At 61.3% G+C, this 55737-nt stretch carries 54 protein-coding genes and 1 riboswitch (2 of these 55 running past the window's edge); of the genes, 28 read left to right on the top strand and 26 right to left on the bottom strand.

Annotation, left to right across the window (positions count from 1 at the left end; all coding sequences use genetic code 11):
* The 3 genes in view from AC3ITY_RS30890 to AC3ITY_RS30880 are tightly spaced (at most 35 nt apart) and all read right to left on the bottom strand, a layout consistent with a single transcriptional unit that may run on beyond the window.
* Positions 1-453 carry the 5' portion of a YggT family protein gene (locus tag AC3ITY_RS30890; RefSeq protein WP_489306658.1) on the bottom strand. Its footprint begins 138 nt before the window's first position, so 453 of the gene's 591 nt are visible here — the first part of the coding sequence; the start codon lies at positions 451-453; its stop codon lies off the left edge, out of view.
* 10 nt (positions 454-463) lie between these two features.
* The gene (gene proC, locus AC3ITY_RS30885; protein ID WP_489306657.1) at positions 464-1282 is read right to left on the bottom strand and encodes a pyrroline-5-carboxylate reductase; all 819 of its coding nucleotides are present in this window, start codon (positions 1280-1282) and stop codon (positions 464-466) included.
* A 35-nt stretch (positions 1283-1317) separates the two neighbouring features.
* Positions 1318-2004 (bottom strand): YggS family pyridoxal phosphate-dependent enzyme, encoded by a 687-nt coding sequence (locus AC3ITY_RS30880; protein ID WP_489306656.1) that lies wholly within the window; start codon positions 2002-2004, stop codon positions 1318-1320.
* Between the two features lie 56 nt (positions 2005-2060).
* On the opposite strand from AC3ITY_RS30880, the gene AC3ITY_RS30875 reads away from it, so the two are divergent.
* Positions 2061-3095 (top strand): type IV pilus twitching motility protein PilT, encoded by a 1035-nt coding sequence (locus AC3ITY_RS30875; protein ID WP_489306655.1) that lies wholly within the window; start codon positions 2061-2063, stop codon positions 3093-3095.
* A gap of 194 nt (positions 3096-3289) precedes the next feature.
* Here the strand turns inward: AC3ITY_RS30875 and AC3ITY_RS30870 are convergent, their stop codons facing one another.
* Entirely contained in the window at positions 3290-3910 is a 621-nt protein-coding gene (locus AC3ITY_RS30870) for a C40 family peptidase (RefSeq protein ID WP_489306654.1), read from the bottom strand.
* 251 nt (positions 3911-4161) lie between these two features.
* On the opposite strand from AC3ITY_RS30870, the gene AC3ITY_RS30865 reads away from it, so the two are divergent.
* Positions 4162-4581: an NINE protein gene (locus AC3ITY_RS30865; protein WP_223546907.1), complete on the top strand. Its 420-nt coding sequence runs from the start codon at positions 4162-4164 to the stop codon at positions 4579-4581.
* 95 nt (positions 4582-4676) lie between these two features.
* Here AC3ITY_RS30865 and AC3ITY_RS30860 read toward each other — a convergent pair whose 3' ends face one another.
* From AC3ITY_RS30860 to gshB, 9 genes are all read right to left on the bottom strand, one after another.
* Positions 4677-5081, bottom strand: a complete 405-nt coding sequence (locus tag AC3ITY_RS30860) for a hypothetical protein (protein WP_489306653.1) — start codon at positions 5079-5081, stop codon at positions 4677-4679.
* A 50-nt stretch (positions 5082-5131) separates the two neighbouring features.
* The gene (locus tag AC3ITY_RS30855) at positions 5132-6121 is read right to left on the bottom strand and encodes a lipid II-degrading bacteriocin (RefSeq protein ID WP_489306652.1); all 990 of its coding nucleotides are present in this window, start codon (positions 6119-6121) and stop codon (positions 5132-5134) included.
* A gap of 440 nt (positions 6122-6561) precedes the next feature.
* Positions 6562-7833 (bottom strand): dihydroorotase, encoded by a 1272-nt coding sequence (locus AC3ITY_RS30850; RefSeq protein WP_489306650.1) that lies wholly within the window; start codon positions 7831-7833, stop codon positions 6562-6564.
* Positions 7830-8834 (bottom strand): aspartate carbamoyltransferase catalytic subunit, encoded by a 1005-nt coding sequence (locus AC3ITY_RS30845; protein WP_007939362.1) that lies wholly within the window; start codon positions 8832-8834, stop codon positions 7830-7832. Before AC3ITY_RS30845 ends, AC3ITY_RS30850 begins: the two co-directional genes overlap by 4 nt.
* A gap of 27 nt (positions 8835-8861) precedes the next feature.
* Positions 8862-9365 carry a bifunctional pyr operon transcriptional regulator/uracil phosphoribosyltransferase PyrR gene (pyrR, locus tag AC3ITY_RS30840; protein WP_489306649.1) on the bottom strand — a complete coding sequence of 168 codons (504 nt, stop codon included), beginning with the start codon at positions 9363-9365 and terminating at the stop codon, positions 8862-8864.
* A 79-nt stretch (positions 9366-9444) separates the two neighbouring features.
* Positions 9445-9882 (bottom strand): Holliday junction resolvase RuvX, encoded by a 438-nt coding sequence (ruvX, locus tag AC3ITY_RS30835; RefSeq protein WP_489306648.1) that lies wholly within the window; start codon positions 9880-9882, stop codon positions 9445-9447.
* Positions 9882-10454 (bottom strand): YqgE/AlgH family protein, encoded by a 573-nt coding sequence (locus AC3ITY_RS30830; protein ID WP_057712922.1) that lies wholly within the window; start codon positions 10452-10454, stop codon positions 9882-9884. The genes ruvX and AC3ITY_RS30830 overlap by 1 nt, the downstream gene beginning before the upstream one ends.
* 192 nt (positions 10455-10646) lie before the next feature.
* Positions 10647-11546 (bottom strand): energy transducer TonB, encoded by a 900-nt coding sequence (locus AC3ITY_RS30825; protein ID WP_489306647.1) that lies wholly within the window; start codon positions 11544-11546, stop codon positions 10647-10649.
* A 64-nt stretch (positions 11547-11610) separates the two neighbouring features.
* Positions 11611-12564 (bottom strand): glutathione synthase, encoded by a 954-nt coding sequence (gshB, locus tag AC3ITY_RS30820; RefSeq protein ID WP_056726500.1) that lies wholly within the window; start codon positions 12562-12564, stop codon positions 11611-11613.
* 340 nt (positions 12565-12904) lie between these two features.
* On the opposite strand from gshB, the gene pilG reads away from it, so the two are divergent.
* The 15 genes from pilG (at position 12905) to madM (ending at position 30390) form a co-directional block, all read left to right on the top strand.
* On the top strand, positions 12905-13309 hold the full coding sequence (gene pilG / locus AC3ITY_RS30815) for a twitching motility response regulator PilG (protein ID WP_090451937.1): 405 nt from the start codon (positions 12905-12907) through the stop codon (positions 13307-13309).
* Positions 13310-13366: 57 nt separating this feature from the next.
* Complete coding sequence (pilH, locus tag AC3ITY_RS30810; RefSeq protein WP_007897961.1) at positions 13367-13732, top strand: twitching motility response regulator PilH; 366 nt, start codon at positions 13367-13369, stop codon at positions 13730-13732.
* 10 nt (positions 13733-13742) lie between these two features.
* Positions 13743-14282, top strand: coding sequence for a chemotaxis protein CheW (locus tag AC3ITY_RS30805; protein WP_489306646.1), 540 nt, complete (start codon positions 13743-13745; stop codon positions 14280-14282).
* A gap of 65 nt (positions 14283-14347) precedes the next feature.
* Positions 14348-16408, top strand: coding sequence for a methyl-accepting chemotaxis protein (locus AC3ITY_RS30800; RefSeq protein ID WP_489306645.1), 2061 nt, complete (start codon positions 14348-14350; stop codon positions 16406-16408).
* 37 nt (positions 16409-16445) lie between these two features.
* On the top strand, positions 16446-22457 hold the full coding sequence (locus tag AC3ITY_RS30795) for an Hpt domain-containing protein (RefSeq protein ID WP_489306644.1): 6012 nt from the start codon (positions 16446-16448) through the stop codon (positions 22455-22457).
* Positions 22450-22911, top strand: a complete 462-nt coding sequence (locus AC3ITY_RS30790) for a chemotaxis protein CheW (RefSeq protein ID WP_489306643.1) — start codon at positions 22450-22452, stop codon at positions 22909-22911. The genes AC3ITY_RS30795 and AC3ITY_RS30790 overlap by 8 nt, the downstream gene beginning before the upstream one ends.
* Positions 22912-23131: 220 nt before the next feature.
* A complete protein-coding gene (mdcA, locus tag AC3ITY_RS30785) occupies positions 23132-24802 on the top strand; it encodes a malonate decarboxylase subunit alpha (protein WP_489306642.1) in 1671 nt (556 codons plus the stop codon).
* Positions 24802-25677, top strand: coding sequence for a triphosphoribosyl-dephospho-CoA synthase (locus AC3ITY_RS30780; protein ID WP_489306641.1), 876 nt, complete (start codon positions 24802-24804; stop codon positions 25675-25677). Before mdcA ends, AC3ITY_RS30780 begins: the two co-directional genes overlap by 1 nt.
* Positions 25677-25976: a malonate decarboxylase subunit delta gene (locus AC3ITY_RS30775; RefSeq protein ID WP_008001147.1), complete on the top strand. Its 300-nt coding sequence runs from the start codon at positions 25677-25679 to the stop codon at positions 25974-25976. The genes AC3ITY_RS30780 and AC3ITY_RS30775 overlap by 1 nt, the downstream gene beginning before the upstream one ends.
* Positions 25969-26820, top strand: coding sequence for a biotin-independent malonate decarboxylase subunit beta (locus tag AC3ITY_RS30770; protein ID WP_489306640.1), 852 nt, complete (start codon positions 25969-25971; stop codon positions 26818-26820). Before AC3ITY_RS30775 ends, AC3ITY_RS30770 begins: the two co-directional genes overlap by 8 nt.
* The gene (mdcE, locus tag AC3ITY_RS30765; protein ID WP_489306639.1) at positions 26817-27620 is read left to right on the top strand and encodes a biotin-independent malonate decarboxylase subunit gamma; all 804 of its coding nucleotides are present in this window, start codon (positions 26817-26819) and stop codon (positions 27618-27620) included. Before AC3ITY_RS30770 ends, mdcE begins: the two co-directional genes overlap by 4 nt.
* A complete protein-coding gene (locus AC3ITY_RS30760) occupies positions 27614-28234 on the top strand; it encodes a malonate decarboxylase holo-ACP synthase (protein ID WP_489306638.1) in 621 nt (206 codons plus the stop codon). Before mdcE ends, AC3ITY_RS30760 begins: the two co-directional genes overlap by 7 nt.
* The gene (mdcH, locus tag AC3ITY_RS30755; protein WP_489306637.1) at positions 28231-29142 is read left to right on the top strand and encodes a malonate decarboxylase subunit epsilon; all 912 of its coding nucleotides are present in this window, start codon (positions 28231-28233) and stop codon (positions 29140-29142) included. The genes AC3ITY_RS30760 and mdcH overlap by 4 nt, the downstream gene beginning before the upstream one ends.
* A 65-nt stretch (positions 29143-29207) precedes the next feature.
* Positions 29208-29624, top strand: a complete 417-nt coding sequence (gene madL / locus AC3ITY_RS30750) for a malonate transporter subunit MadL (protein ID WP_160386103.1) — start codon at positions 29208-29210, stop codon at positions 29622-29624.
* A gap of 1 nt (position 29625) precedes the next feature.
* Positions 29626-30390, top strand: a complete 765-nt coding sequence (madM, locus tag AC3ITY_RS30745) for a malonate transporter subunit MadM (RefSeq protein ID WP_103396750.1) — start codon at positions 29626-29628, stop codon at positions 30388-30390.
* 158 nt (positions 30391-30548) lie between these two features.
* Here madM and AC3ITY_RS30740 read toward each other — a convergent pair whose 3' ends face one another.
* Positions 30549-31463: a LysR family transcriptional regulator gene (locus AC3ITY_RS30740; RefSeq protein WP_489306635.1), complete on the bottom strand. Its 915-nt coding sequence runs from the start codon at positions 31461-31463 to the stop codon at positions 30549-30551.
* A gap of 131 nt (positions 31464-31594) precedes the next feature.
* Here AC3ITY_RS30740 and trhA point away from each other — a divergent pair, with 131 nt between their 5' ends.
* On the top strand, positions 31595-32212 hold the full coding sequence (gene trhA, locus AC3ITY_RS30735; RefSeq protein ID WP_489306633.1) for a PAQR family membrane homeostasis protein TrhA: 618 nt from the start codon (positions 31595-31597) through the stop codon (positions 32210-32212).
* Here the strand turns inward: trhA and AC3ITY_RS30730 are convergent.
* Positions 32209-33126 (bottom strand): LysR family transcriptional regulator, encoded by a 918-nt coding sequence (locus tag AC3ITY_RS30730; RefSeq protein WP_429521783.1) that lies wholly within the window; start codon positions 33124-33126, stop codon positions 32209-32211. The two genes, trhA and AC3ITY_RS30730, sit on opposite strands and share 4 nt — an antisense overlap.
* A 109-nt stretch (positions 33127-33235) precedes the next feature.
* Between AC3ITY_RS30730 and AC3ITY_RS30725 the strand changes: the two genes are divergently transcribed.
* The 3 genes from AC3ITY_RS30725 to AC3ITY_RS30715 are packed head-to-tail and all read left to right on the top strand — an operon-like array spanning position 33236 to position 35787.
* Positions 33236-34477 (top strand): D-amino acid dehydrogenase, encoded by a 1242-nt coding sequence (locus tag AC3ITY_RS30725; protein WP_489306632.1) that lies wholly within the window; start codon positions 33236-33238, stop codon positions 34475-34477.
* Between the two features lie 27 nt (positions 34478-34504).
* Positions 34505-34855 carry a RidA family protein gene (locus AC3ITY_RS30720; protein WP_489306631.1) on the top strand — a complete coding sequence of 117 codons (351 nt, stop codon included), beginning with the start codon at positions 34505-34507 and terminating at the stop codon, positions 34853-34855.
* 29 nt (positions 34856-34884) lie between these two features.
* Positions 34885-35787, top strand: coding sequence for a transporter substrate-binding domain-containing protein (locus AC3ITY_RS30715; protein WP_489306630.1), 903 nt, complete (start codon positions 34885-34887; stop codon positions 35785-35787).
* A gap of 45 nt (positions 35788-35832) precedes the next feature.
* Here AC3ITY_RS30715 and AC3ITY_RS30710 read toward each other — a convergent pair whose 3' ends face one another.
* Both AC3ITY_RS30710 and AC3ITY_RS30705 read right to left on the bottom strand, forming a co-directional pair.
* Complete coding sequence (locus tag AC3ITY_RS30710; RefSeq protein ID WP_489306629.1) at positions 35833-36552, bottom strand: 16S rRNA (uracil(1498)-N(3))-methyltransferase; 720 nt, start codon at positions 36550-36552, stop codon at positions 35833-35835.
* Positions 36553-36772: 220 nt separating this feature from the next.
* Positions 36773-38179, bottom strand: coding sequence for an adenosylmethionine--8-amino-7-oxononanoate transaminase (locus AC3ITY_RS30705; protein ID WP_489306628.1), 1407 nt, complete (start codon positions 38177-38179; stop codon positions 36773-36775).
* A 223-nt stretch (positions 38180-38402) separates the two neighbouring features.
* Here AC3ITY_RS30705 and AC3ITY_RS30700 point away from each other — a divergent pair, with 223 nt between their 5' ends.
* The 3 genes from AC3ITY_RS30700 (at position 38403) to AC3ITY_RS30690 (ending at position 41594) form a co-directional block, all read left to right on the top strand.
* Entirely contained in the window at positions 38403-40154 is a 1752-nt protein-coding gene (locus tag AC3ITY_RS30700) for a flavin monoamine oxidase family protein (protein WP_489306626.1), read from the top strand.
* 262 nt (positions 40155-40416) lie between these two features.
* Entirely contained in the window at positions 40417-40968 is a 552-nt protein-coding gene (locus AC3ITY_RS30695; RefSeq protein WP_489306624.1) for a cytochrome b, read from the top strand.
* 32 nt (positions 40969-41000) lie between these two features.
* On the top strand, positions 41001-41594 hold the full coding sequence (locus AC3ITY_RS30690) for a YceI family protein (RefSeq protein WP_477777242.1): 594 nt from the start codon (positions 41001-41003) through the stop codon (positions 41592-41594).
* Between the two features lie 230 nt (positions 41595-41824).
* Here AC3ITY_RS30690 and rhlE2 read toward each other — a convergent pair whose 3' ends face one another.
* The 4 genes from rhlE2 to ahcY all read right to left on the bottom strand — a co-directional run bounded on the left by rhlE2 (position 41825) and on the right by ahcY (position 47341).
* A complete protein-coding gene (gene rhlE2, locus AC3ITY_RS30685; RefSeq protein ID WP_489306622.1) occupies positions 41825-43696 on the bottom strand; it encodes an RNA helicase RhlE2 in 1872 nt (623 codons plus the stop codon).
* 223 nt (positions 43697-43919) lie between these two features.
* On the bottom strand, positions 43920-44735 hold the full coding sequence (locus tag AC3ITY_RS30680) for a substrate-binding periplasmic protein (protein ID WP_489306621.1): 816 nt from the start codon (positions 44733-44735) through the stop codon (positions 43920-43922).
* Positions 44736-44928: 193 nt separating this feature from the next.
* The gene (gene metF / locus AC3ITY_RS30675; RefSeq protein ID WP_489306619.1) at positions 44929-45774 is read right to left on the bottom strand and encodes a methylenetetrahydrofolate reductase [NAD(P)H]; all 846 of its coding nucleotides are present in this window, start codon (positions 45772-45774) and stop codon (positions 44929-44931) included.
* A gap of 157 nt (positions 45775-45931) precedes the next feature.
* The gene (ahcY, locus tag AC3ITY_RS30670) at positions 45932-47341 is read right to left on the bottom strand and encodes an adenosylhomocysteinase (RefSeq protein ID WP_489306617.1); all 1410 of its coding nucleotides are present in this window, start codon (positions 47339-47341) and stop codon (positions 45932-45934) included.
* Between the two features lie 23 nt (positions 47342-47364).
* Positions 47365-47467, bottom strand: a riboswitch (S-adenosyl-L-homocysteine riboswitch).
* A gap of 198 nt (positions 47468-47665) precedes the next feature.
* Between ahcY and AC3ITY_RS30665 the strand changes: the two genes are divergently transcribed.
* On the top strand, positions 47666-48070 hold the full coding sequence (locus AC3ITY_RS30665) for an acyl-CoA thioesterase (RefSeq protein WP_489306615.1): 405 nt from the start codon (positions 47666-47668) through the stop codon (positions 48068-48070).
* Between the two features lie 104 nt (positions 48071-48174).
* Here AC3ITY_RS30665 and AC3ITY_RS30660 read toward each other — a convergent pair whose 3' ends face one another.
* Entirely contained in the window at positions 48175-49344 is a 1170-nt protein-coding gene (locus AC3ITY_RS30660; RefSeq protein ID WP_489306614.1) for an MFS transporter, read from the bottom strand.
* A gap of 214 nt (positions 49345-49558) precedes the next feature.
* Between AC3ITY_RS30660 and AC3ITY_RS30655 the strand changes: the two genes are divergently transcribed.
* Together AC3ITY_RS30655 and AC3ITY_RS30650 are read left to right on the top strand one after the other, a co-directional pair.
* Positions 49559-50392, top strand: coding sequence for an EamA family transporter (locus AC3ITY_RS30655; RefSeq protein ID WP_489306612.1), 834 nt, complete (start codon positions 49559-49561; stop codon positions 50390-50392).
* A gap of 49 nt (positions 50393-50441) precedes the next feature.
* Positions 50442-50825 (top strand): MAPEG family protein, encoded by a 384-nt coding sequence (locus AC3ITY_RS30650; protein ID WP_489306611.1) that lies wholly within the window; start codon positions 50442-50444, stop codon positions 50823-50825.
* A gap of 116 nt (positions 50826-50941) precedes the next feature.
* On the opposite strand, the gene mltA is transcribed toward AC3ITY_RS30650, so the two are convergent.
* The gene (mltA, locus tag AC3ITY_RS30645) at positions 50942-52126 is read right to left on the bottom strand and encodes a murein transglycosylase A (RefSeq protein WP_489306609.1); all 1185 of its coding nucleotides are present in this window, start codon (positions 52124-52126) and stop codon (positions 50942-50944) included.
* Positions 52127-52254: 128 nt separating this feature from the next.
* Here mltA and AC3ITY_RS30640 point away from each other — a divergent pair, with 128 nt between their 5' ends.
* Positions 52255-52704, top strand: a complete 450-nt coding sequence (locus AC3ITY_RS30640) for a c-type cytochrome (protein ID WP_150755131.1) — start codon at positions 52255-52257, stop codon at positions 52702-52704.
* 77 nt (positions 52705-52781) lie between these two features.
* On the opposite strand, the gene AC3ITY_RS30635 is transcribed toward AC3ITY_RS30640, so the two are convergent.
* From AC3ITY_RS30635 to metK, 3 genes are all read right to left on the bottom strand, one after another.
* Entirely contained in the window at positions 52782-53177 is a 396-nt protein-coding gene (locus AC3ITY_RS30635) for a DUF1090 domain-containing protein (RefSeq protein ID WP_489306607.1), read from the bottom strand.
* Positions 53178-53273: 96 nt separating this feature from the next.
* Positions 53274-54953 carry an NAD-dependent DNA ligase LigB gene (ligB, locus tag AC3ITY_RS30630; RefSeq protein WP_489306605.1) on the bottom strand — a complete coding sequence of 560 codons (1680 nt, stop codon included), beginning with the start codon at positions 54951-54953 and terminating at the stop codon, positions 53274-53276.
* Positions 54954-55148: 195 nt separating this feature from the next.
* On the bottom strand, positions 55149-55737 hold the 3' end of the coding sequence (gene metK / locus AC3ITY_RS30625) for a methionine adenosyltransferase (RefSeq protein ID WP_008050251.1). It continues 602 nt past the right edge of the window; only the last 589 of its 1191 coding nucleotides appear in the window; its start codon lies beyond the right edge, outside the window; its stop codon occupies positions 55149-55151.

Genomic DNA, 55737 nt, shown 5'->3' with positions numbered 1-55737 from the left:
GCGGAACGGCGCCAGGGCCGGTTCGCAGATGTCATTCACCAGTTCGGCGCCCGGGTTATGGCTGCCCGGGGCGACCCAGGACAGGATCACGCTGATGATCAGGGCGAAGAAGAAAATCTTCAGGAACAGCGCGGTCACCCCGATGATCGACCAGATCATCAGTTGCAGCGGGTTGCCGGTGGTGCCGTAGGTCAGCAGCAGGGTCAGGGCCATCAGCGCCAGTTGCACCAGGATCGCCAGCACCAGCGAGGACATGTCCAGGCCGAACACGCTCGGGATGATCCGACGCAGTGGCTTGAGCAGTGGCTGGGTGGCCTTGACGATGAACTGGCAGATCGCGTTGTAGAAGTTCGCCCGCACCAGTTGCAGTACGAAGCGCATCAGCACGATCAGCAGGTACAGGCTGCCGAGGGTTTGCAGCACGTAGACCGCTGCGGTATTCAATCCAATCATGAAAAGCTCCTTATTGACCCAGTTGTTCGGCCATCTCGGCCGAGCGATGCGCGGCAGCGCCGAGTGCCTTTTCGACCAGGGCTTCAAAGCCATTGGCCTGGAACGACTTGATTGCAGCTTCCGTGGTGCCCGCAGGCGAGGTGACACGGCGGCGCAACTCGGCGGCGTCAACGTCGCTGGAGACCGCCATATGGGCGGCGCCCAGTGCGGTTTGCAAGGTCAGTTGCGCGGCGATGTCCGCCGGCAGGCCGAGTTTCACCCCGGCGGCGGTCATGGCCTCGATCAACAGGAAGAAATACGCCGGGCCCGAGCCGGAAACGGCGGTGACGGCATCCAGTTGCTGCTCTTCATTCAGCCATAGGGCGACGCCGACCGCGGACAGCAGCTCCTGGGCCTGCTGACGCTGTTCGGCTGACACCTCGGCTGTTGCGAACAGGCCGCTCGCGCCCTGACGCACCAGCGCCGGGGTGTTGGGCATGCAGCGCACGATCGGCTGGGCGCCGAGCCAGTTGTTCATGCTGGCGCAGGTGATGCCCGCGGCAATCGAAACCACCAGTTGATCGGGTTTGAGGCTTGGGCGAATGGCTTCGCACACGGCTTTCATCGCCTGGGGTTTGACCGCCAGGACGACGACGTCGGCGCCATCGATGGCCTGGGCGTTGTCGGCAAAGGTTTCGATGCCGTGTTCAGCACTCACGCGGGCGCGGGTTTCTTCGCCCGGATCGCTGGCGCGGATCTGTGCGGCTTCCAGACCTTTGGCCCGCAGGCCACCGATCAGACTGGCGGCCATGTTGCCGGCACCGATAAAGGCAATACGTGTCTTGCTCATGTCAGGTCCTTATAAAGAGAAGAGTCAGCCATTTTTCAAGGCTGACCGTAGTCGCGGGCGCCAAACAGGGCGGTACCGATCCGCACCCAGGTGGCGCCTTGGGCGATGGCCGATTCGAGATCGTGGCTCATGCCCATGGAAAGTGTGTCGAGCGGCAGGTTCAGGCTGGCTTGCAGGCTTTGCACGGCAGCGAAAGCGGCATCCTGGGCAACGCGATCTTCCGTCGGCTCAGGGATAGCCATCAACCCGCGCAGTTTCAGGCGCGGCAGGTCGCTGATGGCGTTGGCCAGAGCCGGCAGGTCGGCCGGGGTGCAGCCGGATTTGCTGGCTTCACCGCTGACATTGACCTGAATGCAGATGTTCAGGGGCGGCAAATCGGCGGGACGTTGTTCGGACAGGCGTTGTGCGATTTTCAGACGATCCACGGAATGCACCCAGTCGAAGTGTTCGGCGATAGCACGAGTCTTGTTCGATTGAATGGGGCCGATGAAGTGCCAGATCAAGGGCAGGTCGGCCAGTTCCAGCTGCTTGCCCAACGCTTCCTGCAGGTAGTTCTCGCCAAAGTCGCGCAGGCCGGCAGCGTAGGCTTCACGCAGGTCTTGTGCGGGTTTGGTCTTGCTCACAGCCAGCAACCGGACACTGTTTTCGGCGCGGTTGGCGGCGAGTGTTGCGGCGTTTATGCGCGAACTAACTTCGAGAATGTTGTCTGCTATGGTGGACATCAAGAGGCGCCAGCGGTCTGAAGGTTCGCGGCATTCTACTGGAATTGAGAGACGCTATGGATATCACCGAACTGCTGGCATTCAGCGCCAAACAGGGCGCATCCGACTTGCACCTGTCTGCCGGCCTGCCGCCGATGATTCGGGTGGATGGCGATGTGCGGCGCATCAATCTGCCGGCCCTGGATCACCAGCAGGTGCAGACGCTGATCCATGCCGTCATGAATGACGCCCAGCGGGTGGATTTCGAAAAGCATCTGGAAACCGACTTTTCCTTCGACGTGCCCGGCGTGGCGCGGTTTCGGGTCAATGTGTTCAACCAGAACCGTGGCGCGGGTGCCGTGTTTCGCACAATCCCGTCAAAGGTGCAGAGCATGGACGAACTGGGCATGGGCGACGTGTTCCGCAAAATGACCGACGCTCCCCGTGGCCTGGTGCTGGTGACCGGCCCGACCGGTTCCGGCAAGTCCACCACGCTGGCGGCGATGATCGATTACCTCAATACCCATCGTCATCACCACATCCTCACCATCGAGGACCCCATCGAGTTCGTTCATGAGTCGCGCAAATGCCTGATCAATCAGCGTGAAGTCCATCGCGATACCCGTAGTTTCGCCACTGCCTTGCGTTCGGCACTGCGGGAAGACCCGGATGTGATTCTGGTGGGGGAGATGCGCGATCTGGAGACTATTCGCCTGGCATTGACCGCGGCCGAAACCGGCCATCTGGTGTTCGGCACGCTGCACACCACGTCGGCGGCGAAAACCATCGACCGGGTGGTCGACGTGTTTCCGGGGGACGAGAAGTCGATGGTGCGCTCGATGCTCTCCGAGTCGCTGCTGGCGGTAGTGTCCCAGACCCTGGTGAAGAAAATCGGCGGTGGACGCATCGCGGCCCACGAGATCATGCTGGGGACATCGGCGATCCGCAACCTGATCCGCGAGGACAAGGTGGCGCAGATGTACTCGGCGATTCAGTCGGGAGGGTCGTTGGGGATGCAGACGCTGGATATGAGCTTGAAGGACCTGGTGACCAAGGGGTTGGTCAGTCGTGATCATGCGCGGGAGAAGGCGCGGTCACCGGATAACTTTTGAACGGTTGCGCGGGACCTGTGGCGAGGGGGCTTTTCGGAGCGCCGAACCGCCCCGTTCGGCTGCGGAGCAGACGCAAAGCAGGCAGCGCGTTCTACCTGAAAAAACCATTAAGCTGGCTTTGGGGTCGCTGCGCGACCCAACGGGGGCAAGCCCCCTCGCCACAAGTGCTCCCCTTCAGAGAGGGGACACTGAAATCAGCGCTGAACAACCCGCAACTGATTCGGCTCTTTCGGCAGAACCCGCTTGGCAACTACGTAGTGGTTTTCCCAGTACGGTTTCTTCAAAGTGTCGATGGACACCGACTTGCCGCGACGTGGCGCGTGGATGAAACGGTCGTTGCCCAGGTAGATGGCAACGTGATTGACCCGACGGCTTTTGATGTTGAAGAAAATCAGGTCGCCCGGCTTCAGGTCGTCGCGATCGACTTTCTCCCCATGACCGCTGGCCATGGCGTTGGAGGTGCGTGGCAGGTCGAACGTGGTGTCGTTGAACGCGTATTTCACCAGGCCGCTGCAATCGAAACCTTTGCTTGGGCTGCTGCCGCCCCAACGATAAGGAGTGCCAAGGACGTTCACGGCGCGGCTCAGCACGTCGCTGCTTTCCTTGGTGCCCATCGGTGGAACCAGGCCGCTCTTGTTGCTGGCCAGGCTTGGAGCATATTTAGCGGATTTTTTGTCTTTGCTCGAAGGAGCAGAGGCATGGGATTTTGGGGTGTAACCATTAACGTTTGGAAGACGTTGCTCACGATTGGTGGCGTGGGCGGCCAGTGGCATCAAAAGGCAAATGGTTAGCCATGTCTTGAAAAATGAACGCATTAGGCAAGGCTCTTAATAGGTTAGCGCGCAACTTTATAACAGCTTTTTTGCCGCCTCCGAGGCCGTTGGTCGATTCAATCTGGAGGGCAATGGTGGCAAAAAAGCGGCAAAATGGCGCAATTGTCGGACAGAAGTCCGGTGTTACAAGGCTTTGACGGGAGTGAAGGTAGCATTTGCCATACGTCGGATGCCTGTAAAAAAGTCACAAAGAATTAAAGAATATTTATCTATCGTGTGAATCGAGGTCATTCATGAACCCCTATCAACAGGCTGTCCAGCAGCAAGACACCCACAGCAAAGTGATCGGTTACCTGCTGTGGATTTTCGGTTTTACCGGCGCTCACCGCTTCTATTACGGCAAGCCGGTGACCGGGACGATCTGGTTCTTCACCTTCGGCTTGCTGGGGATCGGTTGGCTGATCGACCTTTTCCTGATCCCGGCGATGGATCGCGAGGCGGACCTGCGGTTTACCGCGGGCCCCATCGAATACAACGTGGCGTGGATCCTGCTGACGTTTCTCGGGGTGTTTGGCGTGCACCGGATGTATCAGGGGAAATGGATCAGTGGGTTGCTGTATCTGCTGACGGGCGGGCTGTTCTTTATTGGCGTGCTGTATGACTTCTGGACGTTGAATGATCAGGTGTCGCTGCGTAATGCGCAGAGTCGTTGATTAAATGTGGCGAGGGGGCAAGCCCCTCGCCACAGGGTGTTACGCCTGGTGACTGATCCTGCTATTCGTCTGCTTGAGTCATAGCCTGTGAATGACTATTGAAATACTTTTAGCAGTTGAAGTTGAAGTGTTGCAAATGCAATTGTACTGATGCTGTATAAGGTTGAAATGATGAGGTGGTTTGGAGTAGCCCAGTAATTTATGCTGTCAGCGAGAATCGCAAGTGATGCAAATGCAACTATCAGCGCTGATGCTTTTATTAAGGCTCCGTTCGTGCGGTGTGTGCGGGCTTTTTTGTATAAGAGTATTTGCATTAGGTGAAGTGTAAGTAATATTAAGCCTGCAATCAGGATTGCACCTATTGGTATTCCAATTGAGTCTCGATCTATATTGTAAATGCCTGCGCTCAAATTATTTGCTAAAATAAATATTGCTACACTGGAGGTGATCGCTAAAAGCACTGGGTAGATGTAGTTTAGGTGCTTGTAGAGAGTCTTCATGTTGGCTCTTCCTGAATGCAGTATGTAGTTTAAAATCCTAACGGACTAATCTAATGCAGGTCCGGCTGAAAGCCAGTTCCGGTTAGTCTTATTTTTTGTTCTCCCGTTATATCGATTTCATATTTCGTTCCTGAGAATGCTCTGCCTGCTGTGGTTAACGCTTCGAGTAGTGTTGATCTGTTACTTTTGTCAAAGTCGTATGTGTCCGTATAAGCTTTTGCAGTTCCATCAAAAACCCATGATCCGTTTACTTCTCTTGTAAATTCTCCTTCAATTTTCAATGTTATTCGTCCTAGATAATATCCTGTGGCTTTGCTGTCGTCAGCAGTGGCGTAAGGTACTTTTGGATCAGATAAATAATATCTTCCGGATTCTCTGGTGCTGGCTATGGTGTTGGCTAGCAGCGGAATTTCATTCGCCTGTACGTTGAGGCCTATGTTGTTTATATCGACTCGCAGCTTCTCTCCATTTCCCCACAGGTAGTGAGCAAATGCTTTGACAGGGCTAAATGTTCCCCCTGATAACTCGGTTGTTTGTGTTTCATACTTGATGTTGTACAGACTTGTCGATGCTACTTTGATCAGGGCGTCTAGGTTGCTTAGTTTTTGTTGCGCTGCGAAGGTGTCGGCAAGACTGAAATTTACGAGTTTGTTCTTGAAATAGGCATGAGTGACGATCGAAGAGCTGTTTAGTAGGTAGTTGTCACTCTCCGTGATTTTCCAAAGGTCTTGAATGGCGCCGAAGGCGTCGTTGTTAATTGCTCTGCCTACCATTTGTAGTTCATAAGTAAAGGCTTTTATACCACTTTTCATTTCGAGCCAATCATGGAACATGTCCATTTCGGCTGAGGAGATGGCGGGGCCATCGCATAGTGGCAGAGAGTAAGTTTGCCCGTCGTTGGTGATGATGGCTTCACCTGCGCCCTGCCAATCTGCAGTCCCATAGGTTCCCCAGGTAAACCCAGGATTAACTGTAAAGCCGCCTGAGTTCCCCGTTGTTCCTTTCGTCACGATAGGAGGTAGAGTAAGTCCATTTTTCATGTATTGCTCCTTGTTAGTGCCTTTGTGTTCATGGTGTTTGTAGTGAGGTTTCCTTGTGCTGTTTTTATGCTAGATGATAGGCGTTGAACCCGCATTCAATAACTTTGTAGGATGTTTCTGTGTGTTGCGAAGTTCTTTTCGCACAAATGATGAAGAGTCAGAAATTTCTGTTCATTGGATAGGTTTATTCGCCATCGCTTGTAGAGATGTACTTGATGCGGATGTGGTGTTAGGGGAGAGGCAGTGGATGACGGAGGAGGGGGGGAGGAGGGCTGTATGACGTCTGGATGCTTAATGATCAGGTCTCTGTTCGCAATACGCAGAACAGAGGCGCCTTCTAAGACGCCATCGTCGGAACGCCGCCCGGGGCAAGCCCGCTCCCACAGGGATCATCTCAATCCTGTGGGGGCGGGCTTGCCCGCGATTGGAGCGACGCGGAGTTACGCCTGGTGGCTGATCCGCCCATCCACCAGGGTGTAACGCACCACACCCGGCAGGCTGTGGCCAATGAACGGGCAGTTTTCGCCCTTGGACAGCCAGCTTTCACCCGCCACGGTCGAGGCTGCCGGGTCGAACAGCACGATATCCGCCGCGCCACCCACCGCCAGTTTGCCTGCCGGCAGGCGCAAGGCCTCGGCAGGGCCGGTGCTCAGGCGCTTGAGCAGTGTCGGCAGGTCCAGCAAGCCGTCTTCAACCAAGGTCATTGCCAGTGGCAATAGCAGTTCAACACTGCTGATGCCCGGCTCGGTCGCGCCGAACGGTGCCAGTTTGGCGTCACGCTCATGGGGTTGGTGATGACTGGAGATGGCCGAGATCACGCCGGATTTCACCGCTGCGCGCAGGCCCTCGCGGTCGGCGCGGGTGCGTAGCGGCGGCTGGACGTGATACAGGCTGCTGAAGTCGATCAGGGCTTCGTCGGTCAGGATCAGTTGGTACAGGGCGACATCCGCGGTCACCTTCAGGCCCCGGGCCTGGGCTTGGGCGATCAGCTCCACGCCGCGTGCGCTGGTGAGCTGACTGAAGTGCGCGCGCACGCCGGTCTGTTCAACCAGCAGCAGATCCCGGGCCAGGGCGACGGTCTCGGCACTTTCCGGGATGCCCGGCAAGCCAAGGAAGCTGGCGGTCGGGCCTTCGTGGGCCAGGCCACCCTCGGCCAGGTCGTGATCCTGGGAGTTGAAAATCACCGTCAGGTCGAAGGTCGCTGCGTAGTCCAGTGCCCGGCACAGGGTGCGGGTGTTGCGGAAGCTCTCCAGACCATTGCCGAAGGCCACGCAACCGGCATCGCGCAGTGCCACGAGCTCTGCCAGCTGTTCACCGTCCAGGCCTTTGCTCAGGGCGCCAATCGGAAAGACTTTGGTGTTGCCGGCCTCACGGGCGCGGTCGAGGATCAGTTCGGCCACAGCCGAGGTGTCCAGCACCGGTTTGGTCTTTGGCGGGCAGCACAGGCTGGTCACGCCGCCAGCCGCCGCCGCGCGGGTTTCGCTGACAATCGAGCCTTTGCGGCTGTAACCTGGCTCGCGCAGGGCAACGTTGAGGTCGACCAGGCCGGGAGCGGCCACCAGGCCTTTGGCATCGATGGTGTCGACGGCGACAAAACCGGCTGGCGCCGCGCCAAGGGCGACGACTTTGCAGGCTTCAATGTGGATATCGGTCACTTGATCCAGGCCACTGGCCGGATCGATCACGCGGGCACCGAGAATGCTGAGTTTCACTGGGCGTTCTCCTGCTCGAATTGGCGTTGCGCAGTCTGCCCGCTCATGGCCATGGACAGTACCGCCATACGAATGGCGATCCCGTAGGTCACCTGGTTGAGGATCACCGAGTGCGGGCCGTCGGCCACCGCCGACTCGATTTCCACGCCACGGTTGATCGGCCCCGGGTGCATCACGATGGCATCGGGCTTGGCGCCGGCCAGACGCGCGGTGGTCAGGCCGAACAGGCGGTAGAACTCGCCCTCGCTCGGCAACAGGCCGCCGGTCATGCGTTCACGCTGCAGGCGCAACATGATCACTACGTCCACGTCTTTCAGGCCTTCGGTCATGTCGGTGTAGACCTTCACGCCATATTGCTCGATGCCGATCGGCAGCAGGGTTTTCGGCGCGATCACGCGGATGTCCGGGCAACCGAGGGTTTTCAGGGCCAGCATGTTCGAGCGCGCGACCCGCGAGTGCAGGATGTCGCCGACGATGGCCACCGAAAGGTTTTCGAACCCGCCCTTGTGCCGGCGGATGGTCAGCATGTCGAGCATGCCCTGGGTCGGGTGCGCGTGCCGGCCGTCACCGCCGTTGATGATCGCCACTTGTGGGCAAACATGCTCGGCGATGAAGTGTGCGGCACCCGAATCGCCGTGGCGCACGACGAACATGTCGGCGGCCATGGCTTCCAGGTTGCGCAGGGTGTCGAGCAGGGTTTCGCCTTTGCTCGCCGACGACGTGGACACGTTGAGGGTGATCACGTCCGCCGAGAGCCGCTGGGCCGCCAGTTCGAAGGTGGTGCGTGTGCGGGTCGAGTTCTCGAAGAACACGTTGCACACGGTCTTGCCGCGCAGCAGCGGGACTTTCTTCACGGCCCGGGCGCCGACTTCAAGGAAGGAGTCGGCGGTGTCGAGGATTTCCGTCAGCAGCTCGCGGCGCAAACCGTCGAGCGAGAGGAAGTGGCGCAGCTGGCCCTGATCATTGAGCTGCAGCGGGCGCTTGGTTTCTAGAGGCGTCATCGCAAGGGGGACTCTCAATAGGGCGAATTAAAGGGCGAGGTCTTGCAGTTCGAGCGCAAGCTCAGGGCCGGACAGCTTCACCCGTTCGTGGGCCGCCAGCGACAGGGTCGCGCCAACAACGTTCGGGCGGATCGGCAGTTCGCCAGCGTTCAGGTCCAGCAGGCACACCAGCGTCACGCTGGCCGGGCGGCCGTAGTCGAACAGTTCGTTCATGGCGGCACGGATGGTCCGGCCGCTCATCAGCACGTCGTCGATCAACACCAGGTGCTGGCCTTCGATCTCGAACGGCAGCGCCGAAGGGCGAACCTGTGGGTGCAGGCCGTTCTGGCTGAAATCGTCGCGGTAGAAGGACACGTCCAGGGTGCCGAGGGGCTCATTGCTGCCCAGCTCCTTGAGCAGGGCCTGGGCCACCCAGACGCCGCCGGTACGGATGCCGATGAAGCGCGGGTCGCTGATGCCTCGTTTGGCCAGATAGGCGTCAAGTCGGGTCGCCATCTGGCTGATCAGTTCGGCGGGATTGGGCAGGCTCATGGTTGCTCCTTCTTGGGCCCGAGCCAGCTTGTGCGGGAAGTGGCTCGGGTTGTAGCTAAGAGAGACGCACAGCGGCTCTTCAGGATTCAAACAGTGCGGTGTTTTCGTCGAGCCAGCCTTGCAGCAGCAGGGCGGCGGCGATGGCATCGACCGGGTTGTCGCGGTAACTGCCTTTCTGGCCGCCACGAGCCAGGCGTTCGCCCTTGGCCTCGAAGGTGGTCAGGCGTTCATCGTGGGTATAGAAGGGCAGGTTGAAGCGGCCGTTCAGGCGCCGGGCGAACTTTTCCGCGCGGGCGCACATGTCGCTGGGTGTGCCGTCCATGTTCAACGGCAGGCCGACCACCACGGCATCGGGCTTCCACTCTTTGATGAGGGCTTCGATCTGGTTCCAGTCGGGAATGCCGTTCTGCGCTTTCAGGGTGCACAGCTCGCGGGCCTGGCCGGTAATCACCTGGCCGACCGCAACGCCAATCTGTTTGGTGCCGTAGTCAAAACCCAGAATCAGCTTCAGGGCCATCAGGCGTGCCCCGCCTGGCTGGTCAGCAGGCTGAGGTTGACGCCCAGGTGCTTGGCCGCCGCTTCCAGGCGCAACTCACTGCTGGTATTGAACAGGATGTCGGCGTCGAACGGGCAGTTCAGCCAGGCGTTCTGCGCCAGTTCGGCTTCGAGCTGCCCGGCTTCCCAACCGGCGTAGCCGAGGGCAATCAGACTTTTTGCCGGGCCGACGCCGTCGGCGATGGCGAACAGTACGTCCTGGGAGGTCGACAGGGCCAACTCGTCTTCCAGATCAACGGTCGCCTGGAAGCTCTGACCCTTGGGGTGAAGGACGAAACCGCGATCGGTCTGCACCGGGCCACCGATGAAGATCGGCACATGCTGGCAGAGCGCTGGCGGTTCGATTTCCGGGCGCAATTGCTCAAGGATATCGGCCAGGTTCAGATCTTGCGGACGGTTGACCACCAGCCCCATGGCGCCATTGGCCGTGTGCTCGACGATGTAGGTCAAGGTGTGCGCAAAGTTCGGGTCGGCCATGTGCGGCATGGCGATCAGGAATTGATGCTTGAGGTAGCTGGGGCTGACGTTTTTCATGACCGCTAGTGTGGCGTTCGAGGGGCGAACTGACAAGCTGGGGATGCACAGGAAATACCCCGAATATCAGCAACGACACAGATTAAGTGTGGGAGCGAGCCTGCTCGCGATGATGGCGGTACATACAGCATTTAAGTGTCAGACAGATCGCAATCGCGAGCAGGCTCGCTCCTACAGGGGGTTTGCGGTGAATCAATTGCTTGAGAGCCTGTCCCCACGGGCAAATTTCCAGGTCCGGATGATCTCCAACCGGTCGATATCCGACAAATCCCCGGTAAACGGTGCAAACGGCGCCGCCAGCCGAACGATCCGTTGCGCCGCCTGGTCCAGCAGCGGTTGGCCCGAAGATTCCAGCACCAGTACTTCATACAGCGAACCGTCGCGGTTGATCGAGACCATCAGGCGCAAATTGCCGTAGATCTGTTTGCGCCGCGCTTCGTCGGGGTAGTTGAGGTTGCCGATGCGCTCGACTTTCTTGCGCCATTCGTCCTTGTACCAGGCGCCCTTGTCGCGCATGGTCGAGGCCGCGCTCAAACGGTGAATGCGTGGACGCTTGGCGTACAGCTGTTGTTCGGCAGCCAGTTCCGCTTCCAGGCTGGCAATGTCGCTGGACAGTTGCTCGCTGTCGAAGGTCGGCGCCTGGACCTGGGGCTTGACCTCGGTCTTGGGCTCCTCGGTCTTGGCGGGGGCTTTTTTCGGCTTCGGCGCCACGGTGGTCACGGCAGCCTTCGGCGGGGCTTCCTGCGCTTCTGGCTTGGCGGCCGGCGGTGGCGTGACCTTTTGCACCTTGTTGTCCTGGAACGGCGCGACCTCGGTGGTCTTGGGAATCGCCTTTTTGTCCAATGTGCCGCTGCCTTGCTGATTCTCCTGGGCCAGGAAATCGGCTTTCTCGGGTTTCTTTTCGCTTTTGAAGGTGGCGAGGGTGATTTCCAGGGTTTTACTGATCTGCTTGGGCTCGACCACTGCAAATCCGACACCCAACAGCAAGGCCAGGTGGATCAGCGCTGCCAGAAACAGGGTAAAACCGAGGCGATCGACCGGGCGCACGCCACGGTGGGCGAGTTCGGCAGGCAGATCGGACGGGAGGGTCATGACAAGGAAACCAACATCGCGTTTTCACAGGCCGCGCATGATAACGCAATGTTGGTTTGGCTAATCAACGTGCCTTGAGCTTCTGATCGATGGCATCCATCAACATGCCGCCGATGTCAGTGCCAAACGCGTTATCGATCTCGCGAATGCAGGTCGGGCTGGTGACGTTGATCTCGGTCAGGTGCTCGCCGATCACGTCCAGACCCACGAACAGCAGGCCTTTTTCACGCAGGGTCGGGCCGACTTGCGCGGCGATCCAGCGGTCCTTGTCGGTCAGCGGGCGCGCTTCGCCACGGCCACCGGCGGCCAGATTGCCGCGGGTTTCGCCCGCCGCGGGAATTCGCGCCAGGCAGTAATCCACGGGCTCGCCGTCGATCATCAGGATGCGCTTGTCGCCATCGACGATGGCCGGCAGATAACCCTGGATCATGATTTGCTGCTGACCATGCAGGGTCAGGGTTTCGAGGATCACCGACAGGTTCGGATGCCCTGCGGTGTGGCGGAAGATCGAAGAACCGCCCATGCCGTCCAGCGGCTTGAGGATTACATCGCCATGATGGTCGGCGAATTCGCGCAGCACGTCAGGGCGACGGCTGACGATAGTCGGCGGAGTGCACTGCGGGAACAGCGTGGCGAACAGCTTTTCGTTGCAGTCGCGCAGGCTTTGCGGCTTGTTGACCACCAGCACGCCAGCGCGCTCGGCCTGCTCCAGCAAATAGGTGGAGTAGACGAACTCCATGTCGAACGGCGGATCCTTGCGCATCAGGATCACATCCAGATCGCTCAGCAGCGCGTCGCTTTCGGCGCCCAGTTCGAACCATTTTTCCGGGTTGGCAAAAACCTGCAGCGGGCGCATCCGCGCCCGGGCCTGGCCTTCGCCCTGATACAGGTCGCGCTGTTCCATGTAGAACAGCTCCCAGCCACGCTTCTGCGCGGCCAGCAGCATGGCCAGCGAGCTATCCTTTTTATAGGAAATGCTGGCGATAGGGTCCATGACAATCCCGACGCGAACGCTCATTGGGTTTTCCTCGAAATTTTGGGGCTGGATATTGATCTTCTGTAGGAGCGAGCTTGCTCGCGATGGAGTGTCAGTCGACACCTATGTAGCTGATACACCATCGCGAGCAGGCTCGCTCCCACAAGTCAGGCCAAAGGGTCATATAAAAGTGGCGTCAGAGTGGCGCTGAGTGTGTTCCCGGTCAAGGAAAAACCACCTTGCGGGTCGGCCGATAGATTGGTTTTGGAGACTGTGCTAAAAAGGCTGCCATGTCGTGCCGGCCCTTGAGCATCAAGGGTTTCGAGCCGCGTTAACCGGCAAACGGACAATTTGTTTCGCAAAGGCGACGGTAGAGCATTTTATGGAACAGCACCCCAGCGCCTTGAAGGTCATGGTGATCGACGATTCGAAGACGATCCGTCGCACCGCCGAAACGCTGCTCAAGAACGTGGGTTGTGAGGTCATCACGGCCATCGACGGTTTTGATGCCCTGGCCAAGATTGTCGACAACCACCCCGGCATCATCTTTGTCGACATCATGATGCCGCGCCTGGATGGCTATCAGACCTGCGCCCTGATCAAGAACAACAGCGCGTTCAAGTCCACGCCGGTGATTATGCTGTCGTCCAAGGACGGGCTGTTCGACAAGGCCAAGGGGCGCATCGTCGGCTCCGACCAGTTTTTGACCAAGCCTTTCAGCAAGGAAGAATTGCTTGATGCGATCCAGGCGCATGTTCCTGGCTTCGCCGCCGTTTTGCCGCAGTAGGACACGCACAGTGACGCTCGGCCATCGGGCCCGGCGTCGACAAGAATGGGGAAGACCATGGCACGTATTCTGATCGTCGATGATTCGCCGACTGAAATGTACAAACTGACCGGCATGCTGGAAAAGCACGGTCATGAAGTGTTGAAAGCCGAAAACGGCGCCGACGGCGTGGCCCTGGCCCGCCAGGAAAAGCCCGATGCGGTGCTGATGGACATCGTCATGCCCGGCCTCAACGGCTTCCAGGCGACCCGCCAATTGACCAAGGACCCGGAAACCGGGCACATCCCGGTGATCATCATCACCACCAAGGATCAGGAAACCGACAAGGTCTGGGGCACGCGCCAGGGCGCCAAGGACTACCTGACCAAGCCGGTCGATGAAGACACCCTGATCAAGACCCTGAACAACGTGCTGGCCGGTTGATCGAAAGGTCATGAACGAGTCGCTGACGGCTTTCGAACTGCTGCTGCAAATCGACCAGCGCTGTCGTCTGCTGGCGGCGGACTTGCCGTCCCAGCCGGCCCGGCGGGACAGCTGGAGCGGCATCGGTTTTCGCCTGGGCGAGCACTGGTATGTCGCGCCCATGAGCGAAGTCAGCGAAGTCCTGCACGAGCCGCGCTTCACTCAGCTACCGGGGGTCAAACCCTGGGTCAAGGGTGTCGCCAACCTGCGCGGGCGTTTGCTGCCGATCATGGATTTGGGCGGCTTCTTCGGGCACGAGCTATCGGCGGTGCGCCGACAGCGGCGGGTGTTGGTGGTGGAACATGAAGAGGTGTTTGCCGGGTTGCTGGTCGATGAAGTCTTCGGCCTCCAGCACTTTGCCCAGGACAGCCTGGAGCCGGTGCCAGCAGACGAGTTGAAGGGGCCGGTGGCGGCGTTCGTCAAAGGCCGGTTTCAGCGTGAGCCGTGCTGGCAGGTGTTCAGCCCGTTTGCGTTGACGCAGTCCCATGGGTTCATGAACGTCGCGGTGTAAGCGGAACAACAGAGAACCAATGTGGGAGCGGGCAGGCCCGGAAATGGGTTAACAGGCGAGGACCGATGATAAAAGCAAAAGCAGGCAAACCAATGGAAGGGTCGCGCAGCCGGTCGCAGATTATCGTGCTGTTCATCGCGCTGATCGTCTTCATCATGCTGCTGTTCGCCAACTTCGCGTACCTCAACACCCAGGCTATCTACGACAAACAGTACATCGGCCACGCCGGCGAACTGCGCGTGCTGTCCCAGCGTATCGCCAAGAACGCCACCGAAGCCGCTGCCGGCAAGTCTGCCGCGTTCAAGTTGCTCAGCGATGCGCGCAACGACTTTGCCCTGCGCTGGGGTTATCTGAAGAAGGGCGACCCGGCCACCGGCCTGCCGCCGGCCCCCGCCACCGTGCGTCCAGAGATGCGCGCGGTGCAACAGGACTGGGAACGCCTGCTGAAAAACACCGACGCGATTCTCTCCAGCGAGCAAACCGTACTGTCGCTGCATCAGGTCGCCGCGACCCTGGCCGAAACCGTGCCGCAATTGCAGGTCGAGTACGAGAAAGTCGTCGAGATTCTCCTGCAACGGGGCGCCCCGGCGGCCCAGGTGGCCATGGCCCAGCGCCAGTCGTTGCTGGCCGAACGGATCCTCGGTGCGGTCAACACTGTGTTGGCCGGCGACGAAAATTCACAGCAGGCCGCCGATGCGTTCGGGCGTGACGCAACGCAGTTCGGCAAGGTGCTTAACGGCATGCTCCAGGGCGACCCGGCGCTCAAGGTCAGCCAGGTCGAAGACCACGACGCCCGTGCGCGACTTGCGGAAATTTCCGAGCTGTTTGAGTTCGTCTCGGGCTCGGTGGACGAGATCCTCGAAACCTCGCCGGAGCTGTTCAAGGTCCGCGAATCGGCCTCGAACATTTTCAGCCTGTCGCAAACCCTGCTCGACGAAGCCTCGCACTTGGCCAGCGGTTTCGAAAACATGGTCGGCGGGCGCACCACCGACACCATTGGCGGTTATGTGCTGGGCTTGTTGGCGCTGGCTTCGATCATCCTGATTGGCATGGTGATGGTGCGCGAAACCAATCGTCAGTTGCGCGAAACCGCCGAGAAAAACGAGCGAAACCAGAACGCGATCATGCGCCTGCTCGACGAGATCGAAGACCTGGCCGATGGCGACCTCACGGTAACGGCCTCGGTGACCGAAGACTTTACCGGCACCATCGCCGACTCGATCAATTACTCCGTCGACCAACTGCGCGATCTGGTCGCGACCATCAACCTCACTGCCGGCCAGGTGGCCGCCGCCGTGCAGGAAACCCAGGCCACCGCCATGCACCTGGCGCAGGCGTCTGAGCACCAGGCCCAGCAGATTTCCGAGGCCTCCATGGCGATCAACGACATGGCCGAGTCCATCGACCAGGTGTCGGCCAACGCGGCGGAATCTTCGGCGGTTGCCGAACGCTCGGTGGAGATCGCCAACAAGGGCAACGAGGTGGTGCACAACACCATCCACGGCATGGACAACATTCGCGAACAGATTCAGGACACCGCCAAACGCATCAAGCGTCTGGGTGAGTCGTCCCAGGAAATCGGCGACATTGTCAGCCTGATCGATGACATTGCCGACCAGACCAACATCCTTGCCCTCAACGCGGCCATCCAGGCATCCATGGCCGGTGACGCCGGTCGCGGTTTCGCCGTGGTCGCCGATGAAGTGCAGCGCCTGGCCGAGCGCTCGTCCGCCGCTACCCGGCAGATCGAAACCCTGGTGCGGGCGATCCAGACCGACACCAACGAAGCGGTCATCTCCATGGAGCAGACGACGACCGAAGTGGTGCGTGGCGCTCGTCTGGCGCAGGATGCCGGTGTGGCCCTGGAAGAAATCGAAGGCGTCTCCAAGACGCTCGCGGCGTTGATCCAGAGCATTTCCAATGCCGCGCAACAGCAGACGTCGTCGGCCGGTCAGATTTCCCTGACGATGAACGTGATCCAGCAGATCACCTCGCAGACGTCGTCGGGTTCCACCGCCACGGCCGACAGCATCGGCAACCTGGCGAAAATGGCCAGTCAGTTGCGTCGTTCGGTGTCCGGTTTCACCTTGCCGGATGCCAAGGCGCAGGTTGTGGACAAAGCTTGAACCGCCCATGGGTATCTGAATGGTGATTGGAGTGGTTATGGGTGATCGGCACGACTATGTGGCCCTCGAGTGGGTCAAGGGCGAGATTGCCGAAACGCTGAAGCAGGCTCATCACGCGATTGAAAACCTGCTCGATGACCCGCAGGCGACGCAAGCGCTGGATGATTGCCTGGCATGCATCCATCAGGTCCATGGCAGTTTGCAGATGGTCGAGTTCTACGGCGCGGCGTTACTCGCCGAAGAAATGGAACAACTTGCCATGGCCTTGCAGGGCAACCGTGTTGGCCATCGCGACGAGGCGTTGCACCTGTTGATGCAGGCCCTTGGGCAACTGCCGATCTACCTCGACCGGGTGCAAGGCGCGCGTCGCGACTTGCCATTGGTGGTGTTGCCACTGATCAACGATCTGCGCAGCGCCCGTGGCGAGAGCCTGCTGTCGGAAACCAGCCTGTTCAGCCCGCAATTGCCCGAGTTGCCGGCGCTGAACGCAGAAACGCTGGCGCAGCTGGAGCCGGCCGAATTGCCCGGTGTGCTGCGCAAGCTGCGGCAGATGCTGCAAATGGCGTTGGTCGGATTCCTGCGTGAACAGGACAACGACACCAACCTCGATTACCTGGCCAAGGTCTTCACCCACCTCGAAGCACTGTGCGCCAATGCTCCCCTGAGCCCGTTATGGCAGGTGGCATCGGCGCTGGTCGAAGGCATGCAGGGCGGTGCGATCGCCAACAGCCCGGCCTTGCGCAGCCTGTTCAAGGATGCCGACAAGGAACTCAAGCGCCTGCTCGAACAAGGCATGCCCGGCATCAATCAACCGGCCCCGCCGGAGCTGCTCAAGAGTTTGCTGTTCTACATTGCCAAGGCCGAACATCCCACCGGGCAGATGCTGACCATGAAAGAACGCTACTCACTGGACGACGCGCTGCCCGACAGTGCGATGGTCGATGAAGAACGCGCGCGGCTGGCCGGTCCCGACCGTGACGCCATGCGCTCGGTGCTGGCTGCGCTGTGCGAAGAGCTGGTGCGGGTCAAGGAGCGCCTGGACCTGTTCGTGCGCAGTGACCGCCAGCACACCTCCGACCTCGACAGCCTGCTGGCGCCGCTGCGGCAAATCGCCGACACCCTGGCGGTGCTGGGCTTCGGTCAGCCGCGCAAGGTGATCATCGATCAATTGGCGGTGGTGCTCAGCCTCGCTCAGGGCCAGCGCGAACCCAACGATGCGATCCTCATGGACGTTGCCGGGGCCCTGTTGTACGTCGAAGCGACGCTGGCCGGCATGGTCGGTACCGTGGAGCCGGAGAGCCAGGACGACAACCGCCTGCCGACCACCGACCTGACGCAGATCCATCAGATCGTGATCAAGGAGGCCCGCATCTGTTTGCTGCAGGCCAAGGACATGATCGTCGACTACATCGACGCCGATTGGGACCGCCAGCATTTGCAGGCGCTGCCGGCCTTGCTGACCCAGGTGCGCGGCGCGCTGGCGATGATTCCGCTGAGTCGGGTGGCGAGCCTGGTGGAAACCTGCAATCACTTTATCCGCGAGCACCTGTTGCTCGAGCCGGGTCAGCCGGGCTGGCAGGAACTGGACAGCCTGGCCGACGTGATCACCAGCATCGAGTACTACCTCGAGCGCCTCAGTGATGACCCGCAAACGCAGGGTGAAAACCTGCTCGATGCCGCGGAAAAAAGCCTGGCGAGCCTCGGATTTTTTCCCAGTGAGCAACATGTGCCAGTGCTTGATGATGTGCTCAACCCGACCGAAGCGCAGGTCATGCAGATGATGCAGGAGCTGGATGATCCACAGATCGTCCAGACCCTGGCCGATGTGCTCGCCAGCCCGGTTTCGACTCTGAACCCGCCCGCGCTGAACACCCCGGGCAGCCTGCTGCCGCCGCCCGCAGGCGAAGAGCCGGTGGACGAGGAGCTGCGCGAAGTGTTCCTCGAAGAAACCGACGAAGTCCTGGAAATCCTGCGCGAGTACTTGCCGCGCTGGTCGGTCAACCCTGACAACCGCTCGGCCCTGAGTGAGTTGCGCCGCGCCTTTCATACCCTCAAGGGCAGTGGCCGGATGGTGCGCGCCCTGGTGTTGGGCGAGCTGGCCTGGGCCGTGGAAAACCTGCTCAACCGCGTACTGGAAAACAGCGTGGAGCCGGGCGCTACGGTGCAGCAACTGATCGGCGATGTGCTGCACCTGCTGCCGGAGCTGGTGGCCGAATACGCCGCCAATGCCCAGCGCCAGCGCAGCGATGTCGATCAGTTGGCCGCCCGCGCCCATGCCCTGGCCAAGGGCGATGAACCGGTGTCCGATGAGGATACGCAAGATGTCGCGGCCCTCGATCCGCTGTTGCTGGAGATCTTCCGCAAAGAGGCCGAAACCCACTTGGGCAGCCTCAATCGCTTCCTTGATCAGGCCGCCGAACATGTGCCGTTGCAGGCCAGCGACGAATTGCAGCGCGCCTTGCACACCCTCAAGGGCAGTGCCTCCATGGCCGGCGTGTCGCCGATTGCCGAACTGGCCGCACCGCTCGATCAACTGGCCCGGGAATACAAGGCACACCTGATCGCGCTGGATCTGGATGAAGTCGAATTGCTGCTCGAAGCAGAAGGACTGTTCCGCCTCGGCTTACGCCAGCTCAAACGCGATCCGCTGGCGGAAATTCCCGGCGCCCAGGGTTTGACCGAGCGAGCCAAGGCGTTGCTGGCCGAGCGACTGGAAAACCTCACGCCGAACACCGGGCTGCGGATCAAGCGCGATCCGCAACTGATCAACAACTTCCTCGCCCAGGGTATGGACATCCTGCTGGACGCCGAAAGCCTGTTGCAGCGTTGGCAGCAACACCCCGGCGAACGTCAGGAGCTCAGCGCGCTGCTGGACGAATTGACCACCCTCGGCGAAGGCGCCCATCTGGCCGATCTGCACCCGGTGGATGAGCTGTGCGAAGCGTTGCTCGATCTCTACGGTGCCGTGGAGGAAAGCAGCCTGGCGGTCAGCGAGCGGTTTTTCCATGAGGCACAGGGTGCCCACGAAGCGCTGATCAACATGCTCGACGAACTGGCTGCCGGCCAGGAAGTCAGCCCGCAGCCGCAACGGATCAGGGCCTTGCGCGAACTGCTCGACGAGAGCCTTGACCCGTCGGCCATGGGCCTGATCCGTAGCGACGGCAGCCGGAGCCTGAGCATCCGTGAATTGGGCAACGCCACCGCGGAGCTTGAGCGCACGCTACCCCCTGTAGGAGCGAGCACGCTCGCGATGGACGTTAACGATGACGCGTTGTCATTGGATAAACGCGGCGCCGGTGAGCCCATCGCGAGCGAGCTCGCTCCTACAGAGGACCGCGCGGTCGAACTGGACGACGAGATTGTTGCGATCTTCCTTGAAGAAGCGGTGGACATCCTCGAAAGCGCCGGTCAGGCCTTGCAGCGCTGGTTGCACGACTCGGACAACGCCGCACCGCTGTCGTCCCTGCAACGGGATTTACACACTCTCGAAGGTGGCGCGCGCATGGCCGAGATCGGGCCGGTCGGCGATCTGGCCCATGAACTGGCAAGCCTTTACCAAGGCCTGGTGGACCGTCGTTATGCCTTCAGCGATTCACTGGCGGTGCTGCTCGAACAGAGCCATGAGCGACTGGCGTTGTACCTCGAACAGTTGCAGCTCAACCAACCGCTGGACGATTCCCGTGAGCTGATCGAAGCCATTCGTGCCTACCGTCAAGGTCATGCGGGTATTGCCGAGTCCGCCCGGCAGGCGACCGACAACGATTCGGCTGCGCACGATCCGGAATTGCTGGAGATCTTCCTCGAGGAAGGTTTCGACATCATCGAAAGCTCCGGGGCGGCGCTGGAGCGCTGGCAGGCCCAGCCTTCGAGTCGCCAGGAAGTGGAAACCCTGCTGCGCGACCTGCACACCCTCAAGGGTGGCGCGCGCATGGTGGAAATCGCCGCGATTGGCGATCTGGCCCATGAGCTGGAGTTCCTCTACGAGGGCCTGTCCACCGGCGTGCTGCAACCGACGGAGCCGTTGTTCACGCTGTTGCAGCGCAGCCATGACCGCCTGGCGCAGATGCTCGATGCGGCCCGCGCCGGTGAGCCGATGCCGCCGGCCGACCGCTTGATCGATGCGATCAAGAACTTCAGCCACCCGGCCGTGCCGGAAGCGCCCGCGCCGGTTGCGCCGCCGGCCACGCCCAAGGTCGAGCCGCAGGCGCCACCGTCCGATGCCGGCGCAGACATGGTCAAGGTCTCGGCGGAGTTGCTCGACGATCTGGTCAACCTGGCCGGTGAAACCTCGATCTTCCGTGGCCGGATCGAACAGCAGGTCAACGATGCACACATCGCCCTGAATGAGATGGAGACCACCATCGAGCGGATGCGCGACCAGTTGCGCCGCCTCGATACCGAGACCCAGGGACGGATCCTCAGCCGCCAGCAAGTCGACGCCGAACGCCTGGGCTACGAGGAATTCGACCCGCTGGAAATGGACCGCCACTCACAGTTGCAGCAACTGTCCCGGGCACTGTTCGAATCGGCCTCTGACTTGCTCGACCTCAAGGAAACCCTCGAGCGACGCAATCAGGACACGGAAAACCTGCTGCAACAGCAGGGCCGCATCAACACCGAATTGCAAGAAGGCCTGATGCGCACGCGCATGGTGCCGTTCGAACGCATGCTCCCGCGTTTGCAGCGCATCGTCCGGCAGGTGTCCAGCGAACTGGGCAAGGACGTGGATTTCATCGTCGACAACGCCGAAGGCGAGATGGATCGCAACGTTCTCGAACGCATGGCCGCGCCGCTGGAACACATGCTGCGCAACGCCGTCGACCATGGCCTGGAGTCCGTCGAAGTGCGGCTGGCGGCGGGGAAACCGGCCAAGGGCAAGATCACCCTCGATCTGCTGCGCGAAGGGGGCGACATCATTTTCGACATCCGCGACGACGGCGCCGGTGTGCCGCTGGACGCGGTGCGGCGCAAGGCGATCAAGCGCGGCCTGCTCGCCCCGGACAGCGTCATCAGTGATCACGACGTGTTGCAGTTCATCCTGCAACCGGGTTTTTCCACCGCCGAAAAAATCACCCAGATCTCCGGGCGCGGCGTCGGCATGGACGTGGTGCACGAAGAGGTTCGGCAACTGGGCGGCACTATGAGCATCGACTCGGTGCCCGGGCAGGGTGTGCATTTCCGCATTCGCCTGCCGTTTACCGTATCGGTCAACCGGGCGTTGATGGTGCAGTGCGGTGAGGACCAATACGCGATCCCGCTCAATACCATCGACGGCATCGTGCGCGTCCTGCCCAATGAACTCGAAGGGTATTTCCGATTCGATTGGCCGACCTACGAATACGCCGGCCAACGTTACGAGTTGTGCTACCTGGGTGAACTGCTGAAAACCAGCCCGCGCCCGAAGCTGTTGGGCCAGAGCCTGCCATTACCGGTGTTGCTGGTGCAGTGCAACGAACGGCACATCGCGGTGCTGGTGGACGCCATGGCCGGCACTCGCGAAATCGTGGTCAAGAGCCTGGGGCCGCAGTTTTCGGCGGTGCAAGGGGTGTCCGGGGCGACGATTCTCGGGGACGGCCGGGTGGTGCTGATTCTGGATTTGCTGGCGCCGATCCGCGCCATGCAGGCCCGTGTACCCCAGCGTCCGGCGGGGCAAGAAATCGAGGCCGAACCGCAGCGCCCGCTGCTGGTGATGGTGGTCGACGACTCGGTCACCGTGCGCAAGGTCACCAGCCGCTTGCTCGAACGCCACGGCATGAACGTGCTGACCGCCAAGGACGGGGTCGATGCCATGCTGCTGCTGGAAGAGCACATGCCCGACCTGATGCTGCTGGACATCGAGATGCCGCGCATGGATGGCTTCGAAGTCGCGACCCAGGTGCGCAACGACGAACGCCTGCAACACCTGCCGATCATCATGATCACCTCCCGCACCGGACAGAAACACCGCGACCGCGCCATGGCCATCGGCGTCAACGATTACCTGGGCAAGCCGTACCAGGAATCGGTGCTGCTCGAAAGCATCGCCTTGTGGAGCAAGACCCATGCTTGAGCACCGCACCAGTAACCTCACCGGCCTGCTGCTGCCGTTGGTCGACCGCAACCTGATCCTGCCCAACGTCGCCGTTGCCGAGCTGATCGATTACCAGCAGCCGGGGACGTTCGACCTCGATACACCGCCGTGGTACCTGGGCCTGGTGACGTGGCGCGACCGGCAGATTCCGCTGCTGAGTTTCGAGTCGGCATGCGCGCAGAAAATCGTCATCGGCGAACGCGCGCGGATCGTCATTCTCAACGCCCTCGGCGGGCGCCCCGAGCTGAAATTCATCGCCCTGCTGGTGCAGGGGATTCCGCGCTCCTGCAAGCTCGATAGCCAGCTCAGTTACGTGGATGTGCCGTTGTGTTCGCTGGAGCAGGCGGCGGTACAGGTAGGCGAGCAGGTGGCCAAGGTGCCGGATCTGTTGGCGCTGGAGGCGTTGTTGGTGGATGCCGGGTTGATCAACTGACTCTGGTTTTGCTGTGACTACACTGGCCCCTTCGCGAGCAGGCTCGCTCCCACAGGTTTTTGTGTGCGACACAGATCCATTGTGGGAGCGAGCCTGCTCGCGAAGGCGTCAGTCCAGGCAACCATTAACCTGAGCGTAACGATCCACCGCTCTGCTTGATTGATACGCTACGCCCAACACTCCTAAGGTAGCTCCACGACAGCGAACCCGTGGAGTGGTCATGACAACAACAATATCCCCCGACTCGCGATGGACGCGGCGGCGCAGCGAAAAGCAGCGGCGCCTCGAGCTGGTGCGAGGTCTTGCCGACGGAGTGGTGTTGCCCACCGAGAACATCGTCGCGGCGCTTGAAGCGCTGATCCTGCCCGGCGACCGAGTGGTGCTCGAAGGCAACAACCAGAAGCAGGCGGATTTCCTCTCGCGCTCCCTGGCCAAGGCCGACCCGGCGAAGCTGCATGACCTGCACATGATCATGCCCAGTGTCGGACGCTCCGAGCACCTGGACCTGTTCGAACGCGGCATCGCCCGCAAGCTCGATTTCTCTTTCGCCGGCACCCAAAGCCTGCGCATCAGCCAGTTGCTCGAAGACGGCCTGCTGGAAGTCGGCGCGATCCACACCTACATCGAACTCTACGCACGGCTGGTGGTGGACCTGATTCCCAACGTCGTGCTTTCGGCCGGGTTCATGGCCGACCGCGCCGGCAACATCTACACCGGGCCGAGCACTGAAGACACCCCGGCGCTGATCGAACCGGCGGCCTTCAGCGACGGCATCGTCATCGTCCAGGTCAACCAGTTGGTGGACGACGTCAGCGACCTGCCGCGCGTTGACATTCCCGCCTCCTGGGTCGACTTCGTGGTGGTGGCTGACAAGCCGTTCTATATCGAACCGCTGTTCACCCGCGACCCTCGGCACATCAAACCCGTGCACGTGCTGATGGCGATGATGGCGATTCGTGGGATCTACGAAAAACACAACGTTCAGTCGCTCAACCATGGCATCGGTTTCAATACCGCTGCCATCGAACTGATCCTGCCGACCTACGGCGAGTCCCTCGGCCTCAAAGGCAAGATCTGCCGCAACTGGACGCTCAACCCGCACCCGACCCTGATTCCCGCCATCGAAAGTGGCTGGGTCGAAAGCGTGCATTGCTTCGGCACCGAGTTGGGGATGGAGAACTACATTGCGGCGCGGCCGGATGTGTTCTTTACCGGGCGCGACGGCTCCCTGCGTTCCAATCGGATGTTCAGCCAGCTGGCCGGGCAATACGCCGTGGACCTGTTCATCGGCGCCACCCTGCAAGTTGATGGCGACGGGCATTCCTCCACCGTGACGCGCGGGCGCCTGGCCGGTTTCGGCGGGGCACCGAACATGGGCCACGACCCGCGCGGTCGTCGCCACGGCACGCCGGCCTGGCTCGACATGCGCAACACCGACGTGGCCGAGCCGATGCTCGAACGCGGCAAGAAACTCGTGGTGCAGATGGTTGAAACCTTCCAGGAGGGCGGCAAACCGACGTTCGTTGAAACCCTCGATGCGGTCGATGTGGCGAAGAAAAGCGGCATGCCGTTGGCGCCGATCATGGTCTACGGCGACGACGTGACCCACCTGTTGACCGAAGAAGGCATCGCCTACCTGTACAAGGCGCGCTCGCTGGAAGAACGCCAGGCGATGATCGCCGCCGTCGCCGGGGTCACCGCCATCGGCCTGCGCCACAACCCCAAAGACACCGCGCGCATGCGCCGCGAAGGCCTGATCGCCTTGCCCGAAGATCTCGGCATCCGCCGCACCGACGCCACCCGCGAACTGCTCGCGGCGAAAAGCGTAGCCGATCTGGTGGAGTGGTCCGGTGGTCTCTACAACCCGCCCGCCAAGTTCAGGAGCTGGTAATGCACGCACTTAACCTGCAACCAAAAAACCTGAGCCTGGCCGAACGGCTGGCGGACCTGGCGGTGGACGCGCTGATCGACGAGGCTGATCTGTCGCCGAAACCGGCACTGGTCGACCGTCGTGGCAACGGCGCCCACACCGATTTGCACCTGGGGCTGATGCACGCTTCGGCGCTGTCCTTGTGGCCGGCCTTTAAAGAAATGGCGGAAGCCGCTATCGAGTTCGGCGAGATCGGCTTGCCCCTGCGCGAAGCCGTGGGCCGCATCGGTCGCGAAGGCGAGCAAGTGATGCTCGACACCACGGGCGGCGTGAATACCCATCGCGGGGCGATCTGGGCCTTGGGCTTGCTGATCACTGCTGCGGCGCTGGAGCCTCAATCCTGCGGCGCCAATAGCGTGGCGTTACGTGCTGCGCGGTTGGCCCTGCTCGACGACCGTTTTGCGCCACGTCCGCTCAGTCACGGTGCGCAAGTCGCCCAACGCTACGGCGCTCGCGGCGCTCGTGAAGAAGCGCAACTGGGTTTTCCGGCGGTGACCCAACGTGCACTGCCACAACTGCTGCGCAGCCGCGCCGCCGGTCATGGCGAGCAGAACGCCCGGCTCGATGCGCTACTGGCGATCATGACCAATCTGGCCGACACCTGCGTGCTTTACCGCGCCGGTGAAGAAGGCCTGAACACCATGCAACTGGGCGCCCGGGCGGTGCTCGATGCGGGCGGCAGTGCCAGCCTCGGCGGACGTCGCCGCCTGCATGAGCTGGACCAACAACTCGTCGCGTTGAATGCCTCGCCCGGCGGCGCTGCCGACCTGCTCGCAGCCTGCCTGTTCATCGACCGTATCGGGTCTGGCGACGGCCTTATCCAGGGAGTGTTTTGATGGAAACCTTATCTTTTGAATTCCCCGCCGGGCAGCCGCCACGCGGTCGCACCCTGGTGGGCTGTGTCGGCTCGGGTGATCTGGAAGTGCTGATCGAACCGGGCCAGGCTGGCAAGCTGACGATCAATGTGCAGACCTCGGTCAATGGCAGCGAACAACGCTGGCAGCATCTGTTCGCACGGATGTTCGACGGTCAGACGCCGCCGGCGATGGCCATCGACATCCACGATTTCGGCGCGACACCCGGCGTGGTGCGTCTGCGTCTGGAACAAGGCTTCGAGGAGATCGGCCATGACTGACAGCGCATCCCTGCTGAACAAGCACAGTTTCGTCGAACTCGGTGCCCGGCAACGGGCCAAGGCCCTGCTCGACGCCGGCACCTTCCGCGAACTGCTCGACCCCTTTCAACGGATCATGTCGCCGTGGCTGTCGCGCCAGGGCGTGGTGCCACAAGCCGACGACGGCGTGGTGATCGCCAAGGGCAATCTCGATGGTTTGCCGGTGGTGATCGCGGCCATTGAAGGGGCATTCCAGGGCGGCAGCCTCGGTGAAGTCGGCGGAGCAAAAATTGCCGGTGCATTGGAACTGGCCGCTGAGGACAATCGCAACGGCATCCCGACCCGCGCCGTGCTGCTGCTGGAAACCGGCGGCGTGCGCTTGCAGGAAGCCAACCTCGGCCTGGCGGCAATTGCCGACATCCACGCGGCGATTGTCGATTTGCAGCAGTACCAACCCGTGGTCGGGGTGGTGGCGGGCAGCGTCGGTTGCTTTGGCGGCATGTCGATTGCCGCGGGGTTGTGCAGCTATCTGTTGGTGACCCAGGAGGCGCGACTGGGCCTGAACGGCCCGCAGGTGATCGAGCAGGAAGCCGGACTCGAGGAATACGACTCCCGCGACCGGCCCTTCATCTGGAGCCTGACCGGTGGCGAGCAGCGCTTCGCCAGTGGTCTGGTGGACCGTTATGTCGATGACGATGTGGCGCAGATCCGCCAACAGGTGGGTGAATTGCTCAAGCAAGGTTTGCCGACGCAACCACGTAGCCAACAGGCCGAGCTGTTCCTGCAACGCCTGGCGCGTCTGGACGCCGAACCGCAAATCGAACCGTCCGTGGTTCGCGATCTGTACCAAGGAGAACGCCCATGAGTTCGTATTCCTTGCGAGGCTTGAACTGGTTCAACGCCTTGAGTGCCGGGGCGAAAGCGGTCGAGGGTTTGCCGGCTTCGCTGAAGGTCGCGGACGGTTCGCTGGGCGATCAGTCTGTGCGTTTCATCGCGGTGGTGGCCGACCCGGAAAACCGCTTCGTCCGTGCCCGCAACGGCGAGGTGGGTTTGCTCGAAGGCTGGGGCCTGGCCAAGGCCGTGGATGAAGTCATCGCCGCCGATCAGAACAAGGCACGCAAACGCACCCTGATCGCCATCGTCGACGTGCCGAGCCAGGCTTACGGTCGACGCGAAGAAGCCCTCGGCATTCATCAGGCGCTGGCTGCTGCGGCGGACAGTTATGCCCGTGCCCGCCTGGCCGGTCATGCGGTGATCGGCTTGCTGGTGGGCAAGGCAATGTCCGGGGCGTTTCTGGCCCACGGCTATCAGGCCAACCGTTTGATCGCCCTGCGCGATCCGGGGGTGATGGTGCACGCCATGGGCAAGGCGTCGGCGGCGCGGGTGACCTTGCGCAGCGTCGAAGAGCTCGAAGCCCTGGCTGCCAGCGTGCCGCCGATGGCCTATGACATCGACAGCTATGCCAGCCTCGGGCTGCTGTGGGAAACCTTGTCGGTGGAACAGATCGAGCAGCCGACCGCGGCGGATCTGGCGCGGGTGACCGAGTGCCTGCATCAGGCGATTGGCGATGTGGCCGCTGCTGGTCCTGACCTGAGCGGTCGCCTGGGAGCGGCCAATCGGGCGGCGTCGAGTAAGGTTCGTCAACTGCTGAGAGCGCAGTGGTGAGTACGCTACTGGCCCATGACCTGCTGTGGGGCATGACCCCGCGGCAGTTGCCGGCGGATGCGCCTGCCTGGGTGATCGAGTCGATCAGTGCCGGCCAGCCGGTGGTGGTCCGTCGTGCCTTGAGCGCGGCGGGGCAGGTGGCGGTGGGCGTGCGCGGGCTGCTGCGCGAACAGCGATATGCGGCGGTGATGGAAGTCGCTGCCATTACGCGACGGGTGCGGCCGGAAGAACTCTGCCATGTTCAAGGCCAGCGTGACTTCCCGGCGCTGCGGGCCTTGGCGCAACTGCGCTCGCACCTCGATGACAGTGGTGGGATCTGGGGTGTCAGTGGCAGCGCCGGGTTCGAGTTGGCCAGTGGATTTGCCGCTATGCACGAGGGCAGCGACCTCGACCTGATCCTGCGTACACCACGTCCGTTGAGTCGAGTTGACGCGCAGGCGTTGGTGGCCGTTCTTGACGCAGCCGTGTGCCGCGTCGACCTGCAATTGCAGACACCGTCGGGCGCCGTTGCCTTGCGCGAATGGGCGGGTGCTTCGTCGCGGGTCCTGCTGAAAAATGCCACCCAAGCCACTCTGGTTACTGATCCGTGGAACCCGCAGGAGCAAGCCGCGTGAGCCGCTTGCTGGTGTTCCCCGGCCAGGGCGCGCAACAATCCGGGATGCTGGCGCGTTTGCCTCGGGAAACGTTGAACGAGGCGAGCGACCTGCTCGGTGAAGATGTGACGCAACTGGATTCTGCGGAGGCGTTGCAGTCGACGAGGGCGGTTCAGCTTTGCCTGCTGATCGCCGGTGTCGCCGCTTCACGCCAGTTGGGCTTGACCCCAGACTACGTGGCCGGCTTGTCGATCGGCGCTTACCCGGCAGCGGTGGTGGCTGGCGCCTTGGATTTCAGCGATGCATTGCATCTGGTCAGCCTGCGCGGTGAGTTGATGCAGCAGGCTTATCCACAGGGCTACGGCATGACCGCAATTATCGGTCTGGACCTGGCCACGGTGGAAGGATTACTGGCCCGGGTACACAGCGCGCAAATGCCGGTTTATCTGGCCAATATCAACGCCGATAACCAGGTGGTGATTGCCGGTAGCGACGCGGCAATGAAAGCGGTGGCCGAGTTGGCGAAAGGTTGCGGAGCTGGCTTGGCCAAGCGTCTGGCAGTGAGCGTGCCGTCCCACTGCCCATTGCTTGAGGCACCCGCGCAACGGTTGGCCGAAGCCTTCGCCAAGGTACCGCTGCAAACCCCGAAGATCGGTTACCTGAGCGGCAGTCGTGCGCGTCCGCTGATCAAGCCTGAAGCCTTGCGTGACGACCTGGCTTTCAACATGTGCCGCATCGTCGATTGGCGCGGCACAGTACAAAGCGCCTACGAGCGTGGCGTACGTCTACAGATCGAACTGCCGCCCGGTGCGGTGCTGACCGGGCTGGCGCGCCGGGTGTTCGAGCAGGGCACCGTGATTGCCTTCGACGGTGCTCGCCTCGATACCTTGCAGGCGTTGATGCGTGAGGAGGGCAACCGTCACTCCTAGACCATCGGACTTAAGGCTTCGAACAACAAAAACAACATTCGAAATGCACTTTGAGGACTACAACAATGATTATTTACGGTGTGGCGCTGTTGGCGATCTGTACGCTGGCAGGGGTGATCATGGGTGACATGCTAGGTGTGTTGCTGGGAGTGAAGTCAAACGTCGGCGGTGTCGGGATCGCGATGATCCTGCTGATTTGCGCACGGTTGTGGATGCACAAGCGTGGCGGCATGACCAAGGATTGCGAGCTGGGCGTCGGCTTCTGGGGCGCGATGTACATCCCGGTGGTGGTGGCGATGGCGGCGCAACAAAACGTGGTCACGGCGCTGCATGGTGGCCCGGTGGCGGTGTTGGCGGCGATCGGTTCGGTGGTGATCTGCGGCTGCACCATTGCCTTGATCAGCCGGACCCACAAAGGCGAACCCTTGCCCGATGAACCGGTGGATGTAACGCCGGTTGGCGCACCGGCAGGAGGTCGCTGATATGTGGGATCTCATCAAGAACGGTCTGGAACACAACGGTCTGGTCACCGCATTCGCCTTTGTCGGCGTGATCATGTGGGTGTCAGTGGTGATCTCCAAACGCCTGACCTTCGGGCGTATCCACGGCTCGGCGATTGCCATCGTCATCGGCCTGGTACTGGCCTGGGTCGGCGGCACGATGACCGGCGGGCAAAAAGGCCTGGCGGACTTGACGCTGTTTTCCGGCATTGGGCTGATGGGCGGCGCCATGTTGCGGGACTTCGCCATCGTCGCCACGGCATTCGAGGTGCAGGCCACGGAAGCGAAAAAGGCCGGCTTGATCGGCGTGATCGCGCTGCTGTTGGGCACGGTGCTGCCGTTTATTGTCGGCGCGTGCATGGCCTGGGCCTTCGGTTACCGTGATGCGGTGAGCATGACCACCATTGGCGCCGGTGCGGTGACCTACATCGTCGGGCCAGTGACCGGCGCGGCCATTGGCGCCAGTTCCGATGTGGTGGCGCTGTCGATTGCCACCGGCCTGATCAAGGCGATTCTGGTGATGGTCGGCACGCCGATGGCGGCGCGCTGGATGGGCCTGGACAATCCGCGCTCGGCGATGGTGTTCGGCGGCCTGGCCGGGACGGTCAGTGGCGTGACCGCCGGTTTGGCGGCAACGGATCGGCGCTTGGTGCCATATGGCGCGTTGACCGCGACCTTCCACACCGGGCTTGGCTGCTTGTTGGGGCCTTCGTTGTTGTTCTTCATTGTTCGCGGGATTGTTGGCTAGTCCAGTGACCGCTTTTTGTGGCGAGGGAGCTTGCTCCCGCTGGGCTGCGTAGCAGCCCTGAAATCTACCACCGAGATGAGTCAGGTAAATCCGGTGGCCTGATTTTACGGGCGCTTCGCACCCGAACGGGAGCAAGCTCCCTCGCCACAAGCGCTCCGTCAAACCTGGCGATTGGCATACATCCGGCACTCCGCCAGCAACGCCAGCAGATTCGGATCACGCTCCTTGGCTTTGAGGAACACCACGCCAATGTGCTGCTGCAAGCGGTACTTTTCCTGCAACGGGATCAGCTTCACACGGTTCTCGTACACCGCCGCAATCCGCCCCGGCAGCAACGCATAACCCACGCCCGAACTGACCATGCTCAGCAGGGTGAAGATGTCGTTGACCTGCATCGCCACCTTCGGCTCGAACCCTGCCTGCTCGAATACCCGCTTGCCGTCCTGATGGGTGGCGAAGCCCTGGGTCAGGGTGATGAAGGTTTCGTCGCGGACCTCGGCCAGGTCGACTTCGGTTCGCTGGGCAAACTTCGAGTCAGCGGGTGTGGCGAGGAAGATGTCGTCGGAAAACAGCGGGATATGCTCGCAATCCGGATCGTTGACACTCTCGTCCAGGGACACCAGGGCCGCATCGACTTCCATGTTCTTGAGCTTGTAGAGCAGGTCGATATTGGAGCCCAGAATCAGGTCGATGTTGAGCTCGCTGCGGCGGATCTTCAAACCCATGATCAACTGCGGCACGGTCTTCACCGTCAGTGAATACAGCGAGCCGAGTTTGAAACGTTCGGCCGAGAACCCGGCAGCTTCGCGGGTCAGGCGCACGCTTTCGACGACATCCTGAATCAGCTTCTGCGCCCGCTCTTCCAGCACATAAGCGCTTTCCAGCGGCGTCAGGCTGCGGCCTTCGTGCTTGAACAACGGGCAGCGCAGGGCGCTTTCCAGGGAATGGATCGCCCGATGCACGCTGACGTTGCTGGTCTGCAACTCGGCAGCGGCCCGCGCCAGGTTGCCGGTGCGCATGAAGGCCAGGAACACCTCGAGTTTTTTCAGGGTCAACTCTTCATCGATCAGCATGGGGCGGACTCTTTTTGGAATGACTCGATTGTGCCCAATTACGCCGGGCCCGTCGTACAGAAACATTGCGCTTTTACGCTTCAAGCCTGAGCCTTGCGCTCTGCGACAATGAAATGCGAGGTGAGCAACACATGTATCACGGGGAAAGACTGAACGCCTGGACGCATCTGCTCGGGGCCGTGGCGGCGTTTATCGGCGGGGTGTGGCTGATTGTGCTGGCCAGTCTCGACGGCAGCCCGTGGAAGATTGTCAGCATGGCGATCTACGCCTTTACCTTGCTGGTGCTCTATAGCGCATCGACCGTGTACCACAGCGTGCGCGGGCGCAAGAAAGCGATCATGCAGAAGGTCGATCACTTTTCGATCTATCTGTTGATCGCCGGTAGCTACACGCCGTTCTGCCTGGTGACCCTGCGCGGGCCGTGGGGCTGGACCTTGTTCGGGATTGTCTGGGGACTGGCGCTGATCGGCATCCTGCAGGAAATCAAGCCGCGCTCGGAAGCGCGGATTCTGTCGATCGTGATTTATGCGGTGATGGGCTGGATTGTGTTGGTGGCGGTCAAGCCGCTGCTCGCGGCGCTGGGCGGCGTCGGGTTTGCGTGGCTGGCATCGGGCGGGGTGCTGTACACCGCCGGGATTATCTTTTTTGCCCTCGATCATCGACTGCGCCATGCCCACGGGATCTGGCATCTGTTCGTGATCGCCGGGAGTTTGCTGCACTTTGTGGCGATTTTCTTTTATGTCCTTTAAGGCTGTACCGGGACCAGGCGATCCAGCTGCTCCCGGGCTCGACGGCTGAATACCTGCAACAGGTCGTTCAAGGTGTGGGGCGGTGGTTCGGCGGCGCGGGTCACTGCGTACAGGGTGATGGGTAGCGGCGGTGCCAGAGGGCGGATCGTTGTGGTGGCGGGAGAGGCGCCAAGGGCGGTGAACGGATCGATCACCGCCAGGCCCGCGCCAGATTCCACCATCGCCCGTGCCAGTGAGTAGGTTTGCACGGCGATGCGTACCCGAGGCGGCGGTTCGACCGCTTCCAGGTAACTGTCGAGCCGCGCGGCCAGTGGATCGGCGCTGGATAATCCGATCAGCGGCGCATCCGCCAGCGCCATCAGCGGCAACGGTTTACCCACCTCTTCCTGAGGCCAGTAACCACTCGGCGCCAGCGCCACCAGCACGCCGGACGCCAGCGCCTGGGCCTTGAGCCCCGGGTGATCCGGGCGTTGCAGGGTCAGGGCGACATCCACTTCGCGCATCAACAGGTTCTGCACCAGTTCGCGACTGTGGGCGCTGGAGAGTTCGCAAACGATGTCCGGGTAACGCCCGGTCCATTCGTGAATGGCCGGCGGCAGCAATGACAGGGCTAGCGCCGGGGTGGCACCGATGCGCAGGCTGTGGCCAGGCTCGCGGCGCAGGCTCTGCGCCAGGCGCCGCACGCCTTGCAGGCTTTCGCTGACCTTGTCCACTTCGCGCTCCAGCTCCAGCGCTTCCGGCGTCGCCTGCAATTTGCCGCGTACCCGCAGGAACAGCGGAAAACCCAATTGCTGCTCGGCGTGCTGCAACACCTTGCTCACCGCCGGCTGCGAGACGTGTAGCAATTGCGCGGCAGCGCTGATCGATCCGGTCTGGCGGATGGCCTGGAAAATTTCGATATGGCGAAGGCGCATGGCAAGTCCATAACCTTTGTTTATGGGTTTGCCATCTTTATGCATTGTTCAACGTCTGTCACCTGGCTCTAACCTTGGTCTCGTCTTCACAACAGTTTTAAGGACGGACATGGCTCAGCGTGTGTGCATCATCGGTGGCGGCGTGATTGGCCTGGCAACGGCCTATGCGCTGGTGCGCGACGGCTTTGAGGTGACGGTGGTCGAGGCACGGGACTCGCTGGGCAGCGAAACCAGCTTCGCCAACGGCGGCCAGTTGTCCTATCGCTATGTCGCGCCCCTGGCCGACGCCGGTGTGCCTTTGCAAGCCATCGGCTGGATGCTGCGCGGCGATTCACCGCTGAAGCTGCGCCCGCGCTTCGACCCGGCCCAGTGGCGCTGGATGGCGTCGTTCCTCGGCGCCTGCCGCCGCTCGGTCAACCGCGAGAACGCCGCGCACTTGCTGCGCCTGGCGCTGTTCAGCCAGGACACATTGAAATCCTGGCGCGAGGACGATGGACTGGCGGGATTCCAGTGGCGGCGCAATGGCAAACTGGTGACTTTCCGCCAGAACAGCAGCTTCGAGCATGCGCGCCAGGGCCTGGCCGACCCGCAGCAACAGCAGGTGTTGTCGCCGGCCGAATGCGCGCAACTGGAACCGGCGCTGATCGATGCGCCCTTTGTCGGGGCGATCTACACCCCGGACGAAGAGGTCGGCGACTGCCACGGCTTTTGCCAGCAACTGGCCGCCCGGCTGCAAGCGTCCGGCCGTTGCGAGTTTCGTCTCGGGCAAGCGGTGACCGGCATTCGCCACAGCAACGGCAGCGTCAACGCCATCGAACTGGGCGAGCAAGTGCTGCCAGTCGATCAACTGGTGATCGCTGCCGGTCACCGCAGTCCGCTGTTGGCGCTTCCCGGGCTGCAACTGCCGCTTTATCCGCTCAAGGGCTACAGCCTGACCGTGCCGATCGGTGCCGGTCACCGGGCGCCAGATGTGAGCATCACCGACTACGACCGCAAGATCGTCTATGCCCGCATCGGCAAGCAATTGCGAGTGGCGGCGATGGTCGACATCGTCGGCTTCGACCCTGCGCTGGACCCCAAGCGCCTGGCGCTGATCAAGCGTCAGGCCCATGACACCTTTCCAAATGCCGGCGCCTATGACGAAGCCGTCGAGTGGGCCGGCATGCGCCCGGCCACCCCCAGCGGCGTGCCGTTACTGGGCGCGACGGCGTATCGCAACCTGTGGCTCAACCTCGGCCACGGCGCGCTGGGTTTCACCCTGGCATGCGGCAGCGGGCGCTTGCTCAGCGAGCTGATCGGCGAGCGCCGGCCTTCCATCGACCTGCGCGGTTTCAACCACCATGCCGCCTGAACACCGATTTCTGAAGAGGAGACCGCAATGACCATTACCCGACTGCACAGCAACCCGCGCCTGTCTGGCGCCGTGACCTTTGGCGACCTGGTGTTTCTCTCCGGGCAGGTGCCGGGCGATGCCCGGGATGCCAGCGGCCAGACCCGCGAAGTGCTGGCGAAAATCGATACCTTGCTGGCCGAGGCGGGCAGCGACAAGGATCATCTGCTCAGCGCGAGCATTTACCTGAAGAACATCACCGAGGATTTCGCCGCGATGAACGAGGTCTGGTCGGCCTGGCTATCGCCGGGGCAGGCACCGAGCCGCACCACCGTGCAGGCCGAACTGGCCCGACCGCAGGTGCTGGTGGAAATCACCGTCATCGCTGCACGCGTCTGATAAACCAACACCCACAACGGAGAATAACAATGCAAAAAATCACGTTGCTCGCTTGTACGCTTGGCCTGTTGCTCTGCAGTCAGGTTCAGGCCAACGAAGCGCCGCTGACCGGCACCCTGAGCAAGATCGCCAGCGCCAACAGCATCACCCTGGGCTATCGCGATGCTTCGGTGCCGTTCTCCTACGTGGGTGATCACAGCGGCAAGCCGATGGGTTACTCGGTGGATCTGGCGGGCAAGATCGTCGAGCGCATCCAGCAGCAACTGGCGTTGCCAGACTTGAAGGTGAAGTACAACCTGGTGACCTCGCAGACCCGCATTCCACTGGTGCAGAACGGCACCGTGGACCTGGAGTGCGGCTCCACCGGCGTGACCGCCGAACGGCAGAAGCAGGTGGCGTTCTCTTATGGCTTCATCTACGTCAAAGGCCAGTTGCTGACCGCGAAGGACAGCGGGATCAAGAGCTTCGCCGACCTGCGCGGCAAGAACGTGGTGACCACCGCCGGCACCACCAACGAGCGCTTCCTGAAAAGCTACAACGTCGATCACAAGATCAACATGTTCGTGATCAGCGCCAAGGACCACGGCGAAGCCTTCCAGATGCTGCAATCGGGCCGGGCGGTGGCGTTCTACATGGACGACGCGCTGCTCTACGGCGAGCGCGCCAAGGCCAATGACCCGCACAAGTGGGTGGTGGTCGGGGAGGAGCAATCGCGGGAGATCTACAGCTGCATGGTGCGCAAGGACGATCCGCAGTTCCTGGCGCTGGTCAACGGCGCGTTGGCGGATCTGTACAGCTCGGGCGAGATCAATGGCATCTACAAGCGCTGGTTCGAGCAGCCGATCCCGCCGAAGGGTTTGAACCTTGAGTTCCCGATGACCAGCGAACTCAAGGCGATCATTGCCAAACCGGTGAGTGATCCGGTGCAGTAGCGCCAGACTTGGGTGCTGCCATCGCGAGCAGGCTCGCGATGGGGCCTAGAAATCACCCCAGAGTTGCTGGGCCACCGCCAGTGCAACAACCGGCGCGGTTTCGGTGCGCAGCACCCGTGGACCGAGGCGGGCGGCATGAAAGCCACTGGCCTTGGCCTGATCGACTTCGGCGTCGGACAAACCACCCTCCGGACCGATCAGGAATGCCAGACTTGAAGGTTTGGCGTGGCTCACCAACGGTTCGGCCACCGGGTGCAGTACCAGTTTCAACTCGGCTTGTGTCTGTTTGAGCCAGTCGGCCAACAGCATTGGCGGATGAATCACCGGCACTCGCGAGCGCCCGCATTGTTCGCATGCGCTGATCGCCACCTGGCGCCAGTGCAGCAGGCGTTTATCGGCGCGCTCGTCCTTGAGCCGGACTTCGCAGCGGTCGGTGAAGATCGGGGTGATTTCAGTGACGCCCAGTTCCGTGGCTTTCTGGATCGCCCAGTCCATGCGTTCGCCCCGGGACAGGCCCTGGCCGAGATGGATTTGCAGCGACGATTCGACCTGACCGGCGAAGCTTTTATCGATCTGCACCACGACGCGCTTTTTGCCGACCTCGACCAGTGTGGCGCGAAACTCCTGGCCCGAACCGTCGAACAACTGCAACGCATCGCCCTCGGCCATGCGCAGCACGCGGCTGATGTAATGGGCCTGGGCTTCGGGCAACTCGTGCTCGCCGATGCTCAGGGGGGCGTCGATAAAGAAGCGGGACAGTCTCATGCTGGGTCTCTACTGAATCTAATGTTCGGCATAGTAAATGTGTCGAAGTAGCTTTTTGTGGCGAGGGGGCTTGTCGGACCGCCGCACCGCCCCGTTCGGCTGCGAAGCAGTCGCAAATTCTGCTGATGCGATTGATCCGGGGAAACCGGGTTGCCGGATTTGGGGTCGCTACGCGACCCAACGGGGGCAAGCCCCCTCGCCACAGGGTAATCAGTGACTGTCAGCCCGGATCACGGAACCCCGGGTGGAAGTCCTTCGGTACTGCCACGCTGACGCTGTCACGGGTGGCGATGTCGATCCCTTCGCTGGCGACTTCGGCAAGGAAGTCGATCTGCTCCGGGGTAATCACATACGGCGGCAGGAAATACACCACGCTACCCAATGGACGCAGTAAAGCACCGCGCTCCAGGGCGTGCTGGAACACCTTCAGACCACGACGTTCCTGCCATGGATAAGCTTCCTTGCTGGCCTTGTCCTTGACCATCTCGATGGCCAGTACCATGCCGGTCTGGCGCACTTCGGACACGTTCGGGTGGTCGACCAGATGCGCGGTGGAGGAAGCCATGCGCTGCGCCAGGGCCTTGTTGTTCTCGATGACGTTTTCTTCTTCGAAAATATCCAGGGTCGCCAGGGCCGCCGCGCACGCCAGCGGGTTGCCGGTGTAGCTGTGGGAGTGCAGGAAGGCGCGCAGGGTCGGGTAGTCGTCGTAGAAGGCGCTGTAGACCTCGTCTGTGGTCATGCACGCCGCCAGCGGCAGATAGCCGCCGGTCAGGGCCTTGGACAGGCACAGGAAATCAGGGCGGATGCCGGCCTGTTCGCAGGCGAACATCGTCCCGGTGCGGCCGAAGCCGACGGCGATTTCGTCGTGGATCAGGTGCACGCCGTAGCGGTCGCAGGCTTCTCGCAGCAGTTTGAGGTACACCGGGTGGTACATGCGCATGCCACCGGCGCCCTGGATCAGCGGCTCGACGATTACCGCCGCGACCGTGTCGTGGTTTTCGGCCAGGGTCTGCTCCATGGCGGCGAACATGTTGCGCGAGTGCTCTTCCCAGCTCATGCCTTCGGGGCGCAGGTAGCAGTCCGGGCTCGGCACCTTGATGGTGTCCATCAACAGCGCTTTGTAGGTCTCGGTGAACAGCGGCACGTCGCCCACCGACATCGCCGCCATGGTTTCGCCGTGGTAGCTGTTGGTCAGGGTGACGAAGCGCTTCTTGTCCGGCTGACCGCGATTGAGCCAGTAGTGAAAGCTCATTTTCAGCGCGACTTCGATGCAGGACGACCCGTTATCGGCGTAGAAGCACCGGGTCAGGCCTTCCGGCGTCATCTTCACCAGGCGCTCGGACAACTCGATCACCGGTTGATGACTGAAGCCGGCAAGGATCACATGTTCGAGCTGGTCGACCTGGTCCTTGATGCGCTGGTTGATCCGCGGATTGGCGTGGCCGAACACATTGACCCACCAGGAGCTGACCGCATCGAGGTAGCGCTTGCCTTCGAAGTCTTCCAGCCACACGCCTTCCCCGCGCTTGATCGGGATCAGCGGCAGTTGTTCGTGATCTTTCATCTGGGTGCAGGGATGCCACAACACGGCGAGATCACGTTGCATCCACTGATTATTCAGGCCCATTTTCATTCTCCTGGAGACGGTCCGTGACCAGCGCGGACAAACAATCGCGCAAGCCTATGCAATGCGTGCCACGGGGACAACCCATTGTGTCGAATGAGCTACTTTGTACAGGCCGATAGACGTTGCTGGCGGGCGTCTGAAGGCTGACGTATCCTTCGCGGTTCTTGAGCCGTCTGGCTCGCAAAAACTGCTGTTTTCCTCGTGTGATTCCGGAGTTCGCTGAATGTCTGTCGGTTGGCTGCGCGCCTGTGCGCTGGTGATGTTGGGGCTGTTCAGCGTGTCTGCGCTGGCCAAGGATAAAACCGCGATCGTGATCGGCGGCGGCCTGTCGGGCCTGACTGCCGCGTACGAGCTGCAGAACAAGGGCTGGCAAGTTACCCTGCTGGAAGCCAAATCGAGCCTGGGCGGCCGTTCCGGCATGGCCACCAGCGAGTGGATCGGCAACGACAAGGCCCAACCGGTGCTGAACAAGTACGTATCGAACTTCAAGCTGAGTACCACGCCAGCCCCTGAATTCGTGCGGACCCCAGGCTACCTGATCGATGGCGAGTATTTCTCCGCCGCCGATCTGGCGAACAAACAGCCGGCCACCGCCGAGGCGCTCAAGCGCTTCGACAAGACCGTGGACGATCTGGCGCGCTCGATCGACGACCCGCAGAACCCGGCCGCCAACAACACGCTGCACGCGCTGGATCAGATCAACGTGTCGAGCTGGCTCGACAAGCAGAACCTGCCGGCCACCGCTCGCCAGTTGATCAACCAGCAGATCCGCACCCGCTACGACGAACCTTCGCGCTTGTCGCTGCTGTATTTCGCGCAGCAGAGCCGCGTTTACCGCGGCATTTCCGATCGTGACCTGCGTGCTTCACGCCTGGTCGGTGGCAGCCCGGTGCTGGCCCAGGCCCTGGTCAAACAGCTGAAAACCATCAAGACCAATTCCCGGGTCTCCTCGATCATTCAGGACAAGGACGGCGTGACCGTCAAAGTCGACAGCGTCAGCTATCAGGCTGACTACGTGGTGCTGGCCGTGCCACTGCGCGCCCTGAACAAGATCCAGATGACCCCGGCGCTGGACGCCCAGCACCTGGCAGCGATCAAGGGCACCAACTACGGCTGGCGCGACCAGATCATGCTGAAGTTCAAGACGCCGGTATGGGAGCCCAAGGCGCGCATGTCCGGCGAGATCTTCAGCAACACTGGCCTTGGCATGTTGTGGATCGAGCCTGCCCTGAAGGGTGGTGCCAACGTAGTGATCAACCTGTCCGGCGACAACGCGCGGGTGATGCAGGCATTTGGCGACAAGCAGATGGTCGATCAAGTGTTGATCCGTCTGCACGCGTTCTATCCACAGGCGCGTGGCTCGTTCACCGGTTATGAAATCCGTCGCTACAGCACCGACCCGTCGACTGGCGGCGCCTACCTGGCCTTCGGCCCGGGCCAGATCAGCAAGTTCTGGCGCCTATGGGAACGCCCGATTCAGCGCGTAACCTTCGCTGGCGAACACACCGATACCCTGTATCCCGGCACCCTGGAAGGCGCGCTGCGTACCGGTCAACGTGCAGCCAGTCAGGTTGAAGACCTGGCGGCGGGCAAGTCGTTCGAACCGGCGAAAGTGGGTCCGGCCGCCGTTGCGGTGGGCGCTGGTGCGGTGGTGGCGAAGAAAGGCAATTTCTTCAGCAACCTGTTCGGCGGCTCGGATGACGAGAAGAAGCCAGAGCCAGTCAAGGCACCTGAGCCGGTAGCACCTGCTCCTGTGCCAGCACCCGCCCCGGCCGTTGCACCGGCTCCGGTCGAAGCACCGAAGCCAGCAACCCCGGTAAAAGCCGAGCCGGCCAAGAAGGCTCCGGCGAAACCGGCTGCCAAGACCGAGGCGAAAAAAGCCCCGGCCAAGGCACCGGCCAAGAAAGCCGAACCGGCGAAGAAGCCGGCAGTCAAACCAGCGGCAACCCTGGCAACGGATACCAAGGCGCAGTAAGCCTTGGGATCAAAAAAACGCGGCGCAAATGCCGCGTTTTTTTATGCCTGAAAAAGCCGGGAGCAAAAAACGAATAAAACATTTGATACAGGTGTTCTTCGGTTTGTATTCACTTTTCCTGACACTTTCGACTTTAATCTTTCCTTAACTCACCTGTTTCAGACTCTTGATCGTATTTCTCGATATTTCAAAGCAAAATTTTCCGCTTTAATTCGATAGATAACTCGATAGTCTTGGGCCAGCACTCACAGGGATCTAGGCAATGCAGCTACGTAACTCTACCTCCCGCTACGGCTGGGTCAGCATCTTCATGCACTGGGGCGTGGCACTGGCCGTATTCGGTTTGTTCGCCCTCGGACTGTGGATGGTCGGCCTCGGCTATTACGACCCGTGGCGCAAAGACGGGCCGGATCTGCACAAGAGCATCGGTTTGATCCTGCTGGGGGTCATGGTATTGCGCGTGTTGTGGCGTTTCATCAGCCCGCCGCCGCCAACCCTGGCCAGCTACAGCCGCATGACGCGTCTGGGTGCCATGTTCGGCCATGCCTTTCTGTATCTCTGTCTGTTCGCTGTGATGATTGCCGGTTACCTGATTTCCACCGCAGAAGGTGCCGGGATTCCGGTGTTTGACTGGTTTGAAGTGCCTGCCCTGATTTCCGGACTACCGGACCAGGCAGATAACGCCGGTGCGATTCACCTCTACCTGGCGTGGGTGCTGGTAATTTTTTCCGTACTCCATGCGTTGGCAGCATTGAAGCACCACTTTATCGACCGTGATGTGACCCTCAAGCGAATGCTGGGTCGCAAAGCCTGAAGTTCAACCTCGACTCCCAAGGAAAACAAAGCATGTTGAAAAAGACTCTCGCCGCTCTGGCAATCGGTTCTGCTCTGCTGTCCGCCAACGTGATGGCGGCTGACTATGTTGTAGACACCACAGGCCAGCACGCCTTCGTCAACTTCAAGATCAGCCACCTGGGCTACAGCTTCATCACCGGTACCTTTAAGACTATGGACGGCAAGTTCAGCTTCGACGCTGCCAAGCCTGAAGACAGCAAGATCGAGTTCAACGTGAACACCGCCAGCGTTTTCACCAACAACGCCGAACGTGACAAGCACGTCTCCAGCAAAGACTTCCTGAAAGTGGCTGATTTCCCTAAGGCCACGTTCGTGTCCACCAGCGTTAAAGCCACCGGTAAAAACGCCGCTGGCAAAGACACGGCCGACGTGGCCGGCGACCTGACTATTGCTGGCGTAACCAAGCCAGTCGTGATCAAGGCCACTTTCCTGGGTGAAGGCAAGGATCCGTGGGGCGGCTACCGTGCCGGCTTCGAGGGCACTACCAGCATCAAGCGTTCCGATTTCGGCAAGATGATGGACCTGGGTCCACAGTCCGACGCGGTCGATCTGTACATCACGTTTGAAGGTGTCAAAGCGAAGTAACTTTCGCTCCGACATAAAAACGCCCCTGATCGAAAGGTCAGGGGCGTTTTTTATTGCCGAACACACATCCATTGTGGGAGCGAGTCTGCTCGCGATAGCGGTTGAACATTCAACATTGATAGCGACTGATCCACCGCCATCGCGAGCAGGCTCGCTCCCACAGATAATTGGTCTGCCATAAAAAATGCCCCGGCTCTTTCGAACCGGGGCATTTTCATTGCAGCGATAACTCAGCGATTGCGGGTCAGCAGCGCTGGTTTCTCACCACGAGGGCGGCTTGGCAGTTGATCCAGCTGCTCAGGTGTCGGGAAGCGGTCAGCCTTCGACTCCTTGTGCATGATCTTTGGCGCGGGACCGCGCGGGTTCTGTACGGCAGGTTCCGAAAGCGGCTGGTCGTCACGGGCCGGGCGGCGATTGCGCGAGTCTTCGCGGCGGGCCTGGCCGTCGCGCGGTGCGCCACTGCGAGGGCCATTGCGCTTGGCCGGTGGAGTGCCGGTGCTGGCGCCATCGCTGTTGCGAGGACCGTTCTGGCGACCTTGTGGTTTGCCGGAGCGCGGAGCGCCCGAGCTTGCCGCGGTGCCTTGTGCCGGAGCACCCGGACGGCGACCACGGCCTTGAGCAGGTTTCTGCTGAGGCACGTAGTCGACGCGGTTACCGAAGTTATCGATATCGTCGTCCAGGAACTCGTCCGGGGCACGGTCAGCGGCGGCGCGTGGTGCTTGGCTCGGCTGACGCTGTTCACGGGCCGGAGTACCTTCGCGAGGCTTTTGCTGACGGGCAGGGCGCTCGCCGCGTTCGCCGGCCGGTTTTTCCTTGCCCTTGTCCTTGCCTTTGTCCTTGCGACCGCCGCCGCCACCGCTGCCGTTCGGGCCGTCGCCGCGCGGGCCACGTGGATTGCGTGGGTTACGCATGTCCGGACGCTCGCGCACTTCAGGTTTTTCGGCTTCCACGGCGCTGGCATCGAAGCCCATCAGGTCGCCGTCGGCGATTTTCTGCCTGGTCATGCGTTCGATGCTTTTCAGCAGTTTTTCTTCGTCCGGGGCTACCAGCGAAATCGCCTCGCCCGAACGACCGGCACGGCCGGTACGGCCGATGCGGTGCACGTAGTCTTCATCGACGTTCGGCAGCTCGAAGTTGACCACGTGTGGCAACTGGTCGATGTCCAGGCCGCGAGCGGCGATGTCGGTGGCAACCAGGATGCGCACGGTGCCAGCCTTGAAGTCGGCCAGGGCTTTGGTGCGGGCGTTCTGGCTCTTGTTGCCGTGGATCGCGACGGCGCTCAGGCCATGCTTGTCCAGGTACTCGGCCAAGCGGTTGGCGCCGTGCTTGGTGCGGGTGAACACCAGTACCTGTTCCCAGGCGCCAGCGGTGATCAGGTGCGCCAGCAGCGAACGCTTGTGGCTGGCCGGCAGGCGGAATACGCGCTGTTCGATACGCTCGACCGTGGTGTTCGGCGGCGTGACTTCGATGCGTTCCGGGTTGTGCAGCAGCTTGCCGGCGAGGTCGGTGATGTCCTTGGAGAAGGTCGCCGAGAACAACAGGTTCTGGCGTTTGGCCGGCAGACGGGCCAGGACCTTTTTCACGTCATGGACGAAGCCCATGTCGAGCATGCGGTCGGCTTCGTCCAGCACGAGGATTTCCACGTGGGACAGATCGACGCTGCCTTGGCCGGCCAGGTCGAGCAGGCGGCCAGGGCAGGCCACCAGCACGTCTACGCCACGGGACATGGCCTGAACCTGCGGGTTCATGCCGACACCGCCGAAGATACAGGCGCTGACGAACTTCAGGTCACGGGCATAGACCTTGAAGCTTTCATGCACTTGCGCGGCGAGTTCGCGAGTCGGGGTCAGGACCAGTACGCGCGGCTGGCGCGGGCCGTGACGCTGGGATTTGTCCGGGTGACCGTTGGGGAACAACCGCTCCAGGATCGGAAGGGCGAAACCGCCGGTTTTACCAGTACCTGTCTGTGCCGCGACCATCAGGTCGCGACCTTGCAACACGGCGGGAATGGCCCGCTGTTGCACCGGAGTAGGCTCGGTATAGCCCGCTGCCTCGATGGCGCGGACTAAAGCCTCGGAGAGACCGAGGGAAGCAAAGGACATGAGTAATCCTGTTTTAAGTTAGGGCTTGGCCCAATGGGAGTCTTGCCTGGCGCGAATGGCGTTTAAGAGGACGCAATCCCGTCCGGTCCTGCTGGGTCTCGAAGGCTCGTCTTCAAGCGCTCGCGCGGGCTGAAAGCTGCGCAGTAGCGGGGTTGAGATGCCTTTAACGATTCCGAGCGTCCGGGCGTGAGCCTGGCGGGAAGGCCGGAGTATAACAGAGCAATCACTGCGCGCCGCTTTCCTGCTGCTCAACGGTTTTTTCCGTGGCAGCCGTGGTCTTTTCAGTCTTCACGTTGGCTGCCGGTTCCGCGCCGTAGCGGGCACTCAGTTCAGCGTAGGCGGGCTCGCGCTTGAAGCGTTTGAGTTCGGCGCCGAAACGCTGCACCAGCAGATCCATGCCCGCATTGCGCCGCACCGCGAGAAACTGGCTTTGCTGGCTGATGATCGTGGGATTTTCGGTGATCTTGTCGCGGATGCCCAGCTCGTCGAGCAAATGCTGGCCGACCCGGCGGTCGGTGATCAGCAGGTCAATCCGCCCGCGTACCAGTTTGCCGAAGTTGGCTTCATGGGTGGGGGCCGGCTCGCGGGTGAACAGCGTCGAATCGCTGAAATCCTTGCTGTACAGGTAACCCGGCGAGGTGCCGATGGTCAGGCCTTGCAAGTCATCGAGGGTGCGAAACGGATGGGGCCGTTCATTGGCGTAGAACATCACGAACTGGACTTCAGACAGTGGTTCGCTGGGGTAGAGCAGGGTCGCATCACGCTCGTCGCTGTGGAAGATGTCCAGCGCGCCATCGGCCTGGCCCGATTCAAGCATCGACAGGCAGCGTTTCCATGGCAGGAACTGCCACTCCACTTCGATGCCCAGGCGCTGGAAGACAATGGCGGTGGTTTCGTAGTCCAGGCCCAGGGATTTGCCGTTGTCTTCGTACACATAAGGCGCCCACGGCTCCGTGACAATGCGCAGCTTCTCGCCCCGGGCGGCGAAGCTCAGGCAAGTGAAGACAAGCGCGGCGACTAACTGCGTGATCAAAGGCATGGGCTTGAGATTACGACGAGAAACCGGAAAGAGCCAGAAACTGACCGCAGATGCTCTAACTCCGTGGGTTGCCGCACATTAATAGTGCGTTGAAAGCAAAAGATCGCAGCCTGAGAAAGCTCCTACAGGAGCTGCCGAAGAATGCGATCCTTTGATCTTGCTTGTAGCTTTCAGCTTGAAACTTGCAGCTGCTTCAACGTGGCAACTTCAGGTTGTTCCACACCGCCAGGCTCGCTTCAGCCTGATTCAGTGTGTAGAAGTGCAGCCCTGGAGCGCCACCCTGCAGCAGTTGTTCGCACATCTCGGTGATGACCTGTTCGCCAAAGCGCTGAATGCTCTGGGTGTCGTCGCCGTAGGCTTCCAGTTGCTTGCGGATCCAGCGCGGGATTTCCGCACCGCAGGCATCGGAGAAGCGCGCCAGCTTGCTGTAGTTGGTGATCGGCATGATGCCCGGCACGATCGGGATGTTCACGCCCAACGCCCGCACGCGTTCCACGAAGTAGAAGTAGCAGTCGGCGTTGAAAAAGTACTGGGTGATCGCACTGTTGGCGCCAGCGTTGGCCTTGCGCACGAAGTTGGCAACATCGTCTTCGAAATTGCGCGCTTGCGGATGCATTTCCGGGTAAGCGGCGACTTCGATGTGGAAATGATCACCGGTTTCTTCACGAATGAATTCAACCAGGTCGTTGGCGTGGCGCATTTCACCGCTGGCCATGCCCATGCCCGAAGGCAGGTCACCGCGCAGGGCGACGATACGCTTGATGCCGGCAGCCTTGTACTGGGCCAGCAGGCCGCGCAGGTCAGCTTTGCTATCGCCCACGCAGGACAGGTGCGGAGCGGCAGGGATTTTGACTTCGCTTTCGAGCTGCAACACGGTGTTCAGCGTGCGATCACGGGTCGAACCGCCGGCGCCGTAGGTGCAGGAGAAGAAATCGGGGTTGTAGGCGGCCAGCTGGCGAGCAGTGGCGAGCAGCTTTTCTTGCCCAGCATCGGTCTTCGTAGGGAAGAACTCGAAGCTGTAGCGACGATCTTGGGACATGGGAATACCCTTGAAAACGCGTAAGGCGGGCGCTGGCCTCTGTAGGAGCGAGCTTGCTCGCGAAAAACGTCAGGGCAACGCGTTTAGCCTGATAGCGCGCGTTTTCGTTAACGTCCATCGCGAGCAAGCTCGCTCCTACACAGGAAGAGCCGACCGATCAGTAGCGATAAGCGTGCGGCTTGAACGGACCTTCGACGGTCACGCCGATGTAGTCGGCCTGGGTCTTGGTCAGTTGAGTCACAACGCCGCCGAAGCCGCGGACCATTTCCAGGGCCACTTCTTCGTCGAGTTTCTTCGGCAGTACTTCAACGGTCAGGCGCTCGGCTTTCTGGGCTGGCGACAGGTCGGCGTACTTCTGGCCGAACAGGAAGATCTGAGCCAGAACCTGGTTGGCGAACGAACCGTCCATGATGCGGCTCGGGTGGCCGGTTGCGTTACCCAGGTTAACCAGACGGCCTTCGGCCAGCAGGATCAGGTAGTCGTCGTTCTGCGGGTCGAAATCGCCAGCGCCGGTACGGTGGATCTTGTGAACCTGAGGCTTCACTTCTTCCCATGCCCAGTTCTTGCGCATGAAAGCAGTGTCGATTTCGTTGTCGAAGTGGCCGATGTTGCAGACAACAGCACGCTTCTTCAGGGCTTTGAGCATGTTCGAGTCGCAAACATTGACGTTGCCGGTGGTGGTCACGATCAGGTCGATCTTGCCCAGCAGCGCCTTGTCGATGCTTGCTTCGGTACCGTTGTTGATACCGTCGATGAACGGCGAAACCAGTTCGAAACCGTCCATGCAGGCTTGCATGGCGCAGATCGGGTCGACTTCGGAAACCTTGACGATCATGCCTTCCTGACGCAGGGACTGAGCGGAGCCCTTGCCCACGTCGCCGTAGCCGATGACCAGCGCTTGCTTGCCGGACAGCAGGTGGTCGGTGCCGCGCTTGATCGCATCGTTCAGGCTGTGACGGCAGCCGTACTTGTTGTCGTTCTTGCTCTTGGTCACCGAGTCGTTGACGTTGATGGCCGGGATTTTCAGCTCGCCCTTGGCCAGCATGTCCAGCAGGCGGTGAACGCCGGTGGTGGTTTCTTCGGTCACGCCGTGAACGCGGTCCAGAACCTGTGGGTACTTCTTGTGCAGCAGCTCGGTCAGGTCGCCGCCGTCGTCGAGGATCATGTTGGCGTCCCATGGCTGGCCATCCTTGAGGATGGTTTGCTCCAGGCACCACTCGTACTCTTGTTCAGTCTCGCCTTTCCAGGCGAAAACCGGGATGCCGGCAGCGGCGATGGACGCGGCGGCCTGATCCTGAGTCGAGAAAATGTTGCAGGACGACCAGCGCACTTCGGCACCCAGGGCAACCAGGGTTTCGATCAGCACGGCAGTCTGAATGGTCATGTGGATGCAGCCGAGGATCTTCGCGCCCTTGAGCGGTTGCTCTTCGGAGTATTTGCGACGCAGACCCATCAGGGCTGGCATTTCGGATTCGGCGATGATGGTCTCGCGACGGCCCCAGGCAGCCAGGGACATGTCGGCGACTTTGTAATCGTTAAAATCTGCAGGCGTGATAACAGCGCTCATGAAGAGCCTCCATTCGTAATGTATGCGAATGGGCGCCGTTGTGCGTTTAGTGTCCGGCCAGTGAAGGCCAGGCAACGCCCCATCCGAGCCTGACAGGTCGAACCTGCTGCAGCGCCCCTCGGACAGGTGGCGGGAAAACGGTATCAAGTAGAGGTTACCGTTTTGAAACGGTGGCGATTATAGCGGGCTATGCTGATCTTCCAAAGCGTTTCTGTCGGTCAATGTCCGAACGGTAATCGAGACCATAGACGATGCTCAATAGAGCTCTAGGTCGGGCTCTGCCATGATGGTCAGCATCATTCGGCAAGACGCTCAGGAGTGAACATGAACTTCCACACCCGCAAATGGGTAAAACCCGAAGACCTCAACCCCAACGGCACGCTGTTCGGCGGTAGCCTTCTGCGCTGGATCGACGAAGAGGCGGCGATCTATGCCATCGTCCAGTTGGGCAACCAGCGTGTGGTCACCAAGTACATTTCCGAAATCAACTTCGTCAGCGCCTCGCGCCAGGGCGACATCATCGAACTGGGCATCACGGCGACCGAGTTCGGCCGCACCTCGATCACCCTGACGTGTGAAGTGCGCAACAAGATCACCCGCAAGAGCATCCTCACCGTTGAAAAAATGGTGTTCGTGAACCTCGGTGAAGACGGCTTTCCGGCACCTCATGGTCGGACAGAGATCAAGTACGTCAAGGATCAGTTCAAGGACGATGACGCCGGGCAGTGAGATCGGTGGTGTTCCCATCGCGAGCAGGCTCGCTCCCACATGGACGGCGCTGTACCTGTGGGAGCGATCCTGCTCGCGAATGCGGCATACAATCAAGGTGATGCTCAGCCCACCAAATCAAGCGCAGTCGCACCGCGACGCTGGCGATAGATGAAGAACAGTGCAGTCAATACGGTCAGCCCGCTGACCAGTGCACCGGTCCACGGCAAGTCCGCAAGGTCCGCGCCGCTGGCCACCACCAGGCCGCCGATCCAGGCCCCGGCGGCGTTACCGAGGTTGAAGGCGCTCTGGTTCAAGGTTGAACCCAGGTTCGGCGCCTCGTGGGCCTGATCGATGATCAGCAGTTGCAGGATCGGGCACAGGGCGAAGGCAAACGTTCCCCACAACACCAGTGTGATTGCCGCCGGGATCACCGAATGGCTGGTTTGCGTGAATGCCGCCAGCACCACCAGCACCGCCAGCGCCATGCCCACCAGCGAAGGCAGCAAGCGGCTGTCCGCCAGACGACCACCGAGCATGCTGCCGGCGGTCAAGCCAACGCCGAACAACAGCAGCATGATGGTGACGCCGTGGGGGCTGACGCCGGTGATGTCCTGCAGGATCGGCGCAATGTAAGTGAACACACTGAACAGGCTGGTCGAGGCCAGCACACTCATGCCCAGGGCCAGCAATACATTGGCCTTGCCCAGTACCTTGAACTCGCTGGCCAGGTTGGCTTTATCCATCGCAATGTTTTTCGGCAGCCAGACCCATTGCGCAATCGCGGCCAGAACCCCGATCACCGACACCGCCCAGAAGGTCGAGCGCCAACCTGCGTATTGCCCGAGTGCGGTGCCCAGTGGCACGCCGAGCACGTTGGCCAAGGTCAGGCCGGTGAACATCATGGCAATCGCCTGAGCCCGTTTGTTGGGTGCCACCAGCCCGGCAGCCACCACCGAGCCGATGCCGAAAAATGCGCCGTGGCACAGTGCCGTGATCACGCGCGCGGCCATCAGCGTAGCGTAGTTAGGCGCCAGCGCGCAGAGCATGTTGCCGAGGATGAACATCAGTGTCATGCCCAGCAGGGTGGCTTTGCGCGGCATGTTGGCGGTGCCGACGGCGAGGATGGGGGCGCCGAACACCACGCCCAGGGCGTAGCCGGTGATCAGCAATCCGGCATCGGGAATGCTCACACTGAGGTCGAGGGCGACATCGGGCAAAAGACCCATGATGACGAATTCAGTGGTGCCGATGCCGAAGGCGGCAACAGCGAGGGCAAGCAAAGCGAGTGGCATGTGCAAGGTCTCTGTCGGTAGTCTTGACGCTGTGATCAGGCATACGCAGGCCGACGACCGTTCTCGACGAGAGCGGGCCGGGCAGAATTTTTATAGGAATTAGTCTGTGCGCAACTGAGTGCGGCGTGGTCGCTTGCAGTATAAACAGCCACTGACATATGGCGAACCAATTCTCTGCGCCCCTGAATCGTGGAGACAACAAAAGGAGTAGGCCGTGCTTGCGACGGCGTTGGTGTTGGTGGCGGCGCTGTTGCATGCGGCGTGGAATACCCTGATCAAGTTCAGCGCGGAGCGGTTGTTGGTGGTGGCCTGCATGGACAGCGTGGCGCTGCTCTTTGTCGTGCTGATGTTGCCGTTCCTGAGCGTGCCGCCGCTGGAGATCTGGCCATGGATCCTGGCATCGGCGGCGTTCGAGTTGCTCTATCGCTATTTGCTGATCCAGGCCTATCGGGTCGGCGACCTCGGGCTGGTTTACCCGTTGATGCGCGGCCTGTCACCGTTGGTGGTGTTGGCGCTGACACTGATCTTTGCCGGGGAGGTGCTGACCCATCAGCAGATCTTCGGAATCCTGCTGATCCCGTTCGGCATGCTGTGCCTGCTCTGGCAGGGCGGCGGCGGAGCGCGCCTTCCATGGTCGATGCTACCGGTGGTGGCGTTGATCGGCCTGTGCATCGGTTGCTACACCTACATCGACGGGCAGGCATTACGGCGCTGGTCCCATCCACTGGATTACCTGATCTGGGTCACCTTGCTCAGTGCCTGGCCGTTTCCGCTGTTGGCGTTGGTGCGCAAACGGCCCGCGTTCATGTTGTTCTGGCGTGAGCAGTGGCGACTGGGCCTGGCCGTCGGGTTCTGCGTGTTGTTCAGCTACGCTCTGGTGCTGTGGGCGATGCAATTGGGTTCGATTGCCGAGGCCGCAGCGCTGCGCGAGATCAGTGTGATCCTGGTGGTGCTGTTTGGCATGCGTTACCTGAAAGAACCTTTTGGCGGGCCACGGCTACTCGCCTGTAGCCTTGTGATTATCGGCATACTGGTGATGAAGTTTTGATCACCGTTGATGGATTCGATTTTCTACAACTTGAAGAAGGGACTGCGTAATGACGGTTGCTCTGTGGTGCATTTTGATTGCGATTTTCCTGCCGTATGTGTGTACGTGGGTAGCCAAGATCAGTGGCGGGTTCAGGCTGAAAGACAATCATGACCCTCGGGACTTTCTCGACTCTCTGGAAGGCTTGGGCAGACGGGCGCACGCGGCGCAACTGAACAGTTTTGAAGTGACCCCGGCGTTCGCCGCGGCGGTGATCGTGGCGCACCTGGCCGGCAATGCCGAACTGGTGACGATCAATGTGCTGTCGGTGTTGTTCATTACCAGCCGCCTGCTCTACATCATTTGCTACCTGGCGGACTGGGCGACGCTGCGGTCGCTGGTGTGGTTCGTGGGGATGGCGTTGATCGTGAGTTTTTTTGTGGTGTCGGTCTGACAGATCTTCAGGGTTTTTGCCGGCCTCATCGCGAGCAAGCTCGCTCCCACAGGAGTGTGCGTTCCAATGTAGGAGCGAGCCTGCTCGCGATGGCCATCTAGCGGACAACACTGTCCTCAGGGTTTTGTCTTCTCGGCATCCGCCACCTGCGGCACTTGCGGCAACGTCGCACCTTTGGGCCAGAGCATCCAGATCTGTCCCTGCTGTTTCATGTCCCCGGCCAGTTGCCCGGCCGCATCGCCGGTGCCCCAGAACAGATCCGCCCGAACCTCGCCGGCAATGGCGCCACCGGTGTCCTGTGCTGCCACGGGGCGAACCAGGGCTGTGCCGTCCGGTTTGGTGGTGGACAGCCACAACAGGCTGCCCAGCGGAATCACCTTGCGATCCACCGCCGCGCTGTAACCGGCGGTCAACGGTACGTTCAGCGAGCCGCGCGGACCTTCGTTGCTGTCCGGGTTGCGGGTGAAGAACACATAGCTGGGGTTGCTGCCGAGCAGTTCGGGAATCCGCGACGGATTGGCCTTGGCCCAGGTGCTGATGGCGCCCATGGTCACGTCTTCTTTTTTCAGCTCGCCCTGTTCCACCAGCCAGCGGCCGATCGGTCGATACGGATGGCCGTTCTGATCGGCGTAGGCAATACGCAACTGGCGACCATTGTCGAGCTGGATACGACCCGAACCCTGGATTTGCAGGAACTGCAGGTTCATCGGATCGGTCAGCCAGGCCACGACCGGCGCCTTGACCCCTTTGGTTTCAATGGCTGCCGCATCGTCGTACGGCTTGAGCACGCGACCTTCGAGTCGACCGCGCAGGCGTTTGCCCTTGAGTTCCGGGTAAATGCTGTCGAGGGCGACGATGATCATGTCTTCGGGGACGCCATAGACCGGGACACTGGCAGCGCTGGTCTGGGTCAGGCTCCCGGGATAGACCGGTTCGTAGTAGCCGGTGATCAAGCCGTTGGGGCTGTCGTTGGCGGCGCGCAGGCCATAGACATCGAGGTTCTGTTTGAGAAACCCGCGAATGTCGCTGGCGGTTTGCGGCACGTTGGCAGCCGCGGCGCAGGTGCCCCCCCAGACCGGGTCGGCCTTGAGTCGGGTGCAGGCGCTGCGCCACGAACCGAAACCGGCGACGAGGTCACTGTCGGACACCGCCGGCAGCGCTTCCCATGTGGCACTGGAGTAGGTGGCCAGGGCGTGGGTTTTCGGTTGTTGGTTGTCACCACCGGTGCAGCCTGCGAGCAGGGCCACTATCGGCAGGGTCCAGGCCAGGCTGTGACGCCATGCCTTGAAACGGCTGTTCATGGAGTGATTCCTTTGCCGGTTGCCTGAGCGCTCCATGCGTTCAAACAACCCTTGTTGATAATAGGGCTATTGGTCTTTGCCGATGACGCGAGGATACTGGCCGCCGTTTCCCGTGACCTGAAGCCACCATGACTCTTAAAAGACTTTCTGTTGTATTGCTGGCCTGCCTGACGTTGTCCGCTTGTGGCGGCATCGACCCCAACTCGCCGCTCGGCCAGCGCAAGGCCATTTTCAAGCAGATGCTCAATACTGGCGAAGACCTGGGCGGCATGTTGCGTGGACGCATTGCGTTCGATGGCCCGAAGTTCGCCGAAGGCGCGGTGAAACTCGATGCGTTGTCCCGTGAGCCGTGGCAGCATTTTCCGCAAGTGCGCGAGGAAGATCACACCAGCGCCAAGAGCGATGTCTGGGAGCAGCAGACACGCTTTCAGGCAATGGCCCGTGACCTTGAAAGCGCCACCGGTGAATTGGTGATCGCCAGCCAGGTTCAACCCTACAAGGCCAGCAACCTGGGGCCTGCGGTGCAGAAAGTCGAAGATGCTTGCAGTGCATGTCATAAGGCGTTTCGGGATCATTAACCCAGCGGTGCCCGGCCTGACGTCTTCGCGAGCAGGCTGCTTCGGCAACACCAAAGATCTTTGTTCGTTATCCGTTCTTATTTATCCAGCTCATCCAATGCGTTCTGCAATTCCTTGCGGGCATCGGCGAGTTTGTCTTTGCGCTTGTTGATCTTTTCGGAGTCGCCTTTGCTCATGGCCTTGTCGAGGTCCGCCTGACGCTTGCTGACTTCGTGCCTGGCGTCGAGCACCTTGTTTTCCCGTTCCTTCTTCAGTGAGGCGTCGGTGCAGTTCGCTTCGACTTCGCTCAGGGCCTTTTCCAGGCCTGCCTGCTGGTCGGCGTTGCCGTGGACCTTGGCCAATTCGATCTGGTTGACGATACCTTGCTTCTTGGCGGCGCAACCGGTCAGCCCCGGCGCTTCCTCGTCCGCCATCAACGGGGTGGCCAGCACGCTGCAAAGGGTCAACAGGGCGAGCGGTGAAAAAAATTTCATAAAAGCTCCATGTAGGAAAGCAAGCGGGCCGGTGTGGCGATGGCTTGTTGGAGCCCAGCGGTCCCCTGGGGTTCCCGGTGGGCGCAGGGCCGGCAGCTAAAAGCCGTCAATTCCCGCATCACGTAACGTTTCACTCAAGGCCAAGACCTGCGGATCGCGGAAAAAAGCGTTCAGTTGCGCCGCGCGCCCTGGCCCGACATCGGCCTCGGCCCGCCATTGTTCGAGGTCTCGCTGCGCCAGTGCCTGCCATGCATCGCCGAGATGCGCCTGACCTGTCGGCGGCAATCCCAGGGCTTTCAGCCAGTGCGCGAACGGGCGTTGCCGGGCTTGATTGAAACTGTCGGCAAGGCGAGCCGCACTGCGCTCGCCGAAACCGTCAATGGTAGCAAGCTCTTGGGCATCGAGGGTCAACCAATCCAGCAGACCGTTCAGGCGACCTGTTGCAAGAAGTTTTTCCCAAGTCCCCGGACCCACATGGGGCAGCGCCAGACCCTGTTTGCTGCTGAGCCAGGTCAGGCGCGCGAGAAACTGGCTCTCGCAGCCCGGAGTCGGTTGCCAGCAACTCAATGAATGAAAGTCCTCTGCCACCGGCACGTTCAATTCGGCGCGTTCGCTGCTGCGCAATACAACGCTATCGAGCCTGGGAATGGTCAGCCCGGCCAGGCTGATGGCGACCTGATCACCCGGGCGTATGTCCAGCGCCTGCCAGCGTTGCAACGAACTGACGCTGACGTGTTTGATCTGCCGGTCATCGAGCTTCACCGGGGTCAGTTCAAGAACCGGGGTGATCCGCCCGGTCCGGCCGATCCTGAAGTGAACCTGGCGGACTTCGGCCAGTGCCTGGGCGAAGGGGTATTTCCAGGCGATGGCCCAGTAGGGTGACCTGGCCTGCCAGCGCTCAGCGGCCGGGCGCTGGTTCTGACGCAGGACGATGCCGTCGCTGGCAAAGGGCAGAGGAGAGCGATACCAGTATTCGCGCCAGCGTTCGGCATCGACGACGGAGGCGATGGGCTGGCTGTATGCCGTGGTACTCGGGAAGCCCAGCGCAGTCAGCGCCGCGGCACGTGCGGACACGCTCGCAGGCCCTTGGGGCCAGTCCCAGACAAACAGGCCGATGCCGGCGGCCTGCTCGGTGCTCAACACCTTGCGCGCCATCAGGCCTGCCACCGAGGCACGAGCATTGAGGCTGCCGGCCCGGGCCTGCACGTGATCGGTCAGGCGCCAATACAGTTCGCCTTGCACGATCAAGTCCCGGGCCTGCGATAGCCGTTGCGGGATGGCCGGAATCTGCCGTGCCGGAACCGTCCAGTCCTGACCGCTCTCGCCGTCGCCGCGGCTGATTGCCTGAACCAGCAGACCGTTGCGGTAAACCAGGGTCACCGCCACGCCATCGATTTTAGGCTGGACCCAGACGTCCACCCGGTCACGCAGCCATTTTTCCACGGCGGGCCGATCGTGCAGTTTGTCCAGGCCGGTGTGGGCGATGGGGTGGGGCAGCGTGCCGCGCGCAGTGCGCAAGGGATCTGCGGACGGGCTCAGGTTGAAGCAGTGGCGCCATTGGATGAGTTGCGCGCGGGACTGGTCGTAGAGTTCATCGGCGACCAGTGAGCGTCCCCGACGGTGATAGCTGTCGTCCCAGAAGTCGATTTGCTGTTGCAGTTTGTTGACTTCAATCAGGGCGAGTTCGGGTGGCCAGTCCGGGCACTCGGCGGCACTGGCGGTCAGACAGGTAAAGGTCAGTAGAGCGGCAAAAAACAGGCGCAGGTCGGGAAGCATCTTGAGCGTCCTTGCTCGGTGAGGTGCTTGAAGGCTAGGTCAGTATGGGGTGGCGCGGAGAGGGGGTATTTTGCCGGGCATTTCCGGTGGCTAAGCTGGCTTCTTCGCGAGCAGGCTACGCGGTCTCAAGCGCAAGGCAATAAAAAGCCCCGCAGGGCGCGAACCGTGCGGGGCTTCGGGTGTTGCGGGGGAATCTTACAGGCCGGCAGCAGAACGGAGAGCGTCGGCGCGGTCGGTTTTTTCCCAGGTGAACGTGGTGAAGGTGTCGTCACCAACGGTCTTGGTCGCCGGGGTGCGACCGAAGTGGCCGTACGCAGCGGTTTCCTGATACATCGGGTGCAGCAGGTCGAGCATGGTGGTGATCGCGTATGGACGCAGATCGAACACTTCGCGGACCAGTTTGACGATCTTGTCGTCACTGATCTTGCCGGTGCCGAAGGTGTTCAGCGAGATCGAAGTCGGCTGGGCAACGCCGATGGCGTAGGACACCTGAATCTCGCAGCGCTCGGCCAGGCCGGCGGCAACGATGTTCTTGGCCACGTAACGACCGGCGTAGGCCGCCGAACGGTCAACCTTCGATGGATCCTTGCCGGAGAACGCGCCGCCGCCGTGACGGGCCATGCCGCCGTAGCTGTCGACGATGATCTTGCGACCGGTCAGACCGCAGTCACCCACCGGGCCGCCAATGATGAACTGGCCAGTCGGGTTGATGTGGAACTGGGTGTCCTTGCTCAGCAGTTCGGCAGGCAGCACGTGCTTGACGATCAGCTCCATCACGCCTTCG

It is taken from the genome of Pseudomonas sp. GL_091 (assembly GCF_057837725.1).
This window is presented reverse-complemented; position numbering and strand designations above follow the sequence as displayed.

What these genes read in the sequence shown, in the direction of transcription:
- proC (WP_489306657.1), bottom strand. Translation starts at nt 1,282, where the DNA reads ATGAGCAAGACACGTATTGCCTTTATCGGTGCCGGCAACATGGCCGCC.
- AC3ITY_RS30880 (WP_489306656.1), bottom strand. Translation starts at nt 2,004, where the DNA reads ATGTCCACCATAGCAGACAACATTCTCGAAGTTAGTTCGCGCATAAAC.
- AC3ITY_RS30875 (WP_489306655.1), top strand. Translation starts at nt 2,061, where the DNA reads ATGGATATCACCGAACTGCTGGCATTCAGCGCCAAACAGGGCGCATCC.
- AC3ITY_RS30870 (WP_489306654.1), bottom strand. Translation starts at nt 3,910, where the DNA reads ATGCGTTCATTTTTCAAGACATGGCTAACCATTTGCCTTTTGATGCCA.
- AC3ITY_RS30865 (WP_223546907.1), top strand. Translation starts at nt 4,162, where the DNA reads ATGAACCCCTATCAACAGGCTGTCCAGCAGCAAGACACCCACAGCAAA.
- AC3ITY_RS30860 (WP_489306653.1), bottom strand. Translation starts at nt 5,081, where the DNA reads ATGAAGACTCTCTACAAGCACCTAAACTACATCTACCCAGTGCTTTTA.
- AC3ITY_RS30855 (WP_489306652.1), bottom strand. Translation starts at nt 6,121, where the DNA reads ATGAAAAATGGACTTACTCTACCTCCTATCGTGACGAAAGGAACAACG.
- AC3ITY_RS30845 (WP_007939362.1), bottom strand. Translation starts at nt 8,834, where the DNA reads ATGACGCCTCTAGAAACCAAGCGCCCGCTGCAGCTCAATGATCAGGGC.
- pyrR (WP_489306649.1), bottom strand. Translation starts at nt 9,365, where the DNA reads ATGAGCCTGCCCAATCCCGCCGAACTGATCAGCCAGATGGCGACCCGA.
- ruvX (WP_489306648.1), bottom strand. Translation starts at nt 9,882, where the DNA reads ATGGCCCTGAAGCTGATTCTGGGTTTTGACTACGGCACCAAACAGATT.
- AC3ITY_RS30830 (WP_057712922.1), bottom strand. Translation starts at nt 10,454, where the DNA reads ATGAAAAACGTCAGCCCCAGCTACCTCAAGCATCAATTCCTGATCGCC.
- AC3ITY_RS30825 (WP_489306647.1), bottom strand. Translation starts at nt 11,546, where the DNA reads ATGACCCTCCCGTCCGATCTGCCTGCCGAACTCGCCCACCGTGGCGTG.
- gshB (WP_056726500.1), bottom strand. Translation starts at nt 12,564, where the DNA reads ATGAGCGTTCGCGTCGGGATTGTCATGGACCCTATCGCCAGCATTTCC.
- pilG (WP_090451937.1), top strand. Translation starts at nt 12,905, where the DNA reads ATGGAACAGCACCCCAGCGCCTTGAAGGTCATGGTGATCGACGATTCG.
- pilH (WP_007897961.1), top strand. Translation starts at nt 13,367, where the DNA reads ATGGCACGTATTCTGATCGTCGATGATTCGCCGACTGAAATGTACAAA.
- AC3ITY_RS30805 (WP_489306646.1), top strand. Translation starts at nt 13,743, where the DNA reads ATGAACGAGTCGCTGACGGCTTTCGAACTGCTGCTGCAAATCGACCAG.
- AC3ITY_RS30800 (WP_489306645.1), top strand. Translation starts at nt 14,348, where the DNA reads ATGATAAAAGCAAAAGCAGGCAAACCAATGGAAGGGTCGCGCAGCCGG.
- AC3ITY_RS30795 (WP_489306644.1), top strand. Translation starts at nt 16,446, where the DNA reads ATGGGTGATCGGCACGACTATGTGGCCCTCGAGTGGGTCAAGGGCGAG.
- AC3ITY_RS30790 (WP_489306643.1), top strand. Translation starts at nt 22,450, where the DNA reads ATGCTTGAGCACCGCACCAGTAACCTCACCGGCCTGCTGCTGCCGTTG.
- mdcA (WP_489306642.1), top strand. Translation starts at nt 23,132, where the DNA reads ATGACAACAACAATATCCCCCGACTCGCGATGGACGCGGCGGCGCAGC.
- AC3ITY_RS30780 (WP_489306641.1), top strand. Translation starts at nt 24,802, where the DNA reads ATGCACGCACTTAACCTGCAACCAAAAAACCTGAGCCTGGCCGAACGG.
- AC3ITY_RS30775 (WP_008001147.1), top strand. Translation starts at nt 25,677, where the DNA reads ATGGAAACCTTATCTTTTGAATTCCCCGCCGGGCAGCCGCCACGCGGT.
- AC3ITY_RS30770 (WP_489306640.1), top strand. Translation starts at nt 25,969, where the DNA reads ATGACTGACAGCGCATCCCTGCTGAACAAGCACAGTTTCGTCGAACTC.
- mdcE (WP_489306639.1), top strand. Translation starts at nt 26,817, where the DNA reads ATGAGTTCGTATTCCTTGCGAGGCTTGAACTGGTTCAACGCCTTGAGT.
- madL (WP_160386103.1), top strand. Translation starts at nt 29,208, where the DNA reads ATGATTATTTACGGTGTGGCGCTGTTGGCGATCTGTACGCTGGCAGGG.
- madM (WP_103396750.1), top strand. Translation starts at nt 29,626, where the DNA reads ATGTGGGATCTCATCAAGAACGGTCTGGAACACAACGGTCTGGTCACC.
- AC3ITY_RS30740 (WP_489306635.1), bottom strand. Translation starts at nt 31,463, where the DNA reads ATGCTGATCGATGAAGAGTTGACCCTGAAAAAACTCGAGGTGTTCCTG.
- trhA (WP_489306633.1), top strand. Translation starts at nt 31,595, where the DNA reads ATGTATCACGGGGAAAGACTGAACGCCTGGACGCATCTGCTCGGGGCC.
- AC3ITY_RS30730 (WP_429521783.1), bottom strand. Translation starts at nt 33,126, where the DNA reads ATGCGCCTTCGCCATATCGAAATTTTCCAGGCCATCCGCCAGACCGGA.
- AC3ITY_RS30725 (WP_489306632.1), top strand. Translation starts at nt 33,236, where the DNA reads ATGGCTCAGCGTGTGTGCATCATCGGTGGCGGCGTGATTGGCCTGGCA.
- AC3ITY_RS30720 (WP_489306631.1), top strand. Translation starts at nt 34,505, where the DNA reads ATGACCATTACCCGACTGCACAGCAACCCGCGCCTGTCTGGCGCCGTG.
- AC3ITY_RS30715 (WP_489306630.1), top strand. Translation starts at nt 34,885, where the DNA reads ATGCAAAAAATCACGTTGCTCGCTTGTACGCTTGGCCTGTTGCTCTGC.
- AC3ITY_RS30710 (WP_489306629.1), bottom strand. Translation starts at nt 36,552, where the DNA reads ATGAGACTGTCCCGCTTCTTTATCGACGCCCCCCTGAGCATCGGCGAG.
- AC3ITY_RS30705 (WP_489306628.1), bottom strand. Translation starts at nt 38,179, where the DNA reads ATGGGCCTGAATAATCAGTGGATGCAACGTGATCTCGCCGTGTTGTGG.
- AC3ITY_RS30700 (WP_489306626.1), top strand. Translation starts at nt 38,403, where the DNA reads ATGTCTGTCGGTTGGCTGCGCGCCTGTGCGCTGGTGATGTTGGGGCTG.
- AC3ITY_RS30695 (WP_489306624.1), top strand. Translation starts at nt 40,417, where the DNA reads ATGCAGCTACGTAACTCTACCTCCCGCTACGGCTGGGTCAGCATCTTC.
- AC3ITY_RS30690 (WP_477777242.1), top strand. Translation starts at nt 41,001, where the DNA reads ATGTTGAAAAAGACTCTCGCCGCTCTGGCAATCGGTTCTGCTCTGCTG.
- rhlE2 (WP_489306622.1), bottom strand. Translation starts at nt 43,696, where the DNA reads ATGTCCTTTGCTTCCCTCGGTCTCTCCGAGGCTTTAGTCCGCGCCATC.
- AC3ITY_RS30680 (WP_489306621.1), bottom strand. Translation starts at nt 44,735, where the DNA reads ATGCCTTTGATCACGCAGTTAGTCGCCGCGCTTGTCTTCACTTGCCTG.
- metF (WP_489306619.1), bottom strand. Translation starts at nt 45,774, where the DNA reads ATGTCCCAAGATCGTCGCTACAGCTTCGAGTTCTTCCCTACGAAGACC.
- ahcY (WP_489306617.1), bottom strand. Translation starts at nt 47,341, where the DNA reads ATGAGCGCTGTTATCACGCCTGCAGATTTTAACGATTACAAAGTCGCC.
- AC3ITY_RS30665 (WP_489306615.1), top strand. Translation starts at nt 47,666, where the DNA reads ATGAACTTCCACACCCGCAAATGGGTAAAACCCGAAGACCTCAACCCC.
- AC3ITY_RS30660 (WP_489306614.1), bottom strand. Translation starts at nt 49,344, where the DNA reads ATGCCACTCGCTTTGCTTGCCCTCGCTGTTGCCGCCTTCGGCATCGGC.
- AC3ITY_RS30650 (WP_489306611.1), top strand. Translation starts at nt 50,442, where the DNA reads ATGACGGTTGCTCTGTGGTGCATTTTGATTGCGATTTTCCTGCCGTAT.
- mltA (WP_489306609.1), bottom strand. Translation starts at nt 52,126, where the DNA reads ATGAACAGCCGTTTCAAGGCATGGCGTCACAGCCTGGCCTGGACCCTG.
- AC3ITY_RS30640 (WP_150755131.1), top strand. Translation starts at nt 52,255, where the DNA reads ATGACTCTTAAAAGACTTTCTGTTGTATTGCTGGCCTGCCTGACGTTG.
- AC3ITY_RS30635 (WP_489306607.1), bottom strand. Translation starts at nt 53,177, where the DNA reads ATGAAATTTTTTTCACCGCTCGCCCTGTTGACCCTTTGCAGCGTGCTG.
- ligB (WP_489306605.1), bottom strand. Translation starts at nt 54,953, where the DNA reads ATGCTTCCCGACCTGCGCCTGTTTTTTGCCGCTCTACTGACCTTTACC.